Genomic DNA, 55,139 nt, shown 5'->3' on the forward strand with positions numbered 1-55,139 from the left:
CCTCGTGCATCGACGCCTGGCCGCGGCGGCGACTGCCCGCGTCGATGATGTCGTCGTGGATCAGCGCGAAGCAGTGGAACAGCTCCAGCGCCGCACCCGCGGTCACCGCCGCCTGGTCCTCGCCCCGCTCCTCGGGCGCGGCCACCCCGTGCCAGGCCCAGTAGCAGAACGCCGGCCGCAGCCGCTTGCCGCCGGTCAGAATGAACCGCCGCACCGTGTCCAGCATCGGCCGCAGATCATCATCCGGCCACAACAACCGCTGCCCGTCCACGAACCCCGCCAGCACCGCATCGATCCGCGCCGCCAACAACGTCGGCGCGGGCGCCAGGGTCACGGCGTCCCTCCAGCCCGCGAGCCCCGCGGAGCCCGCGGCCGACCGCGCTGCAGTTTCGGGGAAACTGCATCATGGACCGCGCTGATTCGCGCAGTTTCCCCGAAACTGCAGAAGCCCGAAATCGCGCGACGAGCGCGGGGGGTCATGACGACGTTCCGGCAAGGCGCAGGAGCAGGGCCTTCACCTCGGTGGCGGCGATACGGTCCGCCGCGGGGCCCGGGTCGGTACAGAGCAGCAGCGGAGCGTCGTCGGCGCCGGGCGGCAGCAGGCCGTGCGAGCCGCGGATCGCGTCCGCGCCCGCGTCCAGGCCGACCACGTTCATCCGGTAGCGCATGCCGAGCTTCTTGCGCACCAGCGCCTTCGCCGCCCGCCCCTTCGCCGAACCCGGACCGGCCGGGTCGAACAGCAGCTCAGCGGGGTCGTAGCCGGGCTTGCGGTGGATCTCCACGTGGGTGGCGAAGTCCGGCGCGCGATCCTCGTCGAGCCAGTAGTAGTAGGTGAACCAGGAGTCCGGCTCGGCCAGCAGCACCAGCTCGCCGGAGCGCTCGTGGTCCAGCCCCTGCCCCGCCTTGCCCGACTCGTCGAGCACCTGGCCGACGCCGGGCAGCTCGGCGCACAGCTTCGCCACCGCGGCGACGTCGGCCGGATCACGCACATAGACGTGGGCGACCTGGTGGTCGGCGACCGCGAAGGCGCGCGAGGTCCACGGGTCCAGGTATTCCATGCCGTCCTGGGTGTGCACGTGCAGCAGCCCGGCGGCGCGCAGCGCCCGGTTGACGTGCACCGGCCGGCTGACCTCGGTGATGCCGTACTCGGAGAGCGCGACGACGGTCGCACCCCGCGCGGCGGCCGCGTCGAGCAACGGGCCCAGGGTCTCGTCCAGCTCGGCGGCGGCGGCCGCGGCCTGCGGCGCGGACGGGCCGAAGCGCTGCAGGTCGTAGTCGAGGTGCGGGACGTAGACCAGGGTCAGGTCCGGGTTGCGGGTGGCCATCACGTGCACCGCGGCCGCGGCGATCCAGGCCGAGGAGGCGATGCCGGCGCCCGGTCCCCAGTAGCTGAACAGCGGGAACGTCGGCAGCTCGTCGTGCAGCTCGGCCGGGATCGTGTAGCAGTCGGGGTCCTTGCGGCCGTCGGCCCGGTAGATCGGGCGGGGCGTGATCGTCCAGTCGACGTCCGCGCCCATGGCGTACCACCAGCAGATGTTGGCCACGGTGTAGCCGGGCCGGTCGCGACGGATCGCGTCCCAGACCCGCTCCCCGCCGACCAGCGCGTGGCTCTGCCGCCACAGCAGCACCTCGCCGAGGTCGCGGAAGTACCAGCCGTTGCCGACGACGCCGTGCCCGGCCGGGGTCTCGCCGGTGAGGAAGGTCGCCTGCACCGAGCAGGTCACCGCGGGCACGACCGGGTCGAGCCGGGCGGTGAACCCGCCGGCGAACGCGGTGCGCAGCCGCGGCATGTGCGCCAGCAGCCGGGGCGTCAGCCCGACCACGTTCAGCACGACGAGTGGCTTGCTCATCACGAGACCCCCAGGGCGGCGAACTGGTCGCGGGCGAAGGCGAGCTCGGCCGCGATGCCCTCGGCCAGCCCGGCGTCGTCGACGGGACGGGCCGACGGCGGCAGCACGTCCCAGGTGTACGTCTCGACCTCGAAGTGGTCGCAGTCGCTGTTGGTCAGCAGCGCCGCCAGGCCCTCGCGCAGCACCGTGGAGCTGGTGCGCAGCGGGTCGAGCGCGGCGGCGTGCAGTGGCGCGTGGAAGTGGATGCGCCACGGGCCGGGCGCGTCGGAGGCCAGGGCCTGCGGCAGGTCGTCGAAGCGCTCGCCGGCCGAGCTGCGGGTCTGGTGCAGGAAGCGCGGTTCGGCGTACGCCGCCAGCACCTCCCGGGCCGCCTCCGGGTCCTCGACCTCCAGGGCCTGTGACACCTGCACCTTGACCACGGCGACCCCGGCGGCCTTGAGCTTGGCGACCGCGTCGACCGGGTCCTCCCAGCCGCAGGCCAGGTGCGCCAGGTCGACGCAGACGCCGAGGTGCTCGCTGGCCACCGCGGACAGCGCCGCGACCGCCTGGTCGGTGGACTCCACCACGCAGCCGGGCTCGGGCTCCAGCGCGACCCGGATCGGGCGCTCGCCCCGGGCCAGGCCCGCGGCCAGCTCGTCGAGCTGCGCCTTGGCGGCCCGGAAGCGGCGGCGGTCCCACGGCTCGCGCCAGGCCAGCGGCAGCGTCGAGATGGAGCCGCGGGCCGCGTCGTCGGGCAGCAGCTCGGCCAGCACCAGGGCAAGATCGAGGGTGTATCGCAGCCGCCGCGGGTCGGTCCAATCCGGCAGGTACACGTCGTGCTTGACCACCGGCGCCTGGAACGCCTGGTAGGGGAAGCCGTTGAGGGTCACCGTCTCCAGCCCGCGCGCGGTCAGCTCACGCCGCAGCTTGCCGCGCAGTTCCGGCTGCTCGGCCAGGGCGCGGGCGACCGGGGCGGCCAGCCACAGCCCGAGCCCGAGCACGTCGACGCCGAGGCGTTCGCGCACCGGCACCGCGAAGCGGTCCAGCTGCGACAGCACCCCGTCGAAGTCCTCCGCGGCGTGCACGTTCGTGCAGTACGCCAGGTGGACCGTCGCGCCGTCGGCGTCGCGCAGCCGCATCACGAACCTCCGCGCAGGATCGAGTTGCCCGCGAAGGTGGCCCCGGTGTCGGCCTCGTCGAGGTCGAGGCGGCCGGACTGGCCGTAGAACTCGACCGGGTTGCGCCACAGCACCCGGTCCACGTCGTCGTCGCTGAACCCGGCGGCCAGCATCGCCTCGCCGGTGCGCAGGGTGAGCAGCGGATCGGACTTGCCCCAGTCGGCGGCGGAGTTGACCAGCATGCGCTCCAGCCCGTACTCGCGCAGGATGGCGACCATCCGGTCCGGCGACATCTTGGTGTCGGGGTAGATGGAGAAGCCCATCCAGCAGCCGCTGCCGGCGACCTCGCCGACGGTCGGCTCGTTCAGGTGGTCGAGCACGACCAGGCCCGGGTCGATGCCGGACTCCTTGACCACGTCGAGGCTGCGCCGGGTTCCGACGACCTTGTCCCGGTGCGGGGTGTGCACCAGCGCGGGCAGGCCGTGCTCGCGGGCCAGCTGCAGCTGCGCCGCGAACACCTCGTCCTCCTCCGGCGTCATCGAGTCGTACCCGGTCTCGCCCACCGCGACCACCCGGTCCTTGGCCAGGTAGCGCGGCAGCACGGCCAGCACCTCGCGGCAGCGCGGGTCGTTGGCCTCCTTCGGGTTCAGCGCGATGGTGCAGTGGTGCGCGATGCCGTACTGGCTCGCCCGGAACGGCTCCCAGCCGATCAGCGCGTCGAAGTAGTCGGTGAACGAACCCGGGTTGGTGCGGGGCTGGCCGAGCCAGAAAGCCGGCTCGACCAGCGCTCGCACACCCGCCGCCGCCATCCGCTCATAGTCGTCGGTGGTGCGCGAGGTCATGTGGATGTGCGGATCGAAGATGCGCATCAATGCAGCCTCTCCAGGAGGTCGACGGCGTCGTCGGGCATGGTGCGGCCGGCCGCCTCACGCTCGCGGCGCAGCGCCGCCAGCATCCGGCCCAGCTCGGCGTCGGCCCGCTGCGCCAGTCCGTCGACGCCGGACAGCGGCAGGCCCATGAACACGCTCTTCAGCACGCCCTGGCGCCATTCGGCGTCGGGCAGGTCCCGGGCGCCGGGGCCGAGCGCGGCGGCCACCAGCCGGGTGTCGTTGCTGCGCAGCGCGTCGCGCAGCAGGTCGGGGTCGGGGCAGGCCAGCAGCACGGCCCGCTTCTCGTCGTTGTCGCCGTAGCGGTACAGCTCGGCGGCTTCGTCCCGGCCCGGGGCCGCCGCGTGCAGCAGGCGCACCCGGGCGTCCTCGGCGGCGGCGCGCCCGACACCGCGGCGGGCCGCGGGCAGCAGCACGGCGATCGCCGCGGGATCGGCCGCCAGCCGGTCCAGCGCGTCGCCGAGCCACTGCGCCGCGCGCAGGAAGCTCAGCGAGCGGGCTGCGACGTCGGGGGCGGCGTGCGAGTGCCGGGGCAGCTCGACGGCGACCAGGCCGCGGTATCCGGTCCCGGCCAGCGCCCGCAGCACCGGCGGGAAGTCGATCTCGCCGTCGCCGAATTCGAGGTGCTCGTGCACGCCCCGGCGCATGTCGTCGATCTGCACGTTGACCAGGTGCGGGCCGGCGATACGCACGCACTCGGCGACGTCTTCGGGCTCGTTGGCGCGGCAGTGCCCGATGTCGAGGGTCAGCTTGAGGTCCGGGCCGACCTGCTCGCGCAGCCGGTCCCAGTCGGCGAGCGTCTCGACCAGCATGCCCGGCTCGGGCTCGAAGCCCGCCGCGACACCGCGCCCGGCGGCGTAGGCGGTCACCTCGGCGCAGCCCTCGACGAGCAGCTGCCAGGCGACCTCGGCGGACACGTGCGTCGGGCGCACGCCCGCCCAGAACGACACCGCCTCGGCGTTGAGACCCGCCGCGATGTCGATCGCGCGCTTGAGGAAGTCGACCCGCCGGGCGGCGTCGTCGTGCAGGAAGGTCGGCGCGTGCTTGCGCCGCGGGTCGAGCAGGTAACGCGCCCCGGTCTCCACGACCACGGCCAGCTCGCGTTCGGCGAGCAGCCGCGCGGTGCGGGCGACCTGGTCTTTGACATCCGGGTCGTAGGGGTCGAGGTGCGCGTGGTCGAGCGTCAGCGCGACGCCCGCGTAGCCCAGCTCGGCGATGACGTCGAGCGCGTCGGCCAGCCGGTGGTTGGCGAAGCCGTTGGTGCCGTAGCCGAAGCGCAGGCTCATGTCGGGGACACCTTCCTCGCGAGCTTGGCCGCGGCCGGGGCGGCGGTCGCGATGGCAGCCCCGACCAGCGGTTTGCCGTGCCGTGCGATGAGCGCGCCCTGCAGTGCGGGCAGCGAGGTGATGCCGGCCCCGACCGCGGCGCGCACCCGGCCCGCGTCGGGGTGGCGCAGCACCTCACGCTGTGCCTTGCCGAAGCGTGTGGCGTACCAGCCGGCCAGCACCGCGGGCAGCCAGCCGCCGCTGCGGCCCGCGGCGTGCGTGGCCACGGCCGCGGTCGCGGTCATGGTCAGCGCGGGCAGCACCCGGTCGGTGCCGCTGACCTCGCGCCGCGACAGCGCGGTGACGGCGTAGGTGTGGGCGGCGACGGCCAGCGCCGGGCGGGCGGCCTTGCGCAGGTCGCCGGTGCTCGCGCCGAGCAGCACGTCCAGTCCCCGGCACAGCGCCATCCCGGCGGGCCCGGCCGGGGAGTTCTTCCACTTCACGTCGTAGGCCCACACCGCCCCCGCGAGCAGCCCCGCGGTGGCCAGGGTGCGCTTGCCGCCGCTGGCCGCGGCCAGGGCCAGCCCGGCGACGGTGAGCCCGCCCGCGATGGCGAGCGCGGCCTCCGGGCTGATCCGCCCGGACGGGATGGGCCGCTCGGGTCGCTCGACGGCGTCGAGTTCGCGGTCGGCCCAGTCGTTGGCGGCCATGCCGCCCCAGTAGAGGCAGACCGAGGCGGCGGCGATGCCGGCGGTGCGCGCGTCCAGCGTGCCCGCGGCGGTCGCGCCCGCGACCGCGTCCCCCGGCACCGACAGCGCCGCCGGTGCGCGCACCAGTTGTGCCAGGTCACGCAGCTTCATGACGGCTCTCCGGCCGGTTCGGCCCGCCCAGTGGGCGCGGCGCCGCCGGGCTGCTCGCCCGGCACGTCCGGGACGTCCCAGCCCTGGACCCATTCGCACAGGTCGACCCATTGCTCGGCGAGGCCGTGCGGGACCTGCCCGATCGGGTCCTTGAAGAAGAAGGCCAGCTCCGGCAGCGGGCCGGACCGGCCTTGGGCGTGGGCGGCGGCGGTGAGCCGGGCCAGGTCCAGCACCAGTGGCGCGGCCAGCGCGGAGTCGCAGCCGTGCCAGGTGAACTCGAGCCGCATCCGGCTGCCGAGGAAGCCGCTGAACGTGATGAGGTCCCAGGCGGTCTTCAGGTCCCCGATGTCAGGCACGTAGTCGATGCGGGTGTGGCCCTCCGGCTCGTAGCCCAGGGTCTCCCGCAGCACCCGCTGCTTGCTGGCGACCTTGGCCGCGTTGGCCTCCGGCCGGGCCAGCGTCGCGCCGTCGCCGCCGCCCAGCAGGTTGGTGCCCGACCAGGAGCGCACGTGCAGGTTGCGCATCGCGAACATGGGCGCGAGCACCGACTTGAGCAGGGTCTCGCCGGTCTTGCCGTCGCTGCCCGCGTACGGCACGCCGTGCCGGGCCGCGAGCTGGTCGAGCGCGGGCAGCCGGGCTCCGGTCGACGGGGTGAAGTCGACGTAGGAGCAGCCCGCCGTGAACGCCGCGTACGCGTAGCGGGCGCTGGGCGGCAGCACCGCTTCGTGGTGCAGGGCTGCGGCGAGCGCGCTCGCGTCGGCGTGCGCCGGGTGGTCGGGCGGGATGGGCTCGGTCGAGGACACGTTGACCACGACGACGCGGGCGAGCCTGTGACGTTCGCGGAAGTCCACGAGATCGGCGGCGATGCGGGTGATGGTGTCGTGCTGGGTCGGCCCGTCGGGGGCTTGGCGCACCTCGGGTTCGACGGTGGCCAGCTCGTCGGCGACGGCGGCGACCACCGCCGCGGGCAGCACGCCGGCCGCGACGAGCGAGTGGGCCTTCTTCACCAGGGCCACACAGGACACGTCGTGGCCGCCGAAGACCAGATCGGACAGGGCCGGTAGCGCCGGGTGGCGCAGCGGGGGCAGTTCGGTGACGCAGCCGATGGGGTCGGCGAGCGAGGCCCGCACCGCCAGCGCGCCGACGATGCTGGTGACCGCGACCGAGCCGCGGGCGCCGACGAGCCAGATTCCAGTACGCACAGGGCCTCCTGTAACGCGTTCGTGGCGGCCATATTAAATCTAGATCTGCAAAAGTTTCTAGATAGAAACCTGTACTTTTTTCTGATCAACCAAAAGTTTCGTGTGAATGAGCAAATCAGAGGGTCGTCGGGCGGAAAGTTGCCGAGGCAGCCTTCCCCTCACCCCGGCATTCCTATAGGATTCGACGTCGATAGATATCGGAGACGAGTTTCGGCGACCGGCTCCGGTTCGCGGGTGAGAACCCGGGAATGCCGTCAACAGGGCGTGCCCGCGCCCCGAGGACGCGTCATGTCTGGTCGCCGAACTTCCGCGTGGCCCCTCGCCCGCGCCGACGGCTGTCCGGACCAGCGCGCCTCACGGCGTCCGCCGGTCCGACCCCGCCCGCCGCGCTACCCTCTTCCAAGGAGCGAGTCACATGCGAAAACGCGTACTGTCCCTGGTCGCCGGACTGGCCACCGTCCTGGCGACGACGCTGTTCGCCCCGGCGACCCCCGCGTCGGCCGCGCCGCTGACCAAGGTGCTGGTCTTCTCCAAGACCGCCGGCTTCCGCCACTCGTCGATCCCCAACGGCATCGCCGCGATCCAGACGCTCGGCAGCGCGAACGGCTTCACGGTGACCGCCACCGAGGACGCCAACCAGTTCACCGCGGCGAACCTGGCCCAGTTCCAGGCCGTCATCTGGCTGTCGACGACGGGCGACGTGCTCAACGCCACCCAGCAGACGGCGTTCCAGAACTACATCGCCGCGGGCGGCGGCTACGTCGGCGTGCACGCCGCCTCCGACACCGAGTACGACTGGCCCTGGTACGGCGGCCTGGTCGGGGCGTACTTCCACTCCCACCCCGCCATCCAGAACGCCCAGCTGCGGGTCGAGCCGCCGGTCAACGCCTCGACGGCGCACCTGCCGGCCACCTGGACGCGCAGCGACGAGTGGTACAACTACCGGTCCAACCCCCGCTCGGCCGTGCGCGTGCTGATGAACCTCAACGAGGGCAGCTACACCGGCGGCAACATGGGCGACCACCCCATCACCTGGTGCCAGAACTACGGCGGCGGCCGGGCCTGGTACACCGGCCTCGGCCACACCGAGGCCAGCTACACCGACAGCAACTTCACCCGCATGCTGCTCGGCGGCATCCAGATCGCCGCCGGGGCGGTCACCGCCGACTGCTCGCCCGGCACGCCCCCGGCACCCGGGGTCAGCCTGCGCGCGCGGGCCAACAACAAGTTCGTCACCGCCCCCAGCGGCGGAGCCGGTGCGCTGATCGCCAGCGCGACCGCCGCGGGCAGCGCCGAGCGGTTCGAGATGATCGACCGGGGCGGCGGCAACATCGCGCTGCGAGCGCTGGTCAACTCGCGTTACGTCTGCGCCGACAACGCGGGCGCGAACCCGCTCATCGCGAATCGGACCGCGATCGGCGGCTGGGAGACCTTCGCGCTGATCCGCAACTCGAACGGTTCGGTGAGTTTGCGGGCCCAGGCGAACGGGAAGTACGTCGTCGCGGAGAACGCCGGCGCGGCGGCACTGATCGCCAACCGGACGGCGATCGGCCCGTGGGAACAGTTCGACCTGGTCAGCCCCTAGTCGGTGGGGGTCAGGCCGCCCGGTGAGACCGGGTGGCCTGGCCCTGTTTGGGATTTGTCACACAACTGTCATCGTTGCCAGGGTTATCTGCGCGCCGGGTGGGGAATTGACGCACTCACCGGCAAGGAGGTACCCAGGTGGAAGACATGGTCCCGGCGACCGCGGCACAGGCAGTGCCGCTGGTCGAGGTGCAGGTGAAGGGCGACCTGGACGCGCAGTCCGCGCCCGAGGTGAACCGCCTTCTCGAACAGGCCCTGGCGCTGCGGCCGCAGCAGATCGTCGTCGACCTCGCCGACTGCGACACGATCGACGGAGCCGGCGTCCTGCTGCTGCTGGACGCCCACCGGCGGGCCGTGCGCGACGGCGGCGCCGTCGCCCTGCGCTCGCCGTCAGAGCGGGCCCGCCGGGTCCTGCGCCTGGCCAAGGTCGACCGGATCATGCAACTGCTGCCGTACGCGGTGGTGGAGCTGGCCCCGGCCGGGCCGGTGGTCGCGTGACAGCCCGCTACGACCTGATCCTGGCCGGCGACCGGGTGCCCACCACCGACCCCGACGACAGCAGCGACCACGTCGACGTCGCGCTGGCGTCGCTGCGCCCGTTCGTCGCCGCGCACGGCGGCGCGTGGGCGGCCGTGCCCGAGGACACCGGCTCACCCGACGCCGACGTGCTGCACGTCGAGGCCGGGGCCGGGGACGCCCGGCTGGGCGCGGGCCTGCTGCGCGCGCTGTACCACCACCAGCCGGCCGAGTTCCCGCCCGGCTGGTTCGAGCCGTACGAGCAGGCCAACACCGCCATCGCCGATGCCGTCGCCGGGTCCGCGGCGCTCGGCGGCACGGTCTGGGTGCACGGGCACCAGCTCCAGCTGCTGCCCCGATTGCTGCGCAAGCGGCGGCCCGACCTCGCCACCGCCGTGCACCTGCACAGCGCCTTCCCGCCCGCGGAGTCGTTCGCCCGGCTGCCCGAGCATCGTGAGCTGCTGTCCGGCCTGCTCGGCGCCGACGTCATCGCGCTGCCGCACCACCGCGCGGTGGACAACCTGCTCGACCTCGCCGGCCGCGTGCACGGGCTGCCCGTGCGCGACAACCAGATCGCCGTCGGCAACCACCGGGTGCGGGTGCTGGCCTGCGCGCTGCCCGCCGACACCGACGGCATGCGGCGGCTGGCCCGGCTGCCGCAGGTGCGCGAGCGCGCCTCGGAGGTCCGCGCCGCGCTGCGGGTCGGTGGACCGGTGCTGCTGTCGATCGCGGGCTGGGACCCGTCCGAGGCCGTCGAGCAGCGTCTGCACGCCTTCGAGCGCTTCCTCGCCGAGCACCGGCCCGAGCCCGCCACGGTCGCGCTCCTGCACGTGGCGTACGGCGACCCGCACACCCCCGACGAGCTGGAGCAGCGGGAAAGGGTCGACCGCCTGATCGCGAAGATCAACGGTACGCACGCCAACGTGGGCCAGGCCGTCGTGCACTACGTACGCGACAACCCCGACCGGCGCGAGCTCGCGGCGCTGTACCTGGCCTGCGACGGCCTGCTGGCCACCCCGGTGCACCACGGCACCGTCAACCCGGCGCACGAGTTCGTCGCGGCGCGCGGCGAGCTGGGCGCGACCGTCGTGCTCAGCGAGCTGACCAGCGACGCCGCGGACGTGCCTGGGGCGATCGTGGTCAACCCGCACGACACCGCCGCCTACGCCGAGGGCATCGCGACGGCCGTGGGCCTGTGCGGTCCCACCCCGCAGGTCCGTCCGGCGCCCGCCGAACACGGCCTGGACAGCTGGGCTCGGCACGTGCTCGCCGTGGTGCGCGCGCGTGCCTCGGTGGCCCCCGCCCCGGCGGCCGTACGCCCGCGGCGGGTGCCCGCCACACCCGGACACACCCGCCCAGCCGTCGCGGAACGCGCCGAGCATCTGGGCACGGCACCGGGCGGCACGCCCGGACGCACCGCGTCCCGGCCGGGACGGCCGTGAGCCGGACGCTGTGACGTGAAGTCCGCCGTCCAGTGCAGACCCTGGACGGCGGGCGGCAACGGGAAGGAAAGCAGAGCCACCGTGACACCGATGCTCGACCAGTCGCAGCTGCTGCGCCGTGCGCACGGCTCCATGCTGATGGCGGCCCGCGCCGACCTGCTGGCCGCACCGCTGCACGACGCCACCATGCCGGATCCGGCCCAGGTCGAGGCGGTGCTGCGGGCCGGGCGCGGCAGGCAGCCGCAGCCCAGCGCGGCCGCGACCCAGCTGCTGATCCTCGCCGAGCACCTGGGCCGGTACGCGGGCCGGGTGCACGACGACGTGCTCGCCCTCGAACTGGCCCGGGAGTGGCCGGCGGACCGGCCCGAGCTGGCCGACACCGGCACGGCGCGGGTGCTGTCCGCGGTGCGCCGCGGCCTGCGCTGGTCGCAGGTGGCCCCGACGGTCCACGACGGACAGGGCAGCTTCGGCAGTGTCGCCGCGGTGCGGGCGGGGGCGGTGGGACTGCTGCCCGACGCGGGCATGGGCACGGTCGCCGCGCTGGCCCGCCGCACCGCCGGGATCACGCACACGCACCCGCTGGCCCGCGACGCGGCCGCCGCGACCGCCACCGCGGTGGCCCTGGCGGCGCGCGGGCAGCCGCTGGCCGCCGCCGACAAGTACCACTTCCTCGACCTGGTCGCCGCGCAGCTGCGTACCAGCGAATTCAGGTCCGCGCTCGGCCAGGTGCAGACGCTGGTCCGGCACCGCAGCGCCCCGGCCGACGCGGCCGCCACCGTCGGTTCGGGACGCACCGCGCTGCGCTGCGTGCCCGCCGCCCTGACGGCGTTCCTGCGCCACCCCGACGACCCGGTCGCCGCCATCCGGTACGCGATGATGATGGGCGGGCAGGCCCGGACCGTGGCGACGATCGTCGGCGCGGTCTGCGGAGCCCGCCACCCGGGGCACAGCCTGGCCGTGGCGGCCCGGCCCGACGTCACCCGCGGGCTGCGCATCCACGCCGCCGCTGCGGCGCTGGCCCGGCTGGCGACCGGCCGCCGACCCGCCGGGCTGCGGCGGGGCCGGCCCGAAGCCGGCCCCGTCCCGCAGCTCAGCCCCAGTTCTGGCCGGCGGGCTGGCGGGTGACCGCGTTGATCCGGTTGAAGAAGTTGGTCGTCGCGATCCACAGCACCAGCGAGGCGAGCTCGGCCTCACCGAAGTGCTTGGCGGCCGCCTCCCAGACCTGGTCCGGCACCGCGTCGCCCTTGTCCGCCAGCCGGGTGGCGTGCTCGGCGAGATCGAGCGCGGCGCGCTCGGCCTCGGTGAAGTAGTCGGTCTCGCGCCACGCCGCGACCGAGAACAGCCGCTCGTCGGTCTCGCCGGCCTGGCGCATGCCGCGGGCGCCGGAGTCGACGCACGCGCTGCAGCCGTTGATCTGGCTGGCCCGCAGGTGCACCAGGTCCAGTGTCGACTTGGCCAGGCCCGCGGAGTGGGCGGCCTTGTAGATCAGGTTGATGCCCTTCACCGCGTCGGGCAGCAGGGCGGCGGGGTTGGTCATACGAGCCTGCATGGTGTCCTCCAATAGGATCTTGATAGCGCCGGACCTGTCACATCGGCCCGATCTCGTTCGTCATCGGTATGACGGGCCGCTTTCCGAAGATGTGACAGATGTGGCCTGGATCACGATTCGGGGAGGTATGTGCGACATGCACGATCAGGACCGGCTGGCGGAACGCTTCGAGCAGGACCGGGGACGGCTGCGCGCGGTGGCGCTGCGGATGCTCGGCTCCTCGGCCGAGGCCGACGACGCCGTACAGGAGGCCTGGCTGCGGCTGAGCCGCACCGACGTCGCCGAGGTCGGCAACCTCAGCGGCTGGCTGACCACCGTAGTCGGCCGGATCTGCCTGGACATGCTGCGCTCGCGCAGCACCCGCCGCGAGGACCTGCTCGACGACACCGCCGACGCCGACCTGCCCCCGCTCGGGGCCACGTCCACCGGAGCCGACCCCGAGCAGGAGGCGGTGCTGGCCGACTCGGTCGGGCTCGCGCTGCTGGTCGTGCTCGACACGCTCACCCCCGCCGAGCGGCTGGCGTTCGTGCTGCACGACATGTTCGCCGTGCCGTTCGACGAGCTCGCCCCGGTCATCGGCAAGTCCCCCGACGCGGCCCGGCAGCTGGCCAGCCGCGCCCGCCGCCGGGTGCAGGGGCAGGCCCCGGCCGGCGAGGTCGACCAGGCCCGCCGACGCGAGGTCGTCGAGGCGTTCCTGTCCGCCGCCCGCGAGGGCCGCTTCGAGGCGCTGCTCGTCGCACTCGACCCCGACGTGGTGATGCGCGCCGACGCGACCGCCGTGTCCTACGGCTCCAAGGGCGAACTGCGCGGCGCGGACACGGTCGCCGGCTACTGGAACGGCCAGGCCGCCGAGGCGCGCACGGCACTGGTCGACGGCGTCGTCAACGCGGTCTGGGCACCGCGCGGCAAGGTGCGCGTGGTGCTGGCCTTCACCGTCGTCGACGGCCGCATCGCCGCCATCGACCTCACCGCCGACAAGGACCGCCTCGCCGACCTGGACGTGTCGCTGCTCTGACGACCCGCTCAGCCCTGCCATGATCGCTGTTTCGTGTCAAAACGTGTGGTCGGACCGCATATTTCGACACCAGACAGCGATCATGGCAGGACTGGACAGCCACCCCGCTGAACACGCCCCGGCTGCTGCGGCCACCCCCGCTAGGCTCCGCATCGCGGCGATTCACAGGAGGACAATCATGGCTCGGACCACCCCGCCCCGGCCGGTCGACATCGCTGCTGTTTTTCCGGAGCTGCGGGATCATGTGGGTGCCACCACCCGGCTGCATCCCCGCCCCGGCATGCCGACCGTGCATGACAGCTCCGCCGGCGGCCCGCTGCTGTGGCCGGCCGACGAGCCCTGGCCGCACTGCGCGGACGGCCACGACTACCTGTTCCAGCCGCACCGGCCGGAGACCGTACGGCAATGGCGGCGGATCCTGGGCGCGGCCTGGGGCCGCACCCGCCGCGGCGAGCAGCTGCAGCTCACCGAGCAGGAACGCGCCGAGCTGCCCGACCTGGACGACTGCGCCCCCGCCGAACTCGCCGAGCAGCCGATCGCGATGGTCCCCGTCCTTCAGCTGTATCGGCGGGACGCGCCGGGTTTCCTCGGCCCGGACGACACCGACCTGCTCCAGGTGCTGTGGTGTCCGCTGGATCACGGCGAACTCGGCTACAACCCCCGGGTGCTGCCGGTGTGGCGGCGCGCCGCCGACGTCGGCATGGTGCTGTCCGTGCCGCCCGAGCCCCTCATCATCTCGGACTCGTACCTGCCCGAACCCTGCCTCCTGCACCCCGAGCAGGTACGCGAGTACGAGTACGGCGGCCTCCTGCCGCAGGAGCTGGACGAGCGCATCCAGCAGTGGGAGGAGGAGCAGGAGGAACGCTGCTCCGACGGCGAGCCCGCGTACTCGTACCAGTTCGACCTGTCCATCGCCCCGGGATGGAAGCTCGGCGGCTTCGCCTCATGGCATCTCACCGATCCCCACCCGATGGACTGCGCCGAGTGCGGCGAACCGATGCGGTTGCTGTTGACGATCGCCGGCGACGAGTGGGACGGCGGCTCGGGCAGCTGGCGGCCGGCGGAGGACGCCGAACCCGGCGAGTTCCATTCGCTGCACAGCGACAACAGCCCGACAGCGGTGTCGATCGGCCGCGGCTACTCCCTGTGGATCTTCTACTGTCCGGTCTCCTTCGGCCACCCGCATGGAACCGCCATGCAGTAGGGCCGATCAGGCCTCGTCGCGCAGGCGGGCGATCTCGGTCAGCAGGTAGCGCAGCTCCGGGGCGCTGGATGTGCCGACCGCCGCGGCGCGCAGCTGCTCGATCGCGCCCGGGCGGTCGCCGGCCATCTCCAGCAGGTGGCCGCGCACGGCGGCCAGCCGGTGGTGGCCGGGCAGCCGCTCGTCGAGGGTGTCCAGCACCTTCAGGCCCGCCTGCGGGCCGTCGACCATGGCCAGGGCCACCGCGCGGTTCAGGGTGACCATCGGGTTGGGCTGGATGCGTTCGAGCACGCCGTACAGGGCGAGGATCTGCGGCCAGTCGGTCTCGTTCGCCGTGGCCGCCTCGTCGTGCACCGCCGCGATCGCGGCCTGCAACTGGTACGGCCCCACGGCCTGCTGCTTCAACGCCGCGCTGATCAGGTCGACGCCCTCGGCGACCGCCGCCCGGTTCCAGCGGGCGCGGTCCTGCTCGGGCAGCGGGATCAGCTCCCCGTGCGGGCCGGTGCGCGCGTCGCGCCGGGCGTCGTTGAGCAGCATCAGCGCCAGCAGACCGGTGACCTCGGGCTCGTGCGGCAGCAACCGGTGCACCTCGCGGGCGAGCCGGATGGCCTCCTTGGACAGGTCGGTACGCACCAGCTCGCCGCCGCCGCTGCTCGCGTACCCCTCACTGAAGATCAGGTAGAGCACGTGCAGCACGGCGTCGAGCCGGGGCCGCCAGTCCGCGCCCGACGGCAGCCGGAACGGCTCGCCGGAGGCGTGGATGCGCTGCTTGGCGCGGCTGATCCGCTGGCCCATGGTGGACTCGGGGACCAGGAACGCGGCGGCGATCTCGGCGGTGGTCAGGCCGCCGACCGCGCGCAGCGTCAACGCGATCGCCGACGGGGGCGTCAGCGCGGCGTGGGTGCACATGAACAGCAGCTGCAGGGTGTCGTCACGGTCCGCCGCGCTCTCGTCGGCCGCGGCCGCCGCCACGGGCTCCCAGTCCTGCTCCTCCCGGCGGCGTCGGGCGTCGTCGCCGCGCCACATGTTGATCAGCCGCCGGGACGCGGTGGCGATGAGCCACGCCTCGGGGCTGTCCGGCAGCCCTTCGACGGGCCAGTGCAGGTGCGCGGCGAGCAGGGCCTCCTGCACGGCGTCCTCGGCGGTGTCGAAGTCGCGGTACTTGCGCGCGACCACGGCGAGGACCCGCGGCGCGAGGGCGCGCAGCAGGTCCTCGATCGACCGGTCGGTCATCGCGGATCAGGCGTCGGCCTGCGGCGGGCCCACGATCGGGCGCACCTCGATCGGGATGCCGAGCGGCTGGCCGTCCTTGCCGGGCGCGGACGACGCCTTGGCCGCGATCTCGTACGCCCGCTCCGGGCCGGCGCAGTCGACGATCCAGAAGCCGATCAGGAACTCCTTGGCCTCCGGGAACGGGCCGTCGGTGACCGCGGGCGCGCCCTTGCCGTCGTGGCGGACGATGCGGGCCTGGTCGGGGAAGGTGAGGCCCTCGTTGAAGACCATCTCGCCGCCCTCGCGCAGCTCGCGGTCGAAGTCGTGCTGGAACTCGATGTGCCGCTTCACGTCCTGCTGCGACCAGTTCATGATGCCCTCGGTGGCGTCCTGACCCGTGTGCATCATGATCATGTACTTCATCTCGGTTCTCCTCCTGGCGATCCGTGGTGGCGGCGGCCGCCTGTCGGGCCTGTCCCGCCACCCTCTCACCGGGTAGACACCGCCGGCCGCGCGCCTTCGACATCCGCGCCGCACATTTCTCAAGATTTTTTCTGGAAGGGCGAACGACCTGCTCCGGGCATGGTCAGGGGCTCCGTTCCATGGAACGGAGCCCCTGGGTGCGCGCCCTGCCTCAGTCCGGCCAGCTGCCGGTGAGCGCCTTGACGCCGTGCGCGCCGCCACGGTCGACCGCGGCCTTGACCAGTCCGAAGACCGCGCCCTGCAGCGCCGCGGCGAGCAGGATCTCGGCCCATCCCTTCGTCGGGTCGGTGGCGTGCGGCGCCTCGCGCTTACCTGACGCGATCCGCCAGATCTGCTTGAACGCCACCCCGGCGACGGCACCGGCCACGGCGCCGCTCACCATTCCGATCGGCTTGTAGACCAGCTTCTGCGTGTTCATGGCAGGCCCATACCCGCTTCAGGCGAGCCGTACCGCCAGCTTGCCGACGCTGCCCGCGGCGAAGTCGGCGAAGGCTTGCGGCACCTCGTCGAGCTGGTAGGTGCGCTGCACCGGCACCTCCAACCGGCCCGCCGCCACCTGGGCGGCCAGGTGCTCCAGGCCGGCCGGGTCGAGGTCGGCGTTGACCGACAGCGCGACCACGTCGTGCACACCCATCTGGTCCTGGCCGATGCCGAGCAGCGAGGCGAACCGGCCGCCCGGAGCGATCAGCTCGGCCAGCGCGAACGGGTCGCCTGCCAGGTGCACCGCCGCCTTGACGCCGCCCGGGGCGATCGCGGCGACCTGCCCGATGACGTCGCCGGTGCGGTCGATGACGTAGTGCGCGCCGAGGCGGCGTACCAGCCGGGTGCCCTCGCCGGGATCGGCGGTCGCCAGCACGACGGCTCCGCGCGCGGCGGCGAGCTGCACCACGAGGCTGCCGACGCCGCCGGTCGCACCCATGATCAGCACGGTCTCGCCGGGCAACGGCGCGATCGCGTCGACGACCGTGGCGGCGGCCGCGCCGGCCAGGCCCAGCGCGCCGGCGGTGGTGAGGTCGAGTCCGTCTGGCACCCGGGCGAGGCTCGTGGACGGCACCACCACGTACTCACCGAAACCGCCCGCCTGCAGCGGGAATGTCAGCACGACGCCGAAGACGGCGTCGCCGGTGGCGAAGCCCTCGACCCCGTCGCCGAGCTGGTCGACGGCGCCGGCGAAGTCGCGGCCGAGCACCACCGGGAAGCGGTGCTCCATGAACGCCGCCATGTGACCGCTGATCACCGCGGTGTCGAACCCGTTGAGCGAGGACGCGGAGACCTTGACCCGCACCTCGCCCGGCCCGGCCGACGGCGTCGGCACGTCCGCCAGCTTCGCCGCCGCGCCCAGTTCCGCGCTGATGATCGCGCGCATATGTACTCCTCACCTGGTGTCCATGATGGAATACGCGCGACGTTAGGGCAGCGCCCGCACCCTCGATACCGTCCGTAACGACGGCAGCACGCATCCTCCGGCCGCCGGGCTGACCCGTCGGAGGTAACCGCCCTCCGCATGGATGTCACTTTCAGTGACCGCCGACGCCGATCAGGTCGCGCGCGTCGCCGGAAGCGGCGACGACAGCGCATCCGCCGCCTGCTAGTGCTGATCCACATCGGACTGGAGTCGATCTCATAGAGAGCGCTCTCTTGACGGGGGGACGACTCCGTCCTAACGTGACGGTTGTCAATTTATTAACAGTGCTTACCAAATGTGTTCTGCCCGGAACGCCTGGTAGCACACCCAGCACGCTCCTGGGAGGTAGTCCCATGCGTAGAACGACCCGACTGCTGGCCCGGCTGACCGTGGCCGCGCTCGCCGCGGCCGGCCTCACCGTGCCCGCCACCGTCATCACCGCCACCCCCGCCCTCGCCGTCGGCCCGCAGACCTGGTCCGACGAGTTCAACGCGGCCGCCGGCACGCCCGTCAACGGCAGCAAGTGGAAGTTCGACATCGGCGGCGGCGGCTGGGGCAACAGCGAACTGCAGTACTACACCAACAGCACCAACAACGCGGTGCACGACGGCGCGGGCAACCTCGTCATCACCGCCCGCCGGGAGAACCCCGCCGGCTACGGCTGCTGGTACGGCAGCTGCCAGTACACCTCCGCACGACTGCTCACCGCCGACCGGTTCACGCAGGCCTACGGCCGCTTCGAGGCCCGCATCAAGATCCCGCGCGGCCAGGGCATCTGGCCCGCGTTCTGGATGCTCGGCAGCGACATCGCCACCAACCCGTGGCCGAACAGCGGCGAGATCGACATCATGGAGAACATCGGCAAGGAGCCCGGCACCGTCCACGGCAGCCTGCACGGCCCCGGCTACTCCGGCTGCTGCTCGCTGACCGGCCAGTACACCCTGCCCGGCGGCGCGCGGCTGGCCGACGCCTTCCACACCTACGCCGTGGACTGGGCACCCGACTCGGTGACCTGGTTCATCGACGGCATCCAGTACTCCCGCAAGACCCGTGCCGACGCGGGCGCCAACCGCTGGGTCTTCGACCACCCGTTCTTCATGCTCCTGAACGTGGCAGTCGGCGGCGCGTGGCCCGGTTCCCCCGACGGCAGCACCGTCTTCCCGCAGTCGATGGTCATCGACTACGTCCGGGTCTTCGCCCAGGACGGCGGCACGCCGCCCGCCGGCGGCACCCCGCTCATCGGCCAGGGCAGCAACCGCTGCATCGACGTGCCCAGCTCCAACACCGCCAACGGCAACCGGCTGCAGATCTGGGACTGCAACGGCACCGGCGCGCAGCGCTGGTCCTTCGAGTCCGACAGCAGCGTGCGGGCACTGGGCAAGTGCATGGACGTCAACGCCGGCTCGTCGGCCGACGGCACGGCCATCCAGCTCTGGGACTGCAACGGCAGCGGGGCGCAGAAGTTCGTCCTCAGCGGCGCCGGCGACCTGGTGAACATCCAGGCCAACAAGTGCGTCGACGTCACCGCCGCGGGCACCGCCAACGGCACCAAACTCCAGCTCTACACCTGCAACGGCACCGGCGCCCAGAAGTGGCGCAAGGGCTGACGCTCGCCACCTGCGCGCTGGTGCAGTTTCGGGGAAAGTGCAGCCATTCGGCCTGCCGATGATGCAGTTTCCCCGAAACTGCGGCCGGATCACCGACCGCCTCGTCTCCCGGGTACGCCGAATCCGGGAGACGAGGCACGTCTCGTCCTGGGGACATGAGGCGGTGACCTCGGTGGAGAAGACGTGTTCGACGTAGGGGCGGGGAGTCCGCCCGCCTATCGCGGAAGCCAGACCGCCTCGGCGGTTGTCGCAGCCACGCCGCCCCACCGGTCGCGGCACACATAGGACAGACTCGCGTGAATTGCCCGGTCGTCGTTGTCGCGCAAGACCGGTCGGCCGCAGTGCAGACAAGGGGCGACGAGCGGATAGGACCGCCCCGTCCCACTCGCCCCTGGCGGCGTTTCCGTGGCTTCAGCAGCCGGAGTCGTCATGGCCTCACCTTCCCCATTGCGTCACGGACCGCCTGGCCGGACGGGACACGATCGTCACGTCCGGCCAGGGTTACGACCGGGCTCACCGGCGGCGAGGCGGCTGAACTGCCGGGTGCGAGCGGGAGATCGGCTCTTCCCGCAACCAGCGGATCCCGACCGGCGGCGCCGGGACCTCAGACTCCGAATCCCCCGAAGCCTGCCGAACACGACGCCGATATGAATGTCCATCTACAGGCCCGCCGCCAACAGGTCGGCAACGGCGCAGAAGTGATGCATCGGCATTGCGCCACCCACGCTGATGTGCGTGGATGTCCGTGAGAGAGGGAGGTGCGCCAATGGTGCGCGGCAGGCTGGCTGAGCGGCGAAAGACTGTCGGGCTCAGCCAGGAGAAGCTGGCCGAGTCGCTTGGCGTCGATCGCTCGACGGTGGTGCGCTGGGAACGCGGGGCAGCCATGCCCCAGCCTTGGCTGCGTCCGCGCCTGGCAAGTGCGCTTCAGCTGACGATCCGCGAACTGGCGAGCCTGTTGGAGAACGCACCTGACCTCACCGTCGCGACTGCGAGTAGCCGGGCCGCGGGGACACCCGCGTGGGACGGCAGCGGCATACAGACGATGCTCCACTTCCGGATCGCCGATTTGCAGCTGGGCGGCCAGTTCCTGTACGAAGACGTCCTGGCCTATCTGCGCCAAGCTATCGGCCCGCGACTTTTCGACGCGACCGATGCAGATGCTCCGCAGTTGCTTGCCGCCGCGGCCGGGCTGACGGAGATGGCGGGGTGGATGGCCTACGACAGCGGCCTTACGCTATTGGCGAGCCGGCATTTCAACAGGGCCTTCGAGTTCGCCAGAACGAGCGGGGACCGGCACCTGGGCGGCCATATTCTCGCCAGTCTCAGTCACCTCGCTCATCATGATCGGCACCCGGAGGAGGGGATCCGCTACGCGGACCGCGGCCTGAGTCTTATGAGTCGAGACGACACCGCGCCGGGCGTGCGTGCCCGCCTGCACGCGATGCGCGCACGCGGTTACGCGGCCCTGCGAGATCCGGCTCGTTGTGACGCGAGCATCGACACGGCCGAGCGGCTGCTGAGCGAACCGCTCCATCGAGCCGCGTCGCCATGGCCCAGCGTCTTCGACGGCGGCTCGCTGGCGCTGGAGAAGGCACGCTGCTACCGACAGCTCGGGCGGCCGACCCTCGCCCGTGTCGCGACCGCCTCGGCGATCGCCGCCCGCACGCCCGACAGAGTCCGAAGTCGCGCTTTCGCACAGCTCACAGCCGTATCGGCCATGATCGACCAGGCTGAGGTCGACGAGGCCTGCGAGGCCGCCGGAAAGGTCGTCAGCGCCACGAGATCCCTCGGCTCTCAGCTCGTGCTTCGGCAGTTGGCGGCGCTACTACCCCGGTTCGCCCCGTACGCTGGCAATCGTGATGTCGCCGAGTTCCTCGACAGCCTGCGGGAACGGCTGTCCGAACGACACCGCGCGCCCGGACAGGCCGACTGATCGCGGCGTCCATGAGCGCTGAGCAGCCCTTGTACCAGCGCGATCCGGAGGCATGGCAGGCGCACCTGGCGGAGGGCAATCGCATCCAGCCCCGCAAACGAGTCGGTGCTGACGTGCTCTTCCGCGACCAGACGGGCAACGTTCTCATCGTCGAGCCACGCTACAAACCCGGCTGGGACCTCCCCGGCGGCATGGCGGAGGCCAACGAGCCCCCGCTGGCAGCGGCGGTCCGGGAGGTCACCGAGGAACTCGGAATTGCCTGGGGCGGCGGCCGCATGCTGGTCCTCGACTGGGTGGCACCGCACGGCCCCTGGGACGACAGCCTCATGTTCGTCTTCGACGGAGGGGTGCTGACGACAGCCGAGCAGCAGCGCATCATGCCAGCCGACAATGAGTTGGGCGCATACGCCTTTGTTCCGGCAGACGATGCCATGGCGAGGATCGGCTCGCGGCTCGCAAGGCGACTCGATGCGGCGCTACACGCGGCGGGCGACGGCACGACGGTTTACCTGCACGACGGCCAAGACATCGAAAGAGTCGCACCTCCTCGGTAACGTGACCCGGTGATTCGCGACGTCCACCCCGGCGCGTCTGATGTTCCGGACGAACAGCGCTGCCCCAAGTGCGGCACCGACGGGTTACCGGTGCTGATCGGCTTGGCCGACGAGTCCGCAGTGGAGGCCGCCGCAGCGGGCGAACTCATCTCTGGCGGCTGTATGCGCTTGATCGACGGCAACACATGGGGGTGTTCCTCCGGCCACGAGTGGGCCGCCGACGATCAGGCCTGGACACAGGCCGTCAACCGCGCTCTGGCCGGGCGCCCCCGTTGCCGCGGCTGCGGTGGCGCGACCCGCCGCGTGGTCTACCCGCGTGCCCTGGCCTACCTCAGCGAGACCGTCGGGCTCGCCGAGGAGATCGCAGCCGGCGAGGCCGAGATGGCGGCCGACGACGGACCGCCCGATGTCTACTCCATCCGGATCTGCCGGGACTGCCGGACCGTCGCGGCATGACATCGCCCAGGCCGCACCGGACGCCGAAGCCCCGGCACGTGCTCGACGCCAAACGCGGGCTGACCCCGCGGGCACGGGCGTTTCTCGCCGCGCACGGGGTCCGGCGCGAGGTGTGGTCGGCCGAGCAGCACCGCAGGCACTGGCACCGCTACCACCGGCCCGCGGAGGCGATCGAGCACCTGGCCGCCTACCAGGGCCGGTGGGGCGGGCTGGAGCTGCCGCCGTCCCCCGAGTACGAGGGCGGCCCGCACGTTCTGGACGCCGACGACCCGACCGTCGAGGAGGGGCTGGGGGCCTGTTTCACGGCGGGCCGCCCGCGGGCCGCCCTGGCGTACGGGTTCATGGTCGACGGTGCGGGCCGCTTCGGCATCGTCGCGGGCGACACGTGGGTGCCGCTGCACGGCTCGGTCGAGGGCTGGGTGGAGTCCGTCGCGCTGCGCCACCTCGCCGACCGGATGCCCGCCAAGGTGGCGCTCGCGACCGGGGCCAGGCTGGACGGGCTGCCGGAGCGGCTGCGGCTGCGCCCGGTGGCCGAGGTCGCCGGGGACACCGACGGCTGGTGGCGCGGCGAGGACACGCTGCTCGCGATCTACCGGGGCGAGGCCCGGCTGTTCGGCAACGCGCACTACCAGACGGCGTACCTCTATACGGGCATCGACCAGCTCACCGAGCGGCTCCGCGCAGGCTGAGGGTGCTTCGGCGCGGTGGATGACGTTGGCGTGCGCCCGTTACGCTCGGCCGGTGACCGCGCGCCGCCCCTTCCCGCAGAAGATCCTGATCTACGGGGTGTACGGGGCCGGCAAGTCCACCCTCGCCCTGGAGCTCTCCCGGCGGCTGGGCCTGCCCTGGCAGCCGGTCGACGAGCTGACCTGGGAGCCGGGTTGGAAAGAGGTCCCGACACCGATCCAGCGGGACCGGATCGCGGCGGTCTGCAAGCGCAGGTCCTGGATCCTCGACGGCGCCTACAAGGACTGGCTGGACGTGCCGCTCGCCTCCGCCGACCTGGTCATCGGCCTGGACTTCTCGCGCGGCCTGACGCTGCGGCGGCTGCTGCGGCGCACCGCGCGGCTGGTATCCACCGGCGAGGTCATCTGCAACGGCAACCGCGAGACGCTCGGCAGCGTGCTGTCCTCCGAGTCGATCATCCTGTGGCACTTCGCGTCGTTCGGCCGTAAACGCCGCCGTATGCGCCGGTGGGCGGCGGACTCCCCCGGCCCGCAGGTGCTGCTGTTCCGCACCCCCGCCGAGCTGGACCGCTGGCTGGACGAGCTGAGCCCGGTCAGCTCGGGGCGACCACCACGGTGAAGGTGAGCTGCCGCCGGACGGCGAAGCCCATCGCCTCGTAGAGCCGGATCGCGCCGGTGTTGTCGCTGGCCGCGTGCAGGAACGGCGTCTCGCCGCGCCGCCGCACGCCCGCGGCGACCGCGCGGATCAGCCTGGTGGCCAGGCCCTGGCCGCGGTACGCGGGATCGGTGCACACCGCGCTGAGCTCGGTGAAGCCAGGCGGGTGCATCCGCTCCCCGGCCATCGCCACGAGCCTGCCGTCCTGCCTGATGCCGAGGTAGGAACCCATCTCGACGGTGCGCGCGAGGAACGGGCCCGGCTTGGTGCGTTGGACAAGGTCGAGCATCTCCGCCACGTCGGCCGTGCCCAGCGGCACCGCCTCGGGTTCGTCAGCGACCGCGAGCGCGGCGTCGACCAACTGGACGACCTCGTCCTGCCAGGTGATCTCCCAGCCCGCCGGCACCGGGTAGTCGCCGATGAGCACCGCCCGTCCACCGGGGCCGACCAGCGTCGCGAGGTCGCCCCACGCTCGAGCGCCGGCGCCCGCCGGCAGCGCGGCGAACGGCGTCACCGCCGGGTCGTAGCAGACCGCCTGTCCGTGCCGCCGGGCGAACGCGCCGTGCGGGCCGGTCAGGGCCGCCCCGGCGGGGTCGTCGAGCACGCTGGTGCCGATCGTGTGCACGCCGCTCATCACAGACCCACTCCCCCGCAACGATGCCCTGATCAGCAGAGGCCATCGTAGTCGCCGAGCCGGGGCACAGCTGGGCCGGTCCGTGACCGGTGGCCGGGGTGCGGCCCGGTGGTCACTCGGCGGGCACGGCTTCCGGCACGGCCCGCGAACGTGCCCGGCGGTGCAGCGCGATTCCGGCCGCCAGGCCGACCACCAGCAGCGCCAGGAGCAACCAGGGCCAGATCGTCACACCGGAGGTCCGGGACCCGGCGACGACGACGAGCGCGGGCGACGCGGACGCCGACGGTTCGTCGGCCGGCAGCGCCTCGACTGACATGGACGCAGACGGTGCCGCGGAGGGCGACGCGGACGGCGCAGGCGTGCCGGTCGCAGCGCCGCTGCCGGAGCCGGAACCGGTGCCCGAGCCGCTGCCGGTGCCCGAGCCGCTGCCGCCGGACGCGCCGGTCGGCCCCGCGCAGCCCGCGACCTTGATGAGCATCCGGTAGTCGTTGTTGTAGGTGTTCGGGTCGTTCATCGACGCCGTCCAGCCCTCACCCGGGCCCTCGGTGCCCATGGTCTTGTCGCAGCCGTTGACCTTCACCCGTACCCGGACGGTCCTGGTCTGCCCGACGGCGATGTCCTCGATCCCGCAGTGGTACGTGGTCGCCGTGGTGGTGCAGCCGTCGCCGCCCGCGTAGCGGGTGCCCGGCTGGGCGCTGCCGGCGAACAGCTCCACCGACTTCGGCGCGCCGGGGCCCGCGTTGCGCACGGTATGGGTGACCGTGACGGTCTGCCCGATCTGGGCGGTGGGCACGTTCGAGCTCATGACGAGGTCGGCGACGTCCGGGCGCACCTCGACGGTGCCGCTGGCCGTGCTGTCGTGCGGCGCGGGGCTCGACGTCAGGGTCAGGCGCACGGTGCCGGCCGGACCGGCGGCGGCGGTCGCCTTGGCGCGCAGCGAGAGCGTGGCGCGGAACTTCTTCTCACCGTCGATCTGCAGGGTGCCCCAGGTGCAGGTGACCTTCGCGCCCGATCGGGAGCAGGGCGAGCTGACCCCGACGATGTCCACCTTGCCGGTGATGCCGGAAAGGTCGGCGACGAGTTTCACGCCGGTGACCTGCCCGGTTCCCGACGCCTGCACGCCGATCGGGACACCGGTCGAGCCACTCTGCCCGACATAGGTCGACATCCCGGTGCCGTACTCGACGAAGAACGGCGCCAGGTGTACGCCGTCCGCGCTCGCGGGCGCCGGCGTCGCGACCAGTGCGGCGACCACGGCGGTAGCCGTGAGCAGGGCACGCTTGAGCAGTGAGGGCATAGCCCGGCAGTATAGGAGTCGGCCGCCGAGCCGTGGCTCCCGTCGCCGGTCAGAACAGGCGGCGCTGCCCCGCGTGCAGCGCGATGTGTGCGGCGAGCTGGTCGCCGTCGGCGACGAGCAGGTCGCTGAACCGGACCCGGCCGCCGGGCACGTGCACGGTGAAGTCGCGCCGGGTGGTGGCGAACGCGCCGTTGCTGGTGTTGACGGTGACGCCCTCGACGTACGCCACCTCGTGCCAGGTCACCACGTGCTGGATCCGGCCGAGCGCGCCGACCGTGATCATTCCGCGCTCGAACACGTGGATCGCCCGGTTGCGGCGGATGAGTAGGGCCTGCCCGAGCAGGCCGACGATGATCACGGTGCCGGCGAGCTGGTAGGGCGTGATGTCGGCGCCGAAGCCCAGCACCAGCGTGGTCGCGGCGATGATCGGGGCGATGAGCAGCTGTGCGACCGGCCTGGTGCCGTAGCGCTGCACCGGGCTGCCGAATCCGGCGAGGGCAGCCCGGTCCGGGACGCTCATACCGCGCTTCATCGATGACCCTCCACATAAGACATACGGAGGGTACCGTAGCGATACACGGTACGTAGGGGTGGGTCAGGCCGCCCACTTGGTGAGCCAGCGGTCGATGCGGCGCAGCTGCCGCGGCGTCAGCCCGGCCTCCACCGGCGGAGCCACCACCAGTGCCCGGTCACCCCACGGCCTGGTGTCGGCACGCCGCAACTGGTGGCGTACGTCGTCGTCGGTCCACAGCAGCGGCCGGCCCTCGTCGAGCACCCGCTGCGCGGCGGGCAGCTTCCACCAGGTCTGCGCCGTCCTGGCCAGCGGTGTCGCCAGGGCGGTGTCCTGCGAACCGAACTCGGGGCACTCGCGCACCGGCCAGGCCGGCAGGCCCAGCACGCTGCCGACGTTGACGGAGTGGTGCTGCCAGGTGCTGTGCCACCAGATCTCGGCGCGGCCCTGGTCATGGACTCCGCGCAGGAATTCCAGCACGGGCGTCGCGGCGAGGATGGGCCATTCGAGGTCGTGCTTGCTCGGCGCGGAGGCCCGGACCCATACGTGGTCCGGCCAGACGCGCCGGTCCGGCAGGTCGGTGACCGCATTGATCACACCGTCGATGTCCAGCAGCCAGATCGGCACTCCCTTGGCGGCCGGGCGCTCCCGTCGCACCAGCGCGATCACCCCCCCGGTCCGTCCATTGCCGACTTCAGTCTTACGCCGTCCGGCCAGGGCGGGCAAGGCTCGGCGCGGGCAGATCACGATCGGATAAATGCGTTGCCGTACGCCGCGAGCGGTCGGTAATTTCACCGGCACACCTCCCGGTGCGCTGGTGACGGCTACTTCATCTGACAAAAGCCTGCCGTCGCCGACCCGGTCTCGGGAGGTGCCACCACACCGTGACACCCCGTCCGTGGGCTGATGCCCACCGGGCCGCGGGCCGCATGCCGGGTTCACCGGCCGCCGGCCCGAATTACTCAGGCGACAGCGCAGCAGCCGCGTCGCCGCCGATCCTGATCCTGGGTGTGTGGTGCGCCGTGTTCTGACCGGCGCCGGACGGGGGACGTCGATGGCCCGATTCAACTTCAAGGTGCGCGCCAACCGCCACGAACTCGACGACGTCAGCCTGGTCCGCCGGCTCGTCCCGCCGGCGTACGCCGAACGGGTGCCGCGGCAGTGGGTCACCGAGGAGCGCGCCCCGGCCTTCCCGCGCTCACCCCGGCTGGAGCTGTTCCTGCTGGCGGTGTCGCACATGGTCGGTAGCGACACCTTCTACGAGCGGTCCGCGGATCGCGACGCCCGCTTCCGCGAGCTGGTGCGCACCGTCGCGGTGACGGAGGCGGACTGGTTCGCGCGGTTCGTGCCGTGGCTGCGGACCGGCGCGATGCTGCGCTCGGCGTCGATCGTCGCGGCGCTGGAGGGTGCGCACGCGCAGGTCGAGGCGGGCATTCCCGGCTCCCGCGCGGTGGTGGACAGCGCCCTGCAGCGTGCCGACGAGCCCGGCGAGGCGCTGGCGTACTGGCTGGCCAGGTACGGGCGGAGGCTGCCGAAGCCGGTCAAGCGCGGCGTCGCCGACGCCGTGCGCCGGCTCTACACCGAGCGGAGCCTGCTCAAGTACGACACCGAGACGGCCCCGGTGCGCTTCGGCGACGTGGTCGAGCTGACCCATCCGGTGGCGGTCGCGCCGTGGCAGGGCGACCTGTTCCGGCACGCGGTCGACCGCCGCCACGGCCGCGACCGGCCCGCGCCGGACTCACTGCCGACCGTGCGCGCCCGCGCGGAGCTGGCGGCGACACCGGTGGCGGACCGGCCGGCCGTCACCGACCCGGCGGTGCTGGCCAAGGCCGGAATGACCTGGGAGGCGCTGGCCGGCTGGCGGCAGTCCACCATGGACGCCGCGGCCTGGGAGTCGATCATCCCGAGCATGGGCTACCTCGCGCTGCTGCGCAACCTGCGCAATTTCGACGCGGCCGGGATCAGCGACAACGTCGCCGCGGCGGTCGCCGCCCGGCTGTCGGACCCGGGCGAGGTGGCGCGCTCGCGGGTGCTGCCGATGCGGTTCCTGTCGGCGCACCGCGCGGTGGGCCACCCGCGCTGGGCGTACCCGCTGGAACTGGCGTTGCAGCACGCCCTGGCCGACGTGCCCGCGCTGGACGGCCGGGTGCTGGTCCTCATCGACACCTCGGGTTCGATGCAGTCGCAGTTCAGCAGGGACGGGAGCCTGCGGTACTGGGACGCCGCGGCCGTGTTCGGCCTGGCGCTGGCCGCGCGGGCGGCCGAGCCCACGGTGGTGTCGTTCTCCAGCGGCGCCGCCGTGTTCCCGCGGGAGCCGGGCGAGTCGCTGCTGTCGGCGCTGCGGCGGTTCAAGGACGGCTACTTCTTCGGCGCGGGCACCGAGACCGAGCAGGCGCTCCGGCGCCACTACGACGGCCACGACCGGGTGGTCATCCTGACCGACGAGCAGGCACGGTGGCACGGCGCACGCGACGTCGCCCACTCGGTGCCCGCCCGGGTGCCCGTGTACACCTGGAACCTGGCCGGCTACCGCCTTGGCCACACCCCGGCCGCCGGCAACCGGCACACCTTCGGCGGGCTGAGCGACGCCGCCTTCGCGATGATCCCGCTCGTGGAGGCGGGCGACAGCGACCGCTGGCCGTTCTGAGGCCGCGCGGACGCGCACCGGTGCCGGTCGTTGCCGACGAGGTGGGCAGGCGATAGTGTCCGCGACGCACCGCGGCCGCCACCGCCCGGCGAAGGAGTTGCACGATGGCATCATCCGGGGTCGTCTTCCCCGTCAGCACCGGCACCGAGCGCAGCACGTCCGCGCTGGGCAGGGCCGTGGTCGCCGACGCGCTGCGGCCGGTCGACCCCGTCGGAGCCCGCGCGGCCGAACACGAGACGAACTGGCGCGCCGATTACCTGGTGCACTTCCGGCGGTTGGTGGAGGCGGGGCTGATCTCCGGCGACGCCGCGCGCAGCAGTGCCGCAGCCGGGCTGGCCTCGCTGCACGACCGTATGCGGGTGGTCACCGAGGACGGCGAGACCGGCCTGCGGGCGGCGTTCGAGCGCAAGCCGGACCGGTCCGCGGAGCTGGGCACGGTGACCGTCGGCGGCGACGGCGACACCGACCGTGAGCTGTCCCTGCCGTACCGGGGCGAGCGGCTGCGCGGCGACGCGCTGGCCCGGCAGCTGGACGCGTGGGTCGCCGCCGGGGTCGTCGAGCCGAGCTGCGCGGAGGCGGTGCGCGCGGTGATGGCGAACCCGGACTGGCTGAACCTGTCCGACGTTCGGGTGGTGGCGCTGGGCGCGGGCGCGGAGATGGGGCCGACGCATTCGCTGCTGCGCTGGGGCGGCGAGGTCGTCGCCGTCGACCTGCCGCGCCCGCAGCTGTGGCGCAACCTGCTGGAGACCGCCCGGCGGTACGGCGGCAGGCTGCGCATCCCGGTCGCCGCTTCCCGCCGCGACCACGCGGACCTGGCCGAGGTCGCCGGCGCGGACCTGCTGCACCAGCTGCCCACCGTCGCGGACTGGCTGCTCGGGGTGGACGGCCGGCTGGTCGTCGGCAACTACGTCTACGCCGACGGGGCGACCAACCTGCGGGTCTGCGCCGCGGTGGACGCCCTGACCGAGCACCTGCGCGGGCAGCGCCCGGACACGGCGCTGGCGTTCCTGGCCACCCCGACGGACGTGTTCGCCGCGCCGGGCGAGGCCGTCGCGCAGGCGGACGAGAAGTACCGGCAGCCCTCGACGCTGCGCACCCTGCGCGGGCCGCTGCGGTTCGTGTCGGCGGGTCGGCTGCTGCGGCGCAACTACCCGCCCGAAGCCGACCCGGGCATCTGCGACAGTCTCGTGGCGCAGCAGGGCCCGAACTATGCGCTGGCCAAGCGGCTGCAGCGGTGGCGGGCGGCGGTGGCCCGGCACGAGGGCGCGACGGTCAGTTTCAAGGTCGCGCCGCCGACGCGTACCCGCTCGGTGGTGAAGAACCGGGTGCTGGCCGCGGCGTACGCGGGCGCGCCGGCGTTCGGGGTGGAGGTGTTCGAGCCGGCCACGTCCAACACGCTGATGGCCGCACTGCTCGTGCACGACCTGCGCAATCCCCCGCCGGTGCGCGAGCACGTGTGGCAGGAGGAGGCCCAGGGCGCGGCGCACGGCGGGCTGTGGCGGATGCCGTACGCCCCGCGTAGCGCCCTCGGCCTGGCGGCCCTGCTCGGCCTGGGCGGCGCACGCAACTGACACGGCGCGGCCCGCACCGGCGGACATCCGTCGGTGCGGGCCGCCGCGCCGGTCAGGCCAGCGTCTTGAGGTACGCGTCCAGGGCCTGGTAGGACTCGTTGGCGCCGCCCTCCATGCCGGAGGCGACCATGCCGTCACGGTCCTCCTTGTTGGCGAACGTCGACGTGCCGGTGAGCGTGGTCTTGCCGTCCTTGTGCTCGAAGACCAGGCGCTCGACGGAGATGTGGCCCGGCATGCCCTCGAACTCGAACGTCTGCACGATCAGTTCCATCGGCACGATCTCGCGGACCTCGCCGCGGAAGGCCCATTCCTCGCCGTTGTCGCCGTGCTCGACGATGCGCCACTTGCCGCCGGGCCGGAAGTCGAACGCGGTGACGTCGGCCTCGTGGCCGCGTGCCCACCACTTCTTCAGGTGCTCGGCCTTGGTGTGCACCTCCCACACCAGCGCGAGGGGCGCGTCGAAGCTGCGCGTCATCACGATCTCGAGGTCGCCCTGCAGTTTGACGTCCAGGGTCTTGGTTTCGCCCATCTCACTTCTCCTCTGCTGTGGGACCCGTCTGCAGGGTCCGCAGGTAGTCGTCCAGCCGGTCGTAGCGCTCGTCCCAGAAGCGGCGGTACTGCTCCGCCCAGGCCGAGATGTCGCGCAGGGGGGCCGCCTCCAGCCGGCAGGGCCGCCATTGCGCGTCCCGGCCGCGGGTGATCAGGCCCGCCTGCTCCAGCACCTTCAGGTGCTTGGAGACGGCCTGGAGGCTGATCGGAAACGGCTCGGCGAGCTGGTTCACGGTGGCTTCGCCGTCGGCCAGCCGGGCGAGGATCGCCCGTCGGGTCGGGTCGGCCAGCGCCGCGAAGACCAGGCTCAGTCGGTCCATGTCCGCCTCTCTATTCAACCAACCGGTTAATCAACCGACAAGTTGAGTATGCACCTCACTGGCACCGCATGCAAGACATACCCAGACCCCCTAGGGTCACTCCCCATGACCGACACCGACGAGGACCACCCGGGCTGGCACGCCATCGACGCCGCGCTCAGCCGGCTCTACCCGGGCGTCGAGCCGCGGCACTACGGCACGCCGATCAAGTGGAGGCTCGGCGGACCCGGCCCGCTGGACGGCGTCAGCTTCTACCGCCGTCACGACCACTGGCACGTGGTCGGTTACGGCATGTCCGAGCTGTACATCAAGGAGTGGGACGACCCGGAGCAGTCGGGCTGGGGGTTCGAGTTCACCTTCCGGGTGGCCCGCCCGGCGGACGAGGACTCCCCGCCGCTGTGGGCGGCGGACTTCCTGCAGGCCCTGGCCCGGTACGTGTTCGGCTCGGGCAACGGCTTCGCGCCCGGCCACCATCTGGACCTCAACGGGCCGATGTGCGCCGAGCGGCCGAACACCGCCATCCGCGCTGCCGCCTTCACCGACGACCCGGAACTCGGCGTCATCGACACCCCGCACGGGCAGGTGCGGTTCTTGCAGGTCGTCGGCCTGACCGTGGAGGAGTACGCGGTCATCGAGCAGTGGGACGCCGAGCGCCTGCTCGCCGCGCTGCGGTCGCGGCTGCCGTTGCTCGTCACCGACCTTGACCGCGGTGACCTCACCGGCGACGCCGAGATCGCCGCGGCGATCTCCCACGGCGTGCGCCACGACGGCTCCGTCACCGGCGCGCTGTTCGTCGCGGAGGCGAGCTGGCAGCAGCAGGACGGCGCCACCACGGTGACCGTCGGGGCGAATGCCGCCGCTCGGATCGGGCGGGTGCTGGCGGCCCGGCTGCCGTTCGGCCGCGACCTGTACGTCATCGGGCCGGAGAGCGGGGTCCACATCCTGCCAGGCGAGCAGGTCACGACGTCCCAGGAGGGTGACGGCCCGCTGGACCTGCAGCTCACGCCCGAGGTGCTGGCAGAACTCACCGGCTTGCTGCGACCCGTGGCCGGGGTGCACCGGCTGGCTGCCGCGCCGGAGCTGACCGTCCGTATCGTGCGGTCGCAGATTCGCGACCAGAGCGGGGCGGTCGTCGCCGAGGTCGGCTGACCCGGATCGGGCTCGGGCAGCGGGCAGTCCGCGACGGCGGCCGGCTGCCCGAGCGCCGTCGGGTCAGGAGACCTTGGTCAGCGGCCAGCTGACGTAGCCGTTGCTCAGCTGCGCCCGGTCGCCGGAGCAGGTGTAGGACACCGTGTTCTTGGCCAGGTCGAGGTTGCCGTCGAAGGCGCCGTTGGGCAGCGGCGTCTCGACGCCGTTCATGGTCATGACCGACTTCGTGGTGATCTTGCCGCCGGGCATCACGCCGCCGATCTTCCCGTCCTTGGTCGTGTACGACGTGCTGGTCGCTGAGCCGTTGAGGGTCGTCTTGCCCTCGACGGTCGCGCCGGACACGGTGGACTTGATCGAGATGACCGCGTTGTCGTACGTGATGGTCAGCTGGTCGGCGAACTCCAGGGTGATGCTGCCGGTGCCCTTGCCCTCGCCGCCGCCGAGCCTGGCGGCCGCCTTGGCCATGGCGTCCACATCGGCCGCCCATTTGCCGGTCAGGCAGCCGTCCCCGGTGCCCGCGACGCTGCCCGCCGAGGCCGTCGCGGCTGGTGCGCCCGGTGCGCCGCTGGACGCGGGTGTGGTCCCGGGAGTGTCGGCGGTGCAGGCGGCGGTGGCGAGAGCGGCGGCGAGCACGAGTACGGCCAGAGGGCCCGAAGTTTTCATGGCGCACATCGTGCCGACGCGCCCTTTCCCTGTCTCCTGACTGACAGGAAGCCGTCAGCGGGTGGACGATACTGTGTGGCACACACTATCGTGTGACGCATGGTCAACGACGAGCAGCTCTCGACGCACCTGCAGGAACTGCGCCGAGGCACCGTCGTGCTGGCCTGCCTGCTCGTGCTGCGACAGGCCAACTACGGATACGCGCTGCTCGACCTGCTGGAGCAGCGCGGGTTCGCGGTCGACGCGAACACCCTCTACCCGCTGCTGCGCCGCCTGGAGAAGCAGGGGCTGCTGACCAGCGACTGGAACACCGACGAAGCCCGGCCGCGCAAGTTCTACCGCACCAGCGCCGAGGGCGAGCAGCTCGCCGAGACGCTGGGCCGCGACTGGGACGCCCTCGACGCCGCATTCCGTGCTCTGAAAGGCCGGCCATGACCACCCTCACCGACCGCTACGTAGACGCCGCGCTGCGCCGCCTGCCCGGCCGCCAGCGCGGCGACATCGAGAAGGAACTGCGCACCGCGATCGCCGACGCCGTGGACGACCGGGTGGAGGGCGGTGGCGACCCCGCCGCGGCCGAGATCGAGGTGCTGACCGGCCTGGGCGATCCGGCCCGGCTCGCCGCCGGGTACGCCGACCGGCCGCTGCACCTGATCGGACCGGCGCTCTACCACGACTACACGCGCCTGCTCGCGGCGCTGCTGGCCACCGTGGTGCCCGCGGCAGCCGCGGGGGTGGGCCTGGTCCGGGCGCTGCGCGGCGAGGACGCGCTCACCCTGGCCGGTGACGCGCTGTCGGCGGCGTTCACCACGGCGGTCCACCTGGTCTGCTGGACCACGTTGGCCTTCGCGGCCCTCGACCGCCTGCCCCGCCTGCGTCCCGGCCCGGCCCGGCCATGGAGCGTCGACGCGCTGCCGGCGCGGCCCAGCCGGCGGGCCAGATACGCCGAGCTGGCGACGCTGACCGTGGTGACCGCGCTGTTCTGCACGTTCGTGCTGCTGACGCCGGTGGTCAGCACGCGCGCCGACGCGGCGGGCGAGCCGATCGGGCTGCTGTCGCCGTGGCTGTGGGAGACCGGCGTGGTGTACGCCTTCCTCTGCCTGGGTGTGGCCGGGCTCGGGTTCGCGTTCGCCCGGCACTACGCCCGCTGGAGCGTGCCGCTGGCGCTGTCCGGCGCGCTGGTCGAGGTCGCGGCGCCGCTGACGCTGATCTGGCTCGTCACGACCGAGCGGGTGCTCAACCCGGCCTTCGTCACCGCGGCAGGCTGGGGTCCGGACACCACCCGGTGGATCGGCATCGGCCTGATCGCGATGTCCTCGCTCAGCCTGCTGCACACCATCACCGACGGGTTGGGCCAGGCCCGCCACCGCTGAACCCGGCTCGCCCCTGCCATGACCTTGCGTTGCCCCGAGAGCGCGGCCGCCGGGACCGCTGGCGTGCCCAGAAAAGGAGACCCCTGTGAAAGCGATCGTCCGTGACAGGTACGGCACCGCCGACGTGGTGCGCTTCACCGACGTCCCGAAGCCCGCCGTCGGGCCGGAGCAGGTCCTGGTCCAGGTACGCGCCTGCTCGCTCAACTTCGGCGACCGGGCGGCCCTGCACGGTGAGCCCCGCGTGGTCCGGCTGGCCTGGGGGCTGCGCCGGCCGAAGGTGACGGTGCTGGGCCGTGACGTCGCCGGGACCGTCGTCGAGGTCGGCGCGAAGGTGAGCCGCTGGCAGCCCGGCGACGAGGTGTTCGGCGAGGTGAACCAACGCGGCTTCGCCGAGTACGTCGCCGCACCCGCCGACCACCTGGCCCGCAGGCCCGCCGGGGTGAGCTTCGAGCAGGCGGCGACGCTGCCCGTGGCCGCGAGCACGGCCCTGCAGGCGCTGCGCCTCGGCGCTGTCACGACAGGCAGCCGGGTGCTGGTCAACGGGGCCTCGGGCGGTGTCGGCACTTTCGCCGTGCAGCTGGCCGCCGACCTCGGCGCGCAGGTGACCGGCGTGTGCAGCACCCGCAACGCCGAGCTGGTGCGCTCGCTGGGCGCGGAGGTGATCGACTACACCCGGGAGGACTTCACCCGGGGCGACCGCAGCTACGACGTGATCTTCGACCTGGCCGGCGGCCACGGGCTCGCGGCCATGCGCCGGGTGCTCGCACCGGGCGGGGTGTACCTGTCCTCCAGCGGGACGGGCGGCCGGGTGCTCGGCCCGCTGCCGCACCTGCTGAAGGTGACCGTGCTGGGCGCGGTGACCCGGCAGCGCCTGCGCGTCGTGGCTGCCCGCCGCGACACCGCCGACCTCGACCACCTCGCCGACCTGGTCGCCGCCGGGCGCCTCTGTCCCGTCATCGAACGCGTCCGCCCGCTGTCGGAGACCGCCGAGGCCCTGCGGCGCCTCGAAACCGACCACGCCCGCGGCAAGATCGTCCTTACCGTCCCCGACTCCCCCGAACGCTGAACCCGCTCGCGCCACGGCTCGTCCGGTCGCAGTTTCGGGGAAAGCGCACGAATGTGCGCCGTCGTTGGTGCGCTTTCCCCGAAACTGCCCGGCCCGGCGGCGGGAAGATCCCGACGCCCGGCCGGTGGTGGCGGTACGGGGTCAGGGCATGGAAACCAGGTGGTTGTGGACGGTGTTGGCGAAGTTGTAGCCGTTGGACGCGTCCCAGTTGATCGACCAGGTCATCGCGCCGCGGATGGTGGGCCAGCGCGCCGGCGGGACGAAGCTGCCGCAGTTGGTGCCGGCGGCCAGGCAGTTCAGCGCGTTGTTGACCACGGACGGGCTGACGTAGCCGCCGCCCGCGGCCTGGGTGGTGGCGGGCAGTCCGAGCGCGATCTGGTCGGGCCGCAGCGCCGACTGCAGCTGGATGCAGGCCAGCGCGGTGAGGAAGTTGACCGTGGCCTGCGAGTACGCGAACTGCTGGTCGCAGCCGAGCATGCTGCCCGAGTTGTAGAACTGGGTGTGCACGATGGTCAGGATGTCGCGGATGTTGAGCGCGAGCGAGAAGTAGCCCGCCCCCGTGGACTGCATGTCGATGGTCTGTGGGGCCATCGTGATGATCAGGCCTGAGCCGACGCGGGAGCGCAGGTTGCGCAGCGCCTGCTCCATGTAGGTGGCGTTGAGGCCGTTCTCGAGGTCGATGTCGACGCCGTTGAAGCCGTAGTCGGTGATCAGGGTGTAGAGGCTGTTGGCGAAGTTGGTCGCCGCGGTGGAGCTGCTGACCGAGACCGAGCCGAGTTCGCCGCCGACGGACAGGATGACCTTCTGGTTGCGTGACTTCAGGGTGGCGACGTCGGTGCGGAACTGGGCGTTGGTGTAGCCGCCGAGCGCCGAGGACAGGCCGGAGTCCACGTTGAAGGTGACCGCGCCGGGGGTGCCGGACACGGCGTCGGCGAACGCGACCGCGACGATGTCGTAGGTGGTCGGCACCGAGGACAGCCGCAGCGGCGTGGCCCCGTTGACGAAGTTCTGCCAGTACCCGGTGAGCAGGTGCTTGGGCAGGGTGCCGGTGGTGCAGCCGGTGGTGGTGCCGGAGGCTGCGGCCGACGCCGGGGACTCGCCGGCGCTGTTGTAGGCGCGCACCGTGTAGGTGTGGCTGGAGCAGGTGGCCAGGCCGGTGATGGTGGCGCTGGTGCCGGTGACGGTGGCGCGCACGGTGCTGCCCTCGTACACCCGGTAGCCGGTGACGGTGCCCGACGAGGCGCTCCAGCCGACGTTCAGCGAGGTGTTGGTCGCGCCGCCGACGGTGACGTTGCCGGGGGTGCCGGGCACGCCGGTGCCGCAGCCGGTGGTGGTGACGGTGACGGTGCCCGAGCGCGGCGACTCGCCGACGCTGTTGTACGCCGCGACGGAGTAGGTGTGCGTGCTGCACGCGGCGAGTCCGCTGACGGTGGCGCTGGTGCCGGTGACGGTGGCGCGCACGGTGCTGCCCTCGTACACCCGGTAGCCGGTGACCGTGCCGGACGACGCGCCCCAGCTCAGCGCGACCGACGTGTTGGTGATCGAGCCGGCGGCCGGCGTGCCGGGCGTGCCGGGCACGGTGGGATTGGTGCCGCCCTGGCCCTGCAGCGAGACGTCGTCGGCGAAGTAGGTGCCGGTGCCGTACCAGCCGTGCAGGTAGACCTGGATCGAACTGCTCGCCGCGGTGAAGGTCAGGGTGAGCTGGGTCCAGTTGGTCGCGTTCGGGGTCCAGGTGGACGCGCCGCCGTTGACGCCGAGGTACACGTAGCTGCCGCGCACCCACGCCGACAGCGTGTACTGGGTGCCGGAGACGACGGAGACGGTCTGGGTGCACTTGCTGTTGTCGGAGGCGCTGGCCGCGCCCTGCAGCGCCTTCGTGCCGGTGCGCACCGGGGTGGACACGACGCTGCCGAGGTTGCCGGTGCAGCTCCACGGCGACAGCGCGCCGGACTCGAAGCCGCCGTTGACGAGCACTTCGGCGGCGGAGGCGGGCGCGGGCAGCGCCGCCACCGCGAAGGTGGTGACCAGCGCGGTGGCCAGGGCCGCCGCCGCTGTTCGCAGTCTGTTCATCGGAGCTCCGATCTCGGGACACGGGGGAGCCGTTCTCCTGGGATCGTCGCGGGTCGATAATTAACAGTCAATAAGCCTTACTATTAATTCCCACCAATTGAGACGGTACACAGACGACACAGGCCCGCTCGCCTACCGCGAGCGGGCCTGTGCTGCTGTTACGTGACTACTCGGCGTCCGCGCCGACCCGCTCCGGCAGCGGCATCCGCTGCGCCGGAACCGCGATCTCGCTGTCGCGGCGGCCGTTGGCGTACTCGGCCAGCTCGGGGTCGCCCTCGTGGTGCTGCTGCTCCACCTCGTCCTCGGGCTGCTCGACCTCGGCCTGCTCGCCCTGCTCGGCCTGCTGCAGCTCCTGCGAGAGCGCTTCGGCCTGCTGCGCCACCTCGACCAGCTCCGCCTGCACCTCGGGCATCTCGGACGCCTCGGGCTCGGCGGCCGAGTGGCGGGGGTTCGGGCGCATCTGCACGCGCGGGTACTCCCCGGTCTCGACCCCGCCCACGGCGGCGGCCATGACGGCCGCGGCGGCGAGGTTGGCCACCCGCTCGGCCTCGCGCTGCACCCTGGCCCGCACCGCCACGGCGTGGCGCTCGGCGGACTCGGCCGCCCGGCGGGCCTCCTCCAGCCGGTGCAGCTCGTGGCCGAGCTCCTGGCTGGTGTCGTGGAGACGCTGCTGCAGCTGGGCGACGTCGCGCTCGGCGGTCGCGCCGTCCTGGCGGGACTGCACCAGGCGCTGCTGGGCGATGTCCAGCTCGGCCTGGAGCTGGGCCAGCGCCTGGCGGCGGGCCCGGATCTCCTGCTGCACGACGGTCAGCTGCTGCTGGTGGGCGGCGTTCTGGTCGTCGGCACGGCGGCGCAGGTCCGACGCGTGCTGCTGGGCCTCGGCGTGCAGCGCGGCGTTCTTCTGGTTCACCGCGGTGCGCTGGCCGGCCAGCTCACGCTCGGCGGCCGCACGCAGCTCGACGAGCTCGCGCTCCATGTTGGCCTTCCACTGCGAGACCTCCTGCTGGGTCTGCGCGCGGGCGGCCTCGATCTCCTGCTGCACCCGCACCCGGGCCGCCTCGACCAGGGCGTCGGCCTCGGCGCGGGCGTGCTCGGCCTGCTGGGCGTTCTGGTCGTGTACCCGCTTGAGCTCCTGCTCGGCACGCTCCAGCGCGCCCTCGCTCTCGGCGCGCAGCCGGTCGGCCTGACCCTGGGCCTCGGCGAGGATCTTCTCCGCCTCTTCCTTGTGGTGGGCCATCTGCTGCGCCGTCGTGGTGGTGATCGCCTCGGCCTGCTTCTCGGCGAGCTCCAGGATCTGGTCCACCATCGGGCCCAGGTGGCGGAACGAGGCCCGCTCGACCTGTGCCGGGCGGTTGCGCAGCTCCGCCAGCTCCGACAGGTCGGTGTGCTGGCGCTTCAGCCGCTCGGTGAGGTCGCGGACCTGCCCGAGCGCGCGCTCGCGCTCGGCCGACAGCGACGACACCTCGGCGTTGATGCGCGCGATGTACTGCTCGACCTGCCGCTGGTCGTACCCGCGCAGCTTGACCTCGAAGTCGGGCCGTGCCGCCAGGTCGTCGCGTAGTGCGAGCACGTCCTCGTCCTGAGACATACGTCTTCCTTCCACAAGATCACCAACGCATCGGCCGGCGGGCGTGCCGCGCCGCGGGGGATGCGGTGCGGTCGGCGAACCCGCCTGCGCATCCGCAGACGGTACCGGCGTCCCTATGTTCGCCGTCACCCCGCCCCGCCACCAGTCCACCGACCGTTCACGTTTATGTCGGATCGGGGCCTGCCGGACGTGTTGGCACCGCAGTTGAGCCAATGCGGCTTGCTTTTGGCACCAGCGTGGTGCCATAGTGGTGCCATGGAACTGACGCCGTATGTGGAGAAGCTCCGAGCCGAGCTGGCCGTCGCCGCCGAGACCGGCGGCGAGGAGGCCCGTGCCCTCGCCGAGCGCCTCGCCGTGCCGCTGGAGTCGGCGATCCGGCTCACGCTGCTCGAGGCGCTCTCGGCGGCGGCCGACGAGATCACCCGCGAGCTCGCGCCGGGCTCGGTCGAGGTGCGCCTGCGCGGGCTCAACCCCGCCTTCGTGGTGAACACCCGGCAGAGCCCGCCGGACGAGCACTCCCCCGCCCCTGCCGCCGCGCCGGCCTGGGACGACACCGCCGGGGAGAAGGGCGCGACGGCGCGGATCAACCTGCGGCTGCCCGACGAGCTCAAGACGCGCATCGACGAGGCGGCCGCCCGGGAGCGGCTGTCGGCCAACGCGTGGCTGGTCCGTGCCGCCGCGGCCGCGCTGGACGCCGGTGCCGCCCCGCGCCCGGCCGCCCGGCCCGGCGGCACCGACCTCGGCCAGCGCTACACCGGCTGGGCCCGCTGACCGACGCCTGCCCACCCGCCCACCCGCGGATCCACCGACCAGACCGATGCGAGGGAACCACCATGCCCACCTTCGACACACCTGAGCCGATCACCGTGTCCATCAGCGTCATCGCCGCCGACATCCGGATCGTGGCCAGCGAACGCGCCGACACCGTGGTCGAGGTGCGCCCGGCCAACAACAGCGCCAAGTCCGTCCGGATCGCCGAGCAGACCCGCGTGGAGTACTCCGACGGCCGCCTGCTGGTGAAGACGCCCAAGCACCTCAACACGCTGCTGGGCCGCCCCGGATCCCTCGACGTGGAGATCCACCTGCCCGCCGGGTCGTCGCTCGACGGCGACACCGGCATGGGCGACCTGCAGGCCGACGGGCCGCTGGGCGAGTGCCGGTTCTCCACCGGCTACGGCCGGCTGTACTTCGGCCAGACCGGGCGGCTGCGCGCCAACACCGGCGCCGGCGAGATCAGCGCCGACCGGGTGCTCGGCGACGCCGAACTCACCACCGGCGCCGGTCGCACCCGGGTCGGGCTCGTCGCCGGCAACGCCGTCATCAAGAGCTCGACCGGCGGCTGCGAGGTCGGCACGATCACCGGCACCGGCCGGATCAACGGCGCGGACGGCCACATCACCGTCGGCCGGGCGGTGGCCGAACTCAGCGCCAAGACCGCCAACGGCGACGTCGCCGTCGAGCGGGCCGAGGCCGGGCTCACCGCGAAGACCGCGTACGGCGACATCCGCGTCGGCGCCGCGGTGCGCGGCACGCACGTGCTGGAGACCTCCGCGGGCCGCATCGACGTCGGCATCCCCACCGGCACCGCCGTCTGGCTGGACCTGAGGTCCACCGGCACGGTGCGCAACTCCCTCGACAACGTCCCCGGCCCGGAGGAGTCCGACGAGCGCGTCGAGGTGCGCGCCCGGACCTCCTGGGGCGACATCATCATCCACCGCTCCTGAAAGGACGCCCCATGCCCACCCCCGCGAACGCCATCGAGGTCACCGGCCTGCGCAAGGCGTACGGCAAGAAGACCGTCCTGGACGGCATCGACCTGCACGTGCCCGCCGGCACGATCTTCTCCCTGCTCGGCCCCAACGGCGCGGGCAAGACCACGGCGGTCAACATCCTGTCCACCCTGCTGCGCCCCGACGCCGGCCGGATCCGGGTGGCGGGCCACGACCCGGCCACCCACCCCGACGACGTCCGCGCCGCGATCGGCCTCACCGGCCAGTTCTCCGCGGTGGACGGCTTCCTCACCGGCGCGGAGAACCTGGCCCTGATGGCCGACCTGAACCACCTGGACCGCCGCGAGGGCCGCCGCCGCGTCGCGGACCTGCTGGCGCGCTTCGACCTGACCGAGGCCGCCAAGACACCGACCACGACCTACTCCGGCGGCATGAAGCGCCGGCTCGACCTGGCGATGACCCTGGTCGGCAACCCGCGGGTGGTCTTCCTCGACGAGCCGACCACCGGCCTGGACCCGCGCAGCCGCCGCACCATGTGGGACAGCATCCGCAGCCTGGTCGCCGACGGCGTCACCATCTTCCTGACCACGCAGTACCTGGAAGAGGCCGACCAGCTCGCCGACCGGGTCGCGCTGCTCGACCACGGCCGGATCATCGCCGAGGGCACCCCGGCCGAGCTCAAGCGCCTCATCCCGGGCGGCCACATCCGGCTGCGTTTCGCCGGGCTCGCCGAACTGGAGTCCGCGTCCCACCTGTTCGGGACCTCGACCCGCGACGACGACGCGCTGACCCTGCAGGTGCCCAGCGACGGCGGCGTCCGCTCGCTGCGCGAGGTGCTCGACCGGCTCGACGGCGCGTCCGTCGAGATCGCCGAGCTGACCGTGCACACCCCCGACCTCGACGACGTCTTCCTCACCCTGACCGGCCGGCCCGACCCCGCCACCCTCGAAGGAGCGAACAACCGATGAGCACCAACGCGTACGCCCTGCGCGACTCGACCACCATGCTGCGGCGCTACCTGCTGCGCGCCCGCCGCTACCCGCTGATCGGCTTCCTCATCGGCATCCCGGTCATCATGCTGCTGCTGTTCGTGTACGTCTTCGGCGGCACCCTGGGCGACGGCATCGCCGCGGGCGGCGGCCGGGCCGCGTACGCCAACTACGTCACCCCCGGCATCCTGCTGCTCGCCATCGCCAGCGCGCCGCAGCTCACCGCGATCGGCGTGGCGCAGGACATGACCGAGGGCATCATCGCCCGGTTCCGGACCATGGCCATCTTCCGGCCCGCGGTGCTGACGGGGCACGTGCTCGGCAACCTGGTTCAGCTGGTCGTGGCGCTGGCCGTCGTCGTCGGCGTGGCCGTGCTCGTCGGCTTCCGTCCGAACGCGACCCCGGTCGAGTGGGTCGCCGCGTTCGGCCTGCTGACCCTGGTCTCGTTCGCCGTCACCTGGTTCGGCGTGGCCTGCGGGCTGACCGCGCGCACCGTCGAGTCGGCCAGCAACCTGCCCATGCCGCTGATCCTGCTGCCGTTCCTGGGCAGCGGCTTCGTGCCCACCGACTCGATGCCGGACGCCGTCGGCTGGGCCGCCGAGTACCAGCCGTTCACGCCCGTCATGGAGACCGTGCGCGGCCTGCTGCTGGGCACCGGCATCGGCAACAGCGCCTGGCTGGCCCTGGCCTGGAGCCTCGCCATCACGGTGTTCTGCTACATCTGGGCCAAGCGCCGCTTCAATCGCGACGGCGCGAGCTGAGCCCGGCTGGCTGCAGCGCACGTCCCCCGGCACCACATGGTGCGGCGGCGGTCACCGGGAATCGGGTGGCCGCCGCCGTTTGCGTGGCCCGGCCCGCACCCGGAGCAGTTCCAGGCGGGGTCGATGGCCGAGGCCCGGGGGTGTGTGACCGCGCTACCCTGCCCGGGTGATCGAAGCAGCCGCGGCGACCGACGCCTCCGAAACGCCCCCGCGCCGTGGATCAGTCGTCCTCGCTGCCCTGATCGGAGCCGTCGCCGGGGCGGCCGGGGCGGCCTCCTGGGGACCGTGGGCGATGGCGGCCGGGGCGGTCGCGGGCGGGCTGCTGCTCGGGCTGGTCGACGTGCTGGCCCGCGCGCGGCAGCGGCCGGGCGAGATCCCGGCGCTGTGGTCGCGGATCGTCATGAGCGCCGCCCTGGCCGCGCCCTGCGGCTGGGCGCTGGCCGCGCTCGGCGCGAACTCCCTGCTCGTCGGCGTCATCACCGGTGGCGTCGCAGGGCTGCTGGGCATCCGGCCGCACAAGGTCGCGCTCGGCCCGCTGGTCGGCGCGGCGCTCGGCTGGGCCATGGCGGGCGTGCCCGGGGCGATCCTGGCGGCGGTGACGGTGGCCGCGTTCCGGGTGCTGTCCGCGCTGCTCTTCCGCGACCCGCAGGTGAGCATGCTGGCCGAGCAGGTCGACCCGGCCCGGCTGCCGTTCGTGGTGCCGCTGGCCGCCCGCACCCGCTACGTCGGCACCGGCTACGTCGCCGACCTCGCCGCCGACCTGGGCGGCGAGTACCGGCCCGACCACCCTGACGTCGGCATCGTCGCCTCGCTCGACGAGCTGGCCGGGCCGGGCTTCGACCCGGCGGGCGTGGACCCGCTGGTGCGCGAGTTCTACGAGCACACCACCCGGTTCACCCTGGACATCGAGCCGCGCTGGCGGGCCTGGGTCCGGCCCGGTTACCTGCTCTACCGCAACCTGGTCGCCCGGCCGCTGGGGCAGGCCAACGTGCCGATGAACCAGCGCGAGACACAGCGGGGCGTACGCAGCCGGATCGACACGGTCAGCGTGGACGGCGCGATCACGGTCCGGGGCTGGATCCGCTCGTTCGCCGACACCGACGAGCCCATCTACGTCGGCGTCTACACCACCTACCGGCACGACGGGCGCGGTTACGTCAGCGTCGGCTTCCCGCTGCCGCAGGCCAGTTTCACCGCGACCCTGGAGCCCCGGGCCCGGCCGGGCGGCGGGCTGGTGCTGACCAGCCGCAGCAGGCTGGACCAGCCGGGGCACTACCTGAGCTTCGTCGACCCGGCCGACGGGCGGCTGACCACGGCGGCGGTGCACGGCTTCGCCGAGGACCTCGACGTGTACGTCCAGGACGGGCAGCTGCGGGCAGAGCACGCGTTCCGGGTGTTCGGCCTGCCGTTCCTGGTGCTGCACTACCGGATCAGCCGCAAGCCCGCGCGCTGAGGCCGCCAACGTCTGGTCCGCACTGCGGGCCTGATGGAAGGCCCGTGGCCGGACACTCACCGTCCGTAGCCTTACGTTGCCCGTACACGCTGCGCGGGCGATCCGGATCAAGGCCTGCCTAGGATCGGCGCATGGCGGAACGGGAGAAGGTCGCGCACCTGCTGCGGAGGGCAACGTTCGGGCCCACCGCCGACGAGGTGGACCGGGCCGAGCGGGCCGGATACCAGGCGACCGTCGAGGCACTGCTCGCGCCGGACGGCGCCGACCGGGGCACGGGCCGCACGCCCGCCCCGAAGCTCGGCGCGGACCCCTACACGGACCTGCCCAAGAAGCCGACCCGCGAGCAGCGCCAGCGCGCCCAGCAGGCTCGCAAGGAGCAGGTGCAGCAGCTCACGCACTGGTGGGTGGACCGCATGGTCGCCGCCGAGCACCAGCTCACCGAGAAGCTGGTCTTCTTCTGGCACGGCCACTGGGCAACCAGCGTGCAGAAGGTCAAGTCGGCCGCGCTGATGCTGAACCAGCAGGAGACCTTCCGCCGCGACGGCCGGGGAGACTTCGGGGTGCTGGTGCGGGCGATGCTGCGCGACGGCGCGCTGATCCACTGGCTGGACGGGCAGCGCAACACCCGCAAGGCCCCGAACGAGAACCTAGCCCGCGAGCTGATGGAGCTGTTCACGCTAGGCATCGGCGCGTACACCGAGGCCGATGTGAAGGCCGCGGCCCGCGCGCTGACCGGCTGGACCGTGGACCGGGTCGACGGCACGGCCGCGTTCCAGCAGGCCCGCCACGACGGCGGCGAGAAGACCGTGCTCGGGCGCACCGGCCCGCTGGACGCGGACTCGCTGGCCGAGGCCATCCTCGCGCAGCCCGCCGCGAAGACGTTCCTGCCGGAGCGGCTGTGGTTCCGGTTCGCCTCCGGCGAGCCCATGCCCGCCGGCGTACGCGACCGGCTGTCCGCGGCGTTCGCCGGGCACGACGTGACCGCGCTGGTCCGGGCGCTGCTGCTGGACGAGCAGTTCACCACCACCGGCGGGCAGCTCGTGAAGCAGCCGGTGGAGTGGCTGGTCGGCGCGGTGCGCCAGCTCGGCGCGGACGGCGCCGACGCGGGCATGAAGCAGCGCAAGCAGCTCTACCAGGGGCTCGCCCGGCTCGACCAGGTGCCGTTCAAACCGCCGAGCGTCGGCGGCTGGCCGTCCGGCACGGCCTGGCTCAACACGTTCGCCACGCAGACCCGGGTGCAGCTGGCGCAGGCCCTGTCGGCCGCGGCTAGCCCCGCGTTCCTGGAGCGGCTGTCGGCCGCCCCGGTCAAGGGCCGCCCGGACGCCCTGGCCCGGCTGCTGGTCGTGGACGCCTGGACCGACCGGACCCGGGCGGTGCTCGACGGCGCGGCCAAGGACGCCCGGAAGCTGACCGTGCTGGGGCTGATCAGCCCCGAGTACGCGGTGCACTGAGACTTCGAGGAGGACCCCCGATGGACACCACGACCCGGCGCAAGTTCCTGATCGCCAGTGGCGTCGTCGGCGGCGCGGCGCTGGCCGCGGGCGCGACCACGCTGGCCCTGACCGACCTCCTCGCGACCTCCGGCGACCGCCCGGAAGGCGCGAAGACCCTGGTCGTCATCACGCTGTACGGCGGCAACGACGGCCTCAACACCGTCATCCCGTACGCCGACCGCGCCTACCAGGACGCCCGTCCCGAGCTGGCCTACGACGGCGGCGAGGTGCTGCGCCTGGACGACAGCACCGGGCTGAACCCGGCCCTGAAGGGGCTGCACGAGCTGTTCGGCGGCAAGAAGCTCGCGGTCGTACGCGGTGTCGGCTACCCCAAACCCGACCGCAGCCACTTCCGCTCGATGGACATCTGGCAGACGGCCAACCCCGAGCGGCCCGGCAACACGGGCTGGATCGGGCGCTGGCTCGACGGCGTGGGCGGCGACCCGCGGCTGGCCGTGTCGTTCGAGAAGGTGCTGCCGCCGCTGCTGGCCGGGGAGCGCAGCGCGGGTGCGGTGATCGGCGCTGCCGACGCGAAGCTGCCCAAGGCGGTCACCGCCGAGGCCCTGGCCGGGTTCGCGGCACCGTCGGCCGGGGAGCCGCCACTGCAGGCACGGGCCGCGGCCTGCTTCGGCGACCTGGCCCGGGTGCGGGAGATGGCCCAGCAGGTCAAGGACGCCGACACCGACGACGACGGCGGCGACGAGGAGAAGGTCCCGGCGACCGGCACCGGTGGCCTGGCCGGGCTGCAGGCGCAGCTCGACCTGGTCGCGCAGTGCATCGAGGCCGGGGTGTCGACGCGGATGTTCTCGGTGTCGCTGGGCGGCTTCGACACCCACGCCGACGAGCGCAACCTGCAGGAGCAGCTGCTGTCCTACCTGGACAAAGGGGTGACCGCGTTCTACCGGCGGATCACCGCGCATCCGGCGGGCAAGGACGTGGTGGTGCTGGTCTACTCCGAGTTCGGGCGGCGGGTGCGGGCCAACGCCTCCGACGGCACCGACCACGGCACGGCGTCCAATGTGTTCGTGCTGGGCGAGTCGATCCCGGGCGGGATCTACGGCGAGCAGCCGAGCCTCACCGACCTCGACGACGGGGACCTCAAGTTCACGACGGACTTCCGCGACGTGTACGCCAGCGCCCTGGACCGGGTCCTGCAGGCCGATCCGGGGGCCGCGCTCAACGGCTGGAAGGGCCGCCTTCCCTGGTGGTGATCCCACGGTCGCGGCCGGGGATGGTGCGCGCGGCGGGGATGGCCTAGCTTCATGCGCATGTCTCGAAAGATCGCCGCCGTCCTCGCCGCGGTGGCCGTGGCCGTGCTGCTGCCCTCCCCCGCGCAGGCGCACGGCCAGCTGGCCTTCTCCGACCCCGCGGACCGCAGCACGCTGACCGAGCCCCGCGACAGCGTGCGCCTGGTGTTCACCGAGAAGGCGAACCCGGGCGCGTACTTCACGGTGAAGGCCCCCGACGGCACCCGGGTCGACCACGGCTGGTCCGGCGGCGAGCCCAAGCCGCTGCCCACCCCGGTGCAGGAGCTGACCCTGCGCGACGGCAACTGGGAGCCGCAGGTCTACAACACCGGCTTCCCGGCGGTGATCCCCGTGTCGCACTGGCCGCAGACCGGCGTCTACACCATCACCTACCTGTCGGTGGCCTCCGACGGCGACAAGGTCTCCGGCGAGATCCGCTTCGACTACCAGGGCAAACTGACCGCCGCGCCCGCCGGCTGGCAGCCGCCGACCAATCAGCCCGATCCGCTGCTGCTCGGCCAGACCGCGCAGCCCCAGCAGCCCGCCGCGACCGGCGGTGCGCCGGTGGCGGCACCCGCCCCTGCCGAGCCCGGCTCCACGACCTGGCCTTACTGGGCACTCGCCGGGCTGGTGGCAGCCCTGGCCGTCGGCGGGGTGCTCGTGCACCGGCGGCGCACCGCCCGCTGATCCGCGCCCCGGCGCATCGACTTCCACGAATCGACTTCGGCCCGCGTCGCACCCGCTGTGCGACGCGGGCCGCCCGCTGTCCGTGAATCTCGTTCGCAGGCGCCCTGTGGCGCGCGTCCGAGGGAGGCAGGATGACCCGGATCGTCGAGAAGATCCACGGTTCGGCCGGGGAGCGCCGCCTCCAGCAGGCGCACGGGACGGCCGGCCGGGCGCAGCGCTTCTACGACCAGCAGGTGCTCGACCATCTCAACGAGCGCATGACCGCGTTCGTGGGCCGCCAGGAGATGATGTTCGTGGCGACCTCCGACGCCGCCGGGGAGTGCGACAACACCTTCCGGGCCGGACCGGCCGGGTTCGTGCACGTGCTCGACGCGGGGCGGCTCGCCTGGCCGGAGTACCGCGGCAACGGGGTGATGGCGAGCCTGGGCAACATCACCGAGAACGGCCACGTGGGCCTGCTGTTCGTCGACTTCGTCGGCGACGTCATCGGGCTGCACGTCAACGGCCGGGCGACGGTGGTCGAGGACGACCTCGCCCGGGCCGCGTACCCGGACCTGCCGGTCGACCCGGTCCCCGGGCGGCGGGCCGAGCGCTGGGTGCTGGTCGAGGTGCAGGAGGCCTACATCCACTGCGCCAAGCACATCCCGCGGATGGCGAAGGCCCCGCGCAAACGCGAGTGGGGCACCGACGACGCCCGGCGCAAGGGCGGGGACTTCTTCGGCGCGGCCGCCGACGCCGCCGCGCGCGCGGCCACGCCCGCCGACGACGTCCCGCCCACGCTGCTGCGGCGCTGGCTGCGCCGGATCAGGCCGGGCCGTCGCGTCACCCCGGCGGTGTGACCAGGCCCAGCTCGTACGCGGTGATGACGAGCTGGACGCGGTCGCGGGCGGCCAGCTTCGTGAGCAGCCGGGCCACGTGCGACTTCGCGGTTGCCGGGGAGATGAACAGCTCCTGGGCGATCTCGCCGTTGGACAGCCCGCGGCCGATCAGGGTGAGCACTTCCCGTTCCCGGTCGGTGATACCCGGATCGGGGCGCGGCGTGCGCGGGGCGGCCGGCGCGGCGGCGAAGTCGGCGATGAGGCGGCGGGTGACGCTCGGCGCGATCAGCGCGTCCCCGGCGGCGACGACGCGGATCGCGGCCAGGATGTCGTCGAGTGCCATGTCCTTGACCAGGAATCCGCTGGCCCCGGCCCGCAGCGCCCCGTAGACGTGGGCGTCCTCGTCGAACGTGGTCAGCATGAGCACCCGGGCCGGACCGGACGCGGCGGTGATCTGCCGGGTCGCCTCGATGCCGTCCATGCCCGGCATGCGGATGTCCATCACCACCACGTCGGGCCGCACCTGCGCGGTCAGCCGGACCGCGTCCGCGCCCGTGCCGGCCTCCGCCACGACGGCCAGGTCGGGCGTCTCGTTGATCAGCACCCGCAGCCCGGACCGCACCAGCGGCTGGTCGTCGGCGAGCAGCACCCGCACCGTCATCGTGCACCCACCGCCGCGCCGTGCGCCACGATCGTGCCGGGCTGCTCGGGCAGCGGCAGGCGTGCGGTGACCCGCCAGCCGCCCTCAGCGCGCGGTCCGGCGGTGAACTCGCCGCCGAGCAGGGCCACCCGCTCGCGCATCCCGGTGACGCCGTAGCCGGCACCGGGGGCGGCGCTGCCGCGGCCGTCGTCGGTGACCTCCAGGCACAGCTCGGCGTCGCGGTAGTCGACGGTCACCGCGCAGTGCGGCGTGGCCGCGTGGCGTACCACGTTGGTGACGGCCTCCTGCACCACCCGGTACGCGGCCAGTTCGATGTCGCCGGGCAGCGCCCGCCGGTCGCCGCGCCAGTCCAGCGCGACCCGTACCCCGCCGCCCGCGGTGGTGTCGACCAGCCGGTCCAGGTCGGCGAGCACCGGAGCTGGCGGGGCGACGTCGCCGGGGGCGTCCTGGCGCAGCCCGACCAGCATGCGCCGCAGCCCGGCGAGGGTCTCACGGCTGGTCTCCTCGATGGCCCGCAACGCGTTGCGGGCCTCGGCGGGCTGGGTGTCGATGACGCGGCGGCCCATGCCCGCCTGGATCGCGATGACGCCGATGCTGTGCGCGACCATGTCGTGCAGCTCCCGGGCGATGCGCAGCCGCTCCTCGGTGGTGGCCTGGCTCGCGGCCCGGACGCGGATCGCCTCGGCGTGCTCGCGGCGGGCCCGCACCGAGTTGCCGACGGTCCAGGTCAGCGCCATGGCCAGGGTGGGGATCTCGAATTCGAAGACGGGCGTGTTCAGGCCGTTGCCGTAGCCGATGACGACCTGGACGAGCAGCGCGGCGAAGGCCACGCTGGCGGAGACGCGCCGGGACCGGTTCGCCGCGACGACGGCCACGGCGAGGTCGACGGCGATGATCTCCAGGTAGCGCATGTCGGTGAGGTAGGCGACCTCCTGGGTGTGGATCGCGACGGTGGCCGCGGCGGAGCCGAACAGCAGCAGGCCCAGCGCGGTGAGTGGACGGCGGCGCAGCAGCGCGAACGGCAGCGCCAGCGCGAGGGCGGGCAGCAGGTGGCGTACCGACAGCCACGGCACCAGGTCGACGCTGCCGCCGCCCGCGCCGTCGGTGATCGCGAAGAACAGCAGGAACGGTGACGCCAGCGCACCGGTCCACGCCAGCGCGGCGCGCACCTGCGCCAGGGCGGTCCGGCGGGGTCGCCGGTCAGGGGTGTCGAGGTCCACCCGGCGAGAGTAGCCAGCTCAGCGTGGTGGGGCATCGGCCCGTGGGCGTACGCCCACGGGATGCAGTCCGGCCCGCGGTTGCCGTCCGCGGCCCGATGCCGGCGGCCGCCGCGCCGGACAGGATCGTTCCCATGATCGAAGTCATCGGCCTGACCAAGCGTTACGGCGGCAAGACCGCTGTCGACGACCTGTCCTTCACCGTGCGGCCCGGACATGTCACCGGCTTCCTCGGCCCGAACGGCGCGGGCAAGACCACCACGCTGCGGGTCGTCCTGGGCCTGGACGCGCCCACCGGCGGCGCGGCGACGGTAGGCGGGGTGCCGTTCCGCTCGCACCGGCGTGGCCTGCATCACGTCGGCGCACTGCTCGACGCGCAGCAGGTGCACGGCGGGCGCAGCGCCACCGCCCATCTGAGCGCGCTGGCCCGCAGCAACGGCATCGGGCGGCGGCGGGTCGGCGAGGTGCTGGCCGAGGTCGGCCTGACCGACGCGGCGCACCGCCGGGTCGGCGGCTTCTCGCTGGGCATGAAGCAGCGCCTGGGCATCGCGGCGGCGCTGCTGGGCGACCCGCCGGTGCTGATGTTCGACGAGCCGATCAACGGCATGGACCCCGAAGGCGTGCGCTGGGTGCGCCACCTGTTCCGGCGGCTGGCCGCCGAGGGGCGCACCGTGTTCCTGTCCAGCCACCTGATGACGGAGATGGAGCACACCGCCGACCAGCTCGTCGTCATCGGGCAGGGACGGCTCATCGCCGCCGAGCCGCTGCGCGCGTTCGCCGACCGCGGCACCCGCCGGCGGGTCACCGTGCGCACCCCGCAACCGGCCGTGCTCGCCGCCGCGCTGACCGCCGCGGGCGCGACCGTCGACGCCGCACCCGACCACCTCGCCGTACGCGGGCTGAGCGCCGAGCGCATCGGCGCGCTCGCCTTCGCCAACGCGGTCGAGCTGCACGAGCTGACCACCCGCACCACCAGCCTGGAGGAAGCCTTCATGGAGATCACCGCCGGTCACGCCGACCACCTGGCCGGGTCGCGATGACCACGTCCCTGCAACCGGCCCCGGCCGTCGCCGCCCGCACCCGCGCCGCCGTGCCGCCGGCCCGGTTCGCCGACCTGGTCGCCGCCGAGTGGATCAAGCTGTGGTCGCTGCGGTCCACCCCGTGGACACTCGGCCTGGCCACGCTGTTCGTCGTCGGAGCGGCCGCGCTGGCGGCCAAGGCCGACTACGACAACTTCCCGTTCTACGAGCCCGAGACGCAGCGCGAGCACATGTTCTCCCTCGGCGACGCGTTCCCACAGGAGGGCTACCTGACCCTGATGCTGGTCGCCGCCAGCCTCGGCGCGCTGACCGTGGTCTCCGAGTACGGCAGCGGCCTGATCCGGGCCACGACGGCGGCGGTGCCCGCCCGCGGCGCGGTCGTGCTCGCCAAGGCCGTGGTGACGGCCGCGGTGTGGGCCGTGACCGGTATCGTCATCGCCTGCGGCTCGTTCGCGGCATCGCAGGCGATCCTCGCCGGACGCGACGCGGCGGTGTCCATCTCGGACCCGGTCGCGATCCGCGCCGTGGCCGCCTCCGCGCTGCTCGCCCCGGTCTGCGCGCTCATCGGCCTGGGCCTGGGCGTGCTGATCCGCCACACCGCTACCACCATGGTCACCGGCGTGTTCCTGCTCATCATGCTCCCGACGATGTTCTCCTCGGACAAGCGCTGGTCGGCTGAGCTCGGCCACCTCATGCCCGGCATCGCCTGGAACCGACTGGTCACCGACTGGATGCCCCCACCGCACCCCGGCTACTTCCCCGCCACCGTGACGGAATCCTGGCTGGTCCTGACCCTCTGGCCCGTCGCGCTGCTCGTCCCCGCCCTCCTGTCCGTCCGCCGCCGCGACGTCTAACCCCGAAGGAAGCGCGCCTTCACATCGCTATGCGATGTAGAAGGCGCCCTTCTCACACCGATCGGCCTATGACCAGGAACGCGGCTCGCTGCGGGCGCGGCGAGGCGGCCGGGCGCCACTGCGGAAAACGTGACGGCATCGACCTGTCGGGATGTGCGCACATAGACACAGTTGCTGGCCGTACGTCCCGAAGGTCGGCGGAGCGGGTGACGCGCCTTCCCCGCCAGCGGCGGGGCGACTACCATCGGCGCTGTTCTCGCCGGTGCAGGCTGCGCGGGAACGTGGACCCGGGCCGACGGGAGTCGCGGCGTTGCGAACACTGGGGTGAGGAGAACCTGCGATGACCGACAACCGGTTGAAGGGTCGAGTGAAGGGCCTGTTCAGCGGCCCGGCGGAGAACGAACCTATGGAACAGCAGAACAACAGCGTGCTCGCGGACCCGGAGGCTGAGCGGCAGGCGCTGCAGGTGCTGGTGCTGGCCCGGCGCACGGCCGACGAGCACGTCGCCAACGCACAGGCCGAAGCCGAGCGGATCAAGGGCGACGCCCGAGCCAAGGCCGACGACCTGGCCCGTGACGCACGCGGCATCGTGGAAAGCGCCCGCCAGGAGGCGGCGCAGATCCAGGCCGCCGCGCAGGCCAGGGCCGTCGAGATCAGCCGCGAGGCGCAGTCGCACGCCGACAGCGCCCGCCGGGAGACCGAGCACATGGTCGCCGACGCCCGCACCAACGCGACCAACATCGTGGAGGCCGCCCAGGCCAAGGCCGACGAGCTGGAGCGCGACGCCCTGCAGCAGTACGAGGACGTGGTGGGCAGCCTGGAGGGCAAGCGCTCGGTGCTGCAGCGGCGCATCGAGGCGCTGCAGAACTTCGACCGCGACTACCGGGCCCGGCTGCGCAAGTTCATGAACAGCCAGCTCGACGCGCTCGACCTGGACGAGCACCCCGCACCCGAGGGTGACGACGAGGACGAGCACTTCGCCGAGGTCGCGGCCCCGGAGCACAAGCAGCCGGCCGTGGTACGCCGCCAGCCGGCCGCCGTGGTGGTGCCGCAGGAGCGCCGCCGCCCCTGAGCGGCGGCCCGCTGACAGCGCCATGACCACCGGAAGATCGGACCGGGTGGCCGGCGCGCTGCTCGGCGTGCACGCCGGGGATGCGCTCGGCGCGACCGTCGAGTTCGACTCCTGGGAGTACATCCGGTTTCGTTACCCGGACGGCATCCGGGAGATCGTGGGCGGCGGCGTGTTCGAGTGGCCGCCCGGCCACGCCACCGACGACACGGACCTGACCCGTGCCGTCGCACTGGCCTATCTGGACCCCGGCGACGATGTGGTGCTGTCCGCTGCCCGCCTGATGCTGAGCTGGTACGAGGGCGACTGGCCCGGCCGCGAACCCGGCCGCCCGCCCGTGGATGTCGGCGGTGCGACCGAGGACGGGCTGCGCGCGTTCGCCCGCACCGGCGATCCGGACACCTGCGGCGCGGGTCCCGGCCGGGCCGGCAACGGCTCGCTGATGCGCTGCATCCCGACCGCGCTCGCGGTCCGCGACCGCGACCGGCGGATCCGGGAGTCGATGCGCATCTCCGCGGTCACCCACTCCGACGCTCGGTGCACCGTCGCCTGCGCCGCGTACAACGAGATCGTCGCCGCGCTGGTCGAGGGCGTCCCACCGGCGGACGCCGTGGCGATCGGCGCGGCCATCGCGCGCGAGCTGGACAACCGGGACGTGGCGGACGCGATCGCGCTAGGCGAGCGGCTGGACCTGGCCGAACTCTCCCGGACCGGCGTGACCGGCCTGCCCGACGACGGCAACGGGTACGTGCTCGACTCGCTGGCGCTGGCGGTCGCCGCCGTGCTCGACTTCCGTGCCCTGCCGGACGTGTTGATCGACATCGTGGCCCTGGGCAACGACAGCGACACCAACGCGGCGATCGCGGGCGGGCTGCTGGGCGCCCGCGACGGTGTTTCGTCCATCCCGGACGGCTGGCTGTCGCCGCTGCAGTTCAGGGCCGAGTTCACCGACCTGGCCGCGAAGTTCTACCAACCCTGACGACGGCCGCAGACGTTGCCCTGACACTAATGAAGTTAACAAGGATCTTGGCTTTGCGCCATCGGGCACTCGACGGAGTGTGCAGCTCAGAGGCGATGGCTATGGTCAGCCGATGCCTACTCCCCTGATCAATGCGGCCTCGTCAGGTGCCTGGAAGCTCGGTGACCTGACCGTCAACCGGATCGGATTCGGCGCGATGCGCCTGCCCGGCGGCGCCAACTACGGCTACAGCGGCGCCAGCGACCGCGACCGGGCCATCGGCGTACTGCGCCAGGCCGTCGAGCTGGGCGTGAACCACATCGACACGGCGGCGTTCTACTTCTCGCCGCTGCGCTCGGCCAACGAACTGATCAACCGGGCGCTCGCGCCGTACTCCGACGACCTGGTCATCGCCGCGAAGGTCGGGCCCGGCCGCGACCCGTCCGGCGAGTGGCTGCCGCTGGCCCGGCCCGACCAGCTGCGCGGGCAGGTCGAGGAGAACCTGCGCCAGCTCGGCCGCGACCACCTCGACCTCGTCTACCTGCGCCAGCACGGCCTGGACTCGGTGGCCGAGCACTTCGGCGTCCTGGCCGAGCTGCGCGACGCCGGACTGATCCGGCACCTGGGCCTGTCCAACATCCGGCCGCAGCACCTCGCGCAGGCGCAGGCCATCGCCCCGGTCGTGAGCGTGCAGAACCCGTACGGCGTCGACACCCGGCGGATGCACGACGAGTTCGTGCGGGTCTGCGGCGAGCAGGGCGTCGCGTTCGTGCCGTTCTTCTCGCTCGCCGGCGAGGGCAAGGAGTCCGGCGGGGTCGCCCGCAATGACGCCGTCCTGTCCGTGGCGCAGGCACACGGCGTGACGGCCGCCCAGGTGCGGATCGCGTGGACGCTCAGCCGCGGTCCGCACACCCTGGCCATCCCCGGCACCGGCAACCCCGACCACCTGGTGGAGAACATCGCCGCCGGGGCGCTGCGCCTGTCGGCAGAAGAGCTGGCCGCCCTGGAGTAGCCCACCACCTCGACATCGGCAGCTCCATTCCACGGGGGAAGGAACCGCATTTGATGATCACGACAAGTCAGCCCACCGTCCCGTCGCCGCACCGATCCTGGCTGGTCGAGCGGGGGCTTATCCCGGATCGCGGCCCGCAGCGCGTGATCGCGCTGGCGACCTTCGTCAACATGGTCGGCACCGGCGTCTTCATGACCAGCGCCGCGCTGTTCTTCACCCGCTCGGTCGGCCTGCCGCTGGCGAAGGTCGCCCT

At 72.8% G+C, this 55,139-nt stretch carries 56 protein-coding genes (2 of these 56 cut by a window edge); 33 read left to right on the forward strand and 23 right to left on the reverse strand.

Annotation, left to right across the window (positions count from 1 at the left end; translation table 11 throughout):
- The 7 genes from F6W97_RS35765 to F6W97_RS35795 all read right to left on the reverse strand — a co-directional run.
- A protein-coding gene (locus F6W97_RS35765) for a polyprenyl synthetase family protein (protein WP_155375004.1) crosses the window boundary here: on the reverse strand, positions 1–334 show its 5' portion. Its footprint begins 749 nt before the window's first position; only the first 334 of its 1,083 coding nucleotides appear in the window; the start codon lies at positions 332–334; its stop codon lies off the left edge, out of view.
- A 142-nt stretch (positions 335–476) separates the two neighbouring features.
- Complete coding sequence (locus F6W97_RS35770) at positions 477–1,850, reverse strand: nucleotide pyrophosphatase/phosphodiesterase family protein (RefSeq protein ID WP_155375005.1); 1,374 nt, start codon at positions 1,848–1,850, stop codon at positions 477–479.
- Positions 1,850–2,968 (reverse strand): metabolite traffic protein EboE, encoded by a 1,119-nt coding sequence (gene eboE / locus F6W97_RS35775; RefSeq protein WP_155375006.1) that lies wholly within the window; start codon positions 2,966–2,968, stop codon positions 1,850–1,852. Before eboE ends, F6W97_RS35770 begins: the two co-directional genes overlap by 1 nt.
- Positions 2,968–3,816: a TatD family hydrolase gene (locus F6W97_RS35780; RefSeq protein WP_155375007.1), complete on the reverse strand. Its 849-nt coding sequence runs from the start codon at positions 3,814–3,816 to the stop codon at positions 2,968–2,970. The genes eboE and F6W97_RS35780 overlap by 1 nt, the downstream gene beginning before the upstream one ends.
- Positions 3,816–5,120, reverse strand: a complete 1,305-nt coding sequence (locus F6W97_RS35785) for a TIM barrel protein (RefSeq protein ID WP_155375008.1) — start codon at positions 5,118–5,120, stop codon at positions 3,816–3,818. Before F6W97_RS35785 ends, F6W97_RS35780 begins: the two co-directional genes overlap by 1 nt.
- Positions 5,117–5,959 (reverse strand): SCO3242 family prenyltransferase, encoded by an 843-nt coding sequence (locus F6W97_RS35790; protein WP_155375009.1) that lies wholly within the window; start codon positions 5,957–5,959, stop codon positions 5,117–5,119. Before F6W97_RS35790 ends, F6W97_RS35785 begins: the two co-directional genes overlap by 4 nt.
- A complete protein-coding gene (locus F6W97_RS35795; protein ID WP_155375010.1) occupies positions 5,956–7,161 on the reverse strand; it encodes an inositol-3-phosphate synthase in 1,206 nt (401 codons plus the stop codon). The genes F6W97_RS35790 and F6W97_RS35795 overlap by 4 nt, the downstream gene beginning before the upstream one ends.
- A gap of 415 nt (positions 7,162–7,576) precedes the next feature.
- On the opposite strand from F6W97_RS35795, the gene F6W97_RS35800 reads away from it, so the two are divergent.
- The 4 genes from F6W97_RS35800 (at position 7,577) to F6W97_RS35815 (ending at position 11,828) form a co-directional block, all read left to right on the forward strand.
- Positions 7,577–8,746 carry a ThuA domain-containing protein gene (locus tag F6W97_RS35800; protein WP_155375011.1) on the forward strand — a complete coding sequence of 390 codons (1,170 nt, stop codon included), beginning with the start codon at positions 7,577–7,579 and terminating at the stop codon, positions 8,744–8,746.
- 146 nt (positions 8,747–8,892) lie between these two features.
- Complete coding sequence (locus F6W97_RS35805) at positions 8,893–9,243, forward strand: STAS domain-containing protein (RefSeq protein ID WP_230687267.1); 351 nt, start codon at positions 8,893–8,895, stop codon at positions 9,241–9,243.
- A complete protein-coding gene (locus F6W97_RS35810) occupies positions 9,240–10,703 on the forward strand; it encodes a trehalose-6-phosphate synthase (protein ID WP_155375013.1) in 1,464 nt (487 codons plus the stop codon). Before F6W97_RS35805 ends, F6W97_RS35810 begins: the two co-directional genes overlap by 4 nt.
- 90 nt (positions 10,704–10,793) lie before the next feature.
- Entirely contained in the window at positions 10,794–11,828 is a 1,035-nt protein-coding gene (locus tag F6W97_RS35815) for an ADP-ribosylglycohydrolase family protein (RefSeq protein ID WP_155375014.1), read from the forward strand.
- On the opposite strand, the gene F6W97_RS35820 is transcribed toward F6W97_RS35815, so the two are convergent.
- Positions 11,794–12,252: a carboxymuconolactone decarboxylase family protein gene (locus F6W97_RS35820; protein ID WP_155375015.1), complete on the reverse strand. Its 459-nt coding sequence runs from the start codon at positions 12,250–12,252 to the stop codon at positions 11,794–11,796. The genes F6W97_RS35815 and F6W97_RS35820 overlap by 35 nt on opposite strands.
- A 136-nt stretch (positions 12,253–12,388) precedes the next feature.
- Here F6W97_RS35820 and F6W97_RS35825 point away from each other — a divergent pair, with 136 nt between their 5' ends.
- Both F6W97_RS35825 and F6W97_RS35830 read left to right on the forward strand, forming a co-directional pair.
- Positions 12,389–13,267, forward strand: coding sequence for a sigma-70 family RNA polymerase sigma factor (locus tag F6W97_RS35825; protein WP_155375016.1), 879 nt, complete (start codon positions 12,389–12,391; stop codon positions 13,265–13,267).
- 178 nt (positions 13,268–13,445) lie between these two features.
- Complete coding sequence (locus F6W97_RS35830; RefSeq protein WP_155375017.1) at positions 13,446–14,471, forward strand: hypothetical protein; 1,026 nt, start codon at positions 13,446–13,448, stop codon at positions 14,469–14,471.
- A gap of 6 nt (positions 14,472–14,477) precedes the next feature.
- On the opposite strand, the gene F6W97_RS35835 is transcribed toward F6W97_RS35830, so the two are convergent.
- The 4 genes from F6W97_RS35835 to F6W97_RS35850 form a co-directional block, all read right to left on the reverse strand.
- The gene (locus F6W97_RS35835) at positions 14,478–15,701 is read right to left on the reverse strand and encodes an RNA polymerase sigma factor (RefSeq protein ID WP_155375018.1); all 1,224 of its coding nucleotides are present in this window, start codon (positions 15,699–15,701) and stop codon (positions 14,478–14,480) included.
- Positions 15,702–15,707: 6 nt separating this feature from the next.
- Complete coding sequence (locus F6W97_RS35840) at positions 15,708–16,103, reverse strand: YciI family protein (protein WP_155375019.1); 396 nt, start codon at positions 16,101–16,103, stop codon at positions 15,708–15,710.
- A 211-nt stretch (positions 16,104–16,314) separates the two neighbouring features.
- On the reverse strand, positions 16,315–16,581 hold the full coding sequence (locus F6W97_RS35845) for a DUF4235 domain-containing protein (protein ID WP_155375020.1): 267 nt from the start codon (positions 16,579–16,581) through the stop codon (positions 16,315–16,317).
- An 18-nt stretch (positions 16,582–16,599) separates the two neighbouring features.
- Entirely contained in the window at positions 16,600–17,529 is a 930-nt protein-coding gene (locus F6W97_RS35850) for an NADP-dependent oxidoreductase (protein WP_155375021.1), read from the reverse strand.
- A gap of 392 nt (positions 17,530–17,921) precedes the next feature.
- On the opposite strand from F6W97_RS35850, the gene F6W97_RS35855 reads away from it, so the two are divergent.
- From F6W97_RS35855 to F6W97_RS35880, 6 genes are all read left to right on the forward strand, one after another.
- Positions 17,922–19,175 (forward strand): glycoside hydrolase family 16 protein, encoded by a 1,254-nt coding sequence (locus F6W97_RS35855; protein ID WP_155375022.1) that lies wholly within the window; start codon positions 17,922–17,924, stop codon positions 19,173–19,175.
- A gap of 766 nt (positions 19,176–19,941) precedes the next feature.
- Positions 19,942–21,108, forward strand: coding sequence for a helix-turn-helix transcriptional regulator (locus F6W97_RS35860; RefSeq protein WP_196279471.1), 1,167 nt, complete (start codon positions 19,942–19,944; stop codon positions 21,106–21,108).
- Positions 21,109–21,119: 11 nt separating this feature from the next.
- Positions 21,120–21,662: an NUDIX domain-containing protein gene (locus F6W97_RS35865; protein ID WP_155375024.1), complete on the forward strand. Its 543-nt coding sequence runs from the start codon at positions 21,120–21,122 to the stop codon at positions 21,660–21,662.
- 9 nt (positions 21,663–21,671) lie between these two features.
- Positions 21,672–22,118, forward strand: a complete 447-nt coding sequence (locus F6W97_RS35870; RefSeq protein WP_155375025.1) for a hypothetical protein — start codon at positions 21,672–21,674, stop codon at positions 22,116–22,118.
- Complete coding sequence (locus F6W97_RS35875) at positions 22,115–22,807, forward strand: hypothetical protein (RefSeq protein WP_155375026.1); 693 nt, start codon at positions 22,115–22,117, stop codon at positions 22,805–22,807. Before F6W97_RS35870 ends, F6W97_RS35875 begins: the two co-directional genes overlap by 4 nt.
- A 52-nt stretch (positions 22,808–22,859) precedes the next feature.
- On the forward strand, positions 22,860–23,423 hold the full coding sequence (locus F6W97_RS35880; protein ID WP_230687253.1) for a P-loop NTPase family protein: 564 nt from the start codon (positions 22,860–22,862) through the stop codon (positions 23,421–23,423).
- On the opposite strand, the gene F6W97_RS35885 is transcribed toward F6W97_RS35880, so the two are convergent.
- The 4 genes from F6W97_RS35885 to F6W97_RS35900 form a co-directional block, all read right to left on the reverse strand.
- Entirely contained in the window at positions 23,398–24,093 is a 696-nt protein-coding gene (locus F6W97_RS35885) for a GNAT family N-acetyltransferase (protein ID WP_155375028.1), read from the reverse strand. The genes F6W97_RS35880 and F6W97_RS35885 overlap by 26 nt on opposite strands.
- A 112-nt stretch (positions 24,094–24,205) precedes the next feature.
- The gene (locus F6W97_RS35890; protein WP_155375029.1) at positions 24,206–25,390 is read right to left on the reverse strand and encodes a DUF11 domain-containing protein; all 1,185 of its coding nucleotides are present in this window, start codon (positions 25,388–25,390) and stop codon (positions 24,206–24,208) included.
- Positions 25,391–25,439: 49 nt separating this feature from the next.
- Positions 25,440–25,910 (reverse strand): hypothetical protein, encoded by a 471-nt coding sequence (locus F6W97_RS35895; protein ID WP_155375030.1) that lies wholly within the window; start codon positions 25,908–25,910, stop codon positions 25,440–25,442.
- 75 nt (positions 25,911–25,985) lie between these two features.
- Complete coding sequence (locus F6W97_RS35900) at positions 25,986–26,570, reverse strand: hypothetical protein (RefSeq protein ID WP_155375031.1); 585 nt, start codon at positions 26,568–26,570, stop codon at positions 25,986–25,988.
- Positions 26,571–26,955: 385 nt separating this feature from the next.
- Between F6W97_RS35900 and F6W97_RS35905 the strand changes: the two genes are divergently transcribed.
- Together F6W97_RS35905 and F6W97_RS35910 are read left to right on the forward strand one after the other, a co-directional pair.
- Complete coding sequence (locus F6W97_RS35905; protein ID WP_155375032.1) at positions 26,956–28,548, forward strand: TROVE domain-containing protein; 1,593 nt, start codon at positions 26,956–26,958, stop codon at positions 28,546–28,548.
- Between the two features lie 104 nt (positions 28,549–28,652).
- Entirely contained in the window at positions 28,653–30,119 is a 1,467-nt protein-coding gene (locus F6W97_RS35910; protein WP_155375033.1) for a hypothetical protein, read from the forward strand.
- 52 nt (positions 30,120–30,171) lie between these two features.
- On the opposite strand, the gene F6W97_RS35915 is transcribed toward F6W97_RS35910, so the two are convergent.
- Both F6W97_RS35915 and F6W97_RS35920 read right to left on the reverse strand, forming a co-directional pair.
- On the reverse strand, positions 30,172–30,648 hold the full coding sequence (locus tag F6W97_RS35915) for an SRPBCC family protein (RefSeq protein ID WP_155375034.1): 477 nt from the start codon (positions 30,646–30,648) through the stop codon (positions 30,172–30,174).
- Between the two features lies 1 nt (position 30,649).
- Positions 30,650–30,988: an ArsR/SmtB family transcription factor gene (locus F6W97_RS35920; RefSeq protein ID WP_155375035.1), complete on the reverse strand. Its 339-nt coding sequence runs from the start codon at positions 30,986–30,988 to the stop codon at positions 30,650–30,652.
- 105 nt (positions 30,989–31,093) lie between these two features.
- Between F6W97_RS35920 and F6W97_RS35925 the strand changes: the two genes are divergently transcribed.
- Positions 31,094–32,137, forward strand: a complete 1,044-nt coding sequence (locus tag F6W97_RS35925) for a suppressor of fused domain protein (RefSeq protein ID WP_196279472.1) — start codon at positions 31,094–31,096, stop codon at positions 32,135–32,137.
- Positions 32,138–32,200: 63 nt separating this feature from the next.
- Here F6W97_RS35925 and F6W97_RS35930 read toward each other — a convergent pair whose 3' ends face one another.
- On the reverse strand, positions 32,201–32,800 hold the full coding sequence (locus F6W97_RS35930; protein ID WP_155375037.1) for a hypothetical protein: 600 nt from the start codon (positions 32,798–32,800) through the stop codon (positions 32,201–32,203).
- A gap of 99 nt (positions 32,801–32,899) precedes the next feature.
- Here F6W97_RS35930 and F6W97_RS35935 point away from each other — a divergent pair, with 99 nt between their 5' ends.
- The 3 genes from F6W97_RS35935 (at position 32,900) to F6W97_RS35945 (ending at position 35,239) form a co-directional block, all read left to right on the forward strand.
- Complete coding sequence (locus tag F6W97_RS35935; protein WP_120319830.1) at positions 32,900–33,235, forward strand: PadR family transcriptional regulator; 336 nt, start codon at positions 32,900–32,902, stop codon at positions 33,233–33,235.
- A complete protein-coding gene (locus F6W97_RS35940) occupies positions 33,232–34,173 on the forward strand; it encodes a permease prefix domain 1-containing protein (protein WP_155375038.1) in 942 nt (313 codons plus the stop codon). Before F6W97_RS35935 ends, F6W97_RS35940 begins: the two co-directional genes overlap by 4 nt.
- Positions 34,174–34,258: 85 nt before the next feature.
- Complete coding sequence (locus F6W97_RS35945) at positions 34,259–35,239, forward strand: NAD(P)-dependent alcohol dehydrogenase (protein WP_155375039.1); 981 nt, start codon at positions 34,259–34,261, stop codon at positions 35,237–35,239.
- Positions 35,240–35,380: 141 nt separating this feature from the next.
- Here the strand turns inward: F6W97_RS35945 and F6W97_RS41590 are convergent, their stop codons facing one another.
- Entirely contained in the window at positions 35,381–37,309 is a 1,929-nt protein-coding gene (locus F6W97_RS41590; protein ID WP_155375040.1) for a fibronectin type III domain-containing protein, read from the reverse strand.
- Positions 37,310–37,475: 166 nt separating this feature from the next.
- A complete protein-coding gene (locus F6W97_RS35955) occupies positions 37,476–38,897 on the reverse strand; it encodes a hypothetical protein (protein WP_155375041.1) in 1,422 nt (473 codons plus the stop codon).
- A gap of 255 nt (positions 38,898–39,152) precedes the next feature.
- On the opposite strand from F6W97_RS35955, the gene F6W97_RS35960 reads away from it, so the two are divergent.
- The 9 genes from F6W97_RS35960 (at position 39,153) to F6W97_RS36000 (ending at position 48,096) form a co-directional block, all read left to right on the forward strand.
- Positions 39,153–39,668 (forward strand): toxin-antitoxin system HicB family antitoxin, encoded by a 516-nt coding sequence (locus F6W97_RS35960; protein ID WP_155375042.1) that lies wholly within the window; start codon positions 39,153–39,155, stop codon positions 39,666–39,668.
- Between the two features lie 62 nt (positions 39,669–39,730).
- A complete protein-coding gene (locus F6W97_RS35965; protein WP_155375043.1) occupies positions 39,731–40,621 on the forward strand; it encodes a DUF4097 family beta strand repeat-containing protein in 891 nt (296 codons plus the stop codon).
- Positions 40,622–40,632: 11 nt separating this feature from the next.
- Positions 40,633–41,595: an ATP-binding cassette domain-containing protein gene (locus F6W97_RS35970; RefSeq protein WP_155375044.1), complete on the forward strand. Its 963-nt coding sequence runs from the start codon at positions 40,633–40,635 to the stop codon at positions 41,593–41,595.
- Positions 41,592–42,377, forward strand: coding sequence for an ABC transporter permease (locus F6W97_RS35975; RefSeq protein ID WP_155375045.1), 786 nt, complete (start codon positions 41,592–41,594; stop codon positions 42,375–42,377). The genes F6W97_RS35970 and F6W97_RS35975 overlap by 4 nt, the downstream gene beginning before the upstream one ends.
- 166 nt (positions 42,378–42,543) lie before the next feature.
- The gene (locus tag F6W97_RS35980; RefSeq protein WP_230687254.1) at positions 42,544–43,830 is read left to right on the forward strand and encodes a hypothetical protein; all 1,287 of its coding nucleotides are present in this window, start codon (positions 42,544–42,546) and stop codon (positions 43,828–43,830) included.
- 131 nt (positions 43,831–43,961) lie between these two features.
- Positions 43,962–45,281 carry a DUF1800 domain-containing protein gene (locus tag F6W97_RS35985; protein ID WP_155375046.1) on the forward strand — a complete coding sequence of 440 codons (1,320 nt, stop codon included), beginning with the start codon at positions 43,962–43,964 and terminating at the stop codon, positions 45,279–45,281.
- 20 nt (positions 45,282–45,301) lie between these two features.
- Positions 45,302–46,534, forward strand: a complete 1,233-nt coding sequence (locus tag F6W97_RS35990) for a DUF1501 domain-containing protein (RefSeq protein WP_155375047.1) — start codon at positions 45,302–45,304, stop codon at positions 46,532–46,534.
- 57 nt (positions 46,535–46,591) lie between these two features.
- Positions 46,592–47,257, forward strand: a complete 666-nt coding sequence (locus F6W97_RS35995) for a copper resistance CopC family protein (protein ID WP_196279473.1) — start codon at positions 46,592–46,594, stop codon at positions 47,255–47,257.
- 131 nt (positions 47,258–47,388) lie between these two features.
- Positions 47,389–48,096 (forward strand): pyridoxamine 5'-phosphate oxidase family protein, encoded by a 708-nt coding sequence (locus F6W97_RS36000; RefSeq protein ID WP_155375049.1) that lies wholly within the window; start codon positions 47,389–47,391, stop codon positions 48,094–48,096.
- Here the strand turns inward: F6W97_RS36000 and F6W97_RS36005 are convergent.
- Together F6W97_RS36005 and F6W97_RS36010 are read right to left on the reverse strand one after the other, a co-directional pair.
- Entirely contained in the window at positions 48,080–48,736 is a 657-nt protein-coding gene (locus tag F6W97_RS36005) for a response regulator (protein WP_155375050.1), read from the reverse strand. The genes F6W97_RS36000 and F6W97_RS36005 overlap by 17 nt on opposite strands.
- The gene (locus tag F6W97_RS36010; protein WP_230687255.1) at positions 48,733–49,956 is read right to left on the reverse strand and encodes a sensor histidine kinase; all 1,224 of its coding nucleotides are present in this window, start codon (positions 49,954–49,956) and stop codon (positions 48,733–48,735) included. The genes F6W97_RS36005 and F6W97_RS36010 overlap by 4 nt, the downstream gene beginning before the upstream one ends.
- A 131-nt stretch (positions 49,957–50,087) precedes the next feature.
- On the opposite strand from F6W97_RS36010, the gene F6W97_RS36015 reads away from it, so the two are divergent.
- The 6 genes from F6W97_RS36015 to F6W97_RS36040 all read left to right on the forward strand — a co-directional run.
- Complete coding sequence (locus F6W97_RS36015) at positions 50,088–50,993, forward strand: ATP-binding cassette domain-containing protein (RefSeq protein ID WP_155375051.1); 906 nt, start codon at positions 50,088–50,090, stop codon at positions 50,991–50,993.
- The gene (locus F6W97_RS36020; RefSeq protein WP_155375052.1) at positions 50,990–51,847 is read left to right on the forward strand and encodes an ABC transporter permease; all 858 of its coding nucleotides are present in this window, start codon (positions 50,990–50,992) and stop codon (positions 51,845–51,847) included. The genes F6W97_RS36015 and F6W97_RS36020 overlap by 4 nt, the downstream gene beginning before the upstream one ends.
- A gap of 340 nt (positions 51,848–52,187) precedes the next feature.
- Positions 52,188–52,919: a hypothetical protein gene (locus F6W97_RS36025; protein WP_155375053.1), complete on the forward strand. Its 732-nt coding sequence runs from the start codon at positions 52,188–52,190 to the stop codon at positions 52,917–52,919.
- A gap of 22 nt (positions 52,920–52,941) precedes the next feature.
- Positions 52,942–53,895 (forward strand): ADP-ribosylglycohydrolase family protein, encoded by a 954-nt coding sequence (locus F6W97_RS36030; protein WP_155375054.1) that lies wholly within the window; start codon positions 52,942–52,944, stop codon positions 53,893–53,895.
- A 112-nt stretch (positions 53,896–54,007) separates the two neighbouring features.
- A complete protein-coding gene (locus tag F6W97_RS36035; RefSeq protein ID WP_196279474.1) occupies positions 54,008–54,886 on the forward strand; it encodes an aldo/keto reductase in 879 nt (292 codons plus the stop codon).
- A gap of 53 nt (positions 54,887–54,939) precedes the next feature.
- A protein-coding gene (locus F6W97_RS36040; RefSeq protein WP_155375055.1) for an MFS transporter crosses the window boundary here: on the forward strand, positions 54,940–55,139 show its beginning. It continues 1,069 nt past the right edge of the window; only the first 200 of its 1,269 coding nucleotides appear in the window; its start codon is at positions 54,940–54,942; its stop codon lies off the right edge, out of view.

It is taken from the genome of Catellatospora vulcania, from assembly GCF_009720385.1.
GTDB classification, from domain to species: Bacteria; Actinomycetota; Actinomycetes; order Mycobacteriales; family Micromonosporaceae; genus Catellatospora; species Catellatospora vulcania.

Excerpts from the sequence above, each read along its gene's own strand:
- F6W97_RS35770 (WP_155375005.1), bottom strand. The coding sequence starts at position 1,850 with ATGAGCAAGCCACTCGTCGTGCTGAACGTGGTCGGGCTGACGCCCCGG.
- eboE (WP_155375006.1), bottom strand. The coding sequence starts at position 2,968 with ATGCGGCTGCGCGACGCCGACGGCGCGACGGTCCACCTGGCGTACTGC.
- F6W97_RS35780 (WP_155375007.1), bottom strand. The coding sequence starts at position 3,816 with ATGCGCATCTTCGATCCGCACATCCACATGACCTCGCGCACCACCGAC.
- F6W97_RS35785 (WP_155375008.1), bottom strand. The coding sequence starts at position 5,120 with ATGAGCCTGCGCTTCGGCTACGGCACCAACGGCTTCGCCAACCACCGG.
- F6W97_RS35790 (WP_155375009.1), bottom strand. The coding sequence starts at position 5,959 with ATGAAGCTGCGTGACCTGGCACAACTGGTGCGCGCACCGGCGGCGCTG.
- F6W97_RS35800 (WP_155375011.1), top strand. The coding sequence starts at position 7,577 with ATGCGAAAACGCGTACTGTCCCTGGTCGCCGGACTGGCCACCGTCCTG.
- F6W97_RS35805 (WP_230687267.1), top strand. The coding sequence starts at position 8,893 with ATGGTCCCGGCGACCGCGGCACAGGCAGTGCCGCTGGTCGAGGTGCAG.
- F6W97_RS35815 (WP_155375014.1), top strand. The coding sequence starts at position 10,794 with ATGCTCGACCAGTCGCAGCTGCTGCGCCGTGCGCACGGCTCCATGCTG.
- F6W97_RS35820 (WP_155375015.1), bottom strand. The coding sequence starts at position 12,252 with ATGCAGGCTCGTATGACCAACCCCGCCGCCCTGCTGCCCGACGCGGTG.
- F6W97_RS35825 (WP_155375016.1), top strand. The coding sequence starts at position 12,389 with ATGCACGATCAGGACCGGCTGGCGGAACGCTTCGAGCAGGACCGGGGA.
- F6W97_RS35830 (WP_155375017.1), top strand. The coding sequence starts at position 13,446 with ATGGCTCGGACCACCCCGCCCCGGCCGGTCGACATCGCTGCTGTTTTT.
- F6W97_RS35835 (WP_155375018.1), bottom strand. The coding sequence starts at position 15,701 with ATGACCGACCGGTCGATCGAGGACCTGCTGCGCGCCCTCGCGCCGCGG.
- F6W97_RS35840 (WP_155375019.1), bottom strand. The coding sequence starts at position 16,103 with ATGAAGTACATGATCATGATGCACACGGGTCAGGACGCCACCGAGGGC.
- F6W97_RS35845 (WP_155375020.1), bottom strand. The coding sequence starts at position 16,581 with ATGAACACGCAGAAGCTGGTCTACAAGCCGATCGGAATGGTGAGCGGC.
- F6W97_RS35850 (WP_155375021.1), bottom strand. The coding sequence starts at position 17,529 with ATGCGCGCGATCATCAGCGCGGAACTGGGCGCGGCGGCGAAGCTGGCG.
- F6W97_RS35855 (WP_155375022.1), top strand. The coding sequence starts at position 17,922 with ATGCGTAGAACGACCCGACTGCTGGCCCGGCTGACCGTGGCCGCGCTC.
- F6W97_RS35860 (WP_196279471.1), top strand. The coding sequence starts at position 19,942 with ATGGTGCGCGGCAGGCTGGCTGAGCGGCGAAAGACTGTCGGGCTCAGC.
- F6W97_RS35865 (WP_155375024.1), top strand. The coding sequence starts at position 21,120 with ATGAGCGCTGAGCAGCCCTTGTACCAGCGCGATCCGGAGGCATGGCAG.
- F6W97_RS35875 (WP_155375026.1), top strand. The coding sequence starts at position 22,115 with ATGACATCGCCCAGGCCGCACCGGACGCCGAAGCCCCGGCACGTGCTC.
- F6W97_RS35885 (WP_155375028.1), bottom strand. The coding sequence starts at position 24,093 with ATGAGCGGCGTGCACACGATCGGCACCAGCGTGCTCGACGACCCCGCC.
- F6W97_RS35890 (WP_155375029.1), bottom strand. The coding sequence starts at position 25,390 with ATGCCCTCACTGCTCAAGCGTGCCCTGCTCACGGCTACCGCCGTGGTC.
- F6W97_RS35895 (WP_155375030.1), bottom strand. The coding sequence starts at position 25,910 with ATGAGCGTCCCGGACCGGGCTGCCCTCGCCGGATTCGGCAGCCCGGTG.
- F6W97_RS35905 (WP_155375032.1), top strand. The coding sequence starts at position 26,956 with ATGGCCCGATTCAACTTCAAGGTGCGCGCCAACCGCCACGAACTCGAC.
- F6W97_RS35910 (WP_155375033.1), top strand. The coding sequence starts at position 28,653 with ATGGCATCATCCGGGGTCGTCTTCCCCGTCAGCACCGGCACCGAGCGC.
- F6W97_RS35915 (WP_155375034.1), bottom strand. The coding sequence starts at position 30,648 with ATGGGCGAAACCAAGACCCTGGACGTCAAACTGCAGGGCGACCTCGAG.
- F6W97_RS35920 (WP_155375035.1), bottom strand. The coding sequence starts at position 30,988 with ATGGACCGACTGAGCCTGGTCTTCGCGGCGCTGGCCGACCCGACCCGA.
- F6W97_RS35925 (WP_196279472.1), top strand. The coding sequence starts at position 31,094 with ATGACCGACACCGACGAGGACCACCCGGGCTGGCACGCCATCGACGCC.
- F6W97_RS35930 (WP_155375037.1), bottom strand. The coding sequence starts at position 32,800 with ATGAAAACTTCGGGCCCTCTGGCCGTACTCGTGCTCGCCGCCGCTCTC.
- F6W97_RS35935 (WP_120319830.1), top strand. The coding sequence starts at position 32,900 with ATGGTCAACGACGAGCAGCTCTCGACGCACCTGCAGGAACTGCGCCGA.
- F6W97_RS35940 (WP_155375038.1), top strand. The coding sequence starts at position 33,232 with ATGACCACCCTCACCGACCGCTACGTAGACGCCGCGCTGCGCCGCCTG.
- F6W97_RS41590 (WP_155375040.1), bottom strand. The coding sequence starts at position 37,309 with ATGAACAGACTGCGAACAGCGGCGGCGGCCCTGGCCACCGCGCTGGTC.
- F6W97_RS35955 (WP_155375041.1), bottom strand. The coding sequence starts at position 38,897 with ATGTCTCAGGACGAGGACGTGCTCGCACTACGCGACGACCTGGCGGCA.
- F6W97_RS35960 (WP_155375042.1), top strand. The coding sequence starts at position 39,153 with ATGGAACTGACGCCGTATGTGGAGAAGCTCCGAGCCGAGCTGGCCGTC.
- F6W97_RS35965 (WP_155375043.1), top strand. The coding sequence starts at position 39,731 with ATGCCCACCTTCGACACACCTGAGCCGATCACCGTGTCCATCAGCGTC.
- F6W97_RS35970 (WP_155375044.1), top strand. The coding sequence starts at position 40,633 with ATGCCCACCCCCGCGAACGCCATCGAGGTCACCGGCCTGCGCAAGGCG.
- F6W97_RS35975 (WP_155375045.1), top strand. The coding sequence starts at position 41,592 with ATGAGCACCAACGCGTACGCCCTGCGCGACTCGACCACCATGCTGCGG.
- F6W97_RS35985 (WP_155375046.1), top strand. The coding sequence starts at position 43,962 with ATGGCGGAACGGGAGAAGGTCGCGCACCTGCTGCGGAGGGCAACGTTC.
- F6W97_RS35990 (WP_155375047.1), top strand. The coding sequence starts at position 45,302 with ATGGACACCACGACCCGGCGCAAGTTCCTGATCGCCAGTGGCGTCGTC.
- F6W97_RS35995 (WP_196279473.1), top strand. The coding sequence starts at position 46,592 with ATGTCTCGAAAGATCGCCGCCGTCCTCGCCGCGGTGGCCGTGGCCGTG.
- F6W97_RS36000 (WP_155375049.1), top strand. The coding sequence starts at position 47,389 with ATGACCCGGATCGTCGAGAAGATCCACGGTTCGGCCGGGGAGCGCCGC.
- F6W97_RS36005 (WP_155375050.1), bottom strand. The coding sequence starts at position 48,736 with ATGACGGTGCGGGTGCTGCTCGCCGACGACCAGCCGCTGGTGCGGTCC.
- F6W97_RS36015 (WP_155375051.1), top strand. The coding sequence starts at position 50,088 with ATGATCGAAGTCATCGGCCTGACCAAGCGTTACGGCGGCAAGACCGCT.
- F6W97_RS36020 (WP_155375052.1), top strand. The coding sequence starts at position 50,990 with ATGACCACGTCCCTGCAACCGGCCCCGGCCGTCGCCGCCCGCACCCGC.
- F6W97_RS36025 (WP_155375053.1), top strand. The coding sequence starts at position 52,188 with ATGACCGACAACCGGTTGAAGGGTCGAGTGAAGGGCCTGTTCAGCGGC.
- F6W97_RS36030 (WP_155375054.1), top strand. The coding sequence starts at position 52,942 with ATGACCACCGGAAGATCGGACCGGGTGGCCGGCGCGCTGCTCGGCGTG.
- F6W97_RS36035 (WP_196279474.1), top strand. The coding sequence starts at position 54,008 with ATGCCTACTCCCCTGATCAATGCGGCCTCGTCAGGTGCCTGGAAGCTC.